55 protein-coding genes and 1 pseudogene are annotated in these 50,425 nt (G+C 55.9%); 20 read left to right on the forward strand and 36 right to left on the reverse strand.

Translation table 11 applies throughout. From position 1 onward, the window contains the following. From QE270_RS03850 to QE270_RS03870, 5 genes are all read right to left on the reverse strand, one after another. Nucleotides 1-605: HesA/MoeB/ThiF family protein (locus tag QE270_RS03850; RefSeq protein ID WP_300035408.1), on the reverse strand; the 605-nt coding region annotated here is incomplete at its 3' end. Continuing rightward, on the reverse strand, nt 602-1,051 hold the full coding sequence (gene dut, locus QE270_RS03855) for a dUTP diphosphatase (protein WP_300035411.1): 450 nt from the start codon (nt 1,049-1,051) through the stop codon (nt 602-604). The genes QE270_RS03850 and dut, both read right to left, overlap by 4 nt. Beyond that, on the reverse strand, nt 1,032-2,315 hold the full coding sequence (locus tag QE270_RS03860) for a bifunctional phosphopantothenoylcysteine decarboxylase/phosphopantothenate synthase (protein WP_300035414.1): 1,284 nt from the start codon (nt 2,313-2,315) through the stop codon (nt 1,032-1,034). The genes dut and QE270_RS03860 overlap by 20 nt, the downstream gene beginning before the upstream one ends. Then, the gene (gene ubiB, locus QE270_RS03865; protein ID WP_300035417.1) at nt 2,315-3,865 is read right to left on the reverse strand and encodes a 2-polyprenylphenol 6-hydroxylase; all 1,551 of its coding nucleotides are present in this window, start codon (nt 3,863-3,865) and stop codon (nt 2,315-2,317) included. The genes QE270_RS03860 and ubiB overlap by 1 nt, the downstream gene beginning before the upstream one ends. A gap of 11 nt (nt 3,866-3,876) precedes the next feature. Continuing rightward, nucleotides 3,877-4,608 carry a class I SAM-dependent methyltransferase gene (locus QE270_RS03870; protein WP_300035420.1) on the reverse strand — a complete coding sequence of 244 codons (732 nt, stop codon included), beginning with the start codon at nt 4,606-4,608 and terminating at the stop codon, nt 3,877-3,879. Nucleotides 4,609-4,666: 58 nt separating this feature from the next. Here QE270_RS03870 and mutM point away from each other — a divergent pair, with 58 nt between their 5' ends. The 4 genes from mutM (at nt 4,667) to QE270_RS03890 (ending at nt 8,909) form a co-directional block, all read left to right on the forward strand. Further along, on the forward strand, nt 4,667-5,479 hold the full coding sequence (mutM, locus tag QE270_RS03875) for a bifunctional DNA-formamidopyrimidine glycosylase/DNA-(apurinic or apyrimidinic site) lyase (RefSeq protein WP_300035422.1): 813 nt from the start codon (nt 4,667-4,669) through the stop codon (nt 5,477-5,479). Nucleotides 5,480-5,587: 108 nt separating this feature from the next. After that, entirely contained in the window at nt 5,588-5,851 is a 264-nt protein-coding gene (rpsT, locus tag QE270_RS03880) for a 30S ribosomal protein S20 (RefSeq protein WP_300035424.1), read from the forward strand. A gap of 514 nt (nt 5,852-6,365) precedes the next feature. Then, nucleotides 6,366-7,730 carry a chromosomal replication initiator protein DnaA gene (gene dnaA, locus QE270_RS03885; RefSeq protein WP_300035427.1) on the forward strand — a complete coding sequence of 455 codons (1,365 nt, stop codon included), beginning with the start codon at nt 6,366-6,368 and terminating at the stop codon, nt 7,728-7,730. 240 nt (nt 7,731-7,970) lie between these two features. After that, the gene (locus QE270_RS03890) at nt 7,971-8,909 is read left to right on the forward strand and encodes a hypothetical protein (RefSeq protein WP_300035430.1); all 939 of its coding nucleotides are present in this window, start codon (nt 7,971-7,973) and stop codon (nt 8,907-8,909) included. Nucleotides 8,910-8,931: 22 nt separating this feature from the next. Here QE270_RS03890 and QE270_RS03895 read toward each other — a convergent pair whose 3' ends face one another. The 4 genes from QE270_RS03895 to secB form a co-directional block, all read right to left on the reverse strand. Beyond that, complete coding sequence (locus QE270_RS03895) at nt 8,932-9,585, reverse strand: DUF4136 domain-containing protein (protein WP_300035432.1); 654 nt, start codon at nt 9,583-9,585, stop codon at nt 8,932-8,934. Between the two features lie 103 nt (nt 9,586-9,688). Next, complete coding sequence (gene trpS / locus QE270_RS03900) at nt 9,689-10,687, reverse strand: tryptophan--tRNA ligase (protein ID WP_300035435.1); 999 nt, start codon at nt 10,685-10,687, stop codon at nt 9,689-9,691. A gap of 5 nt (nt 10,688-10,692) precedes the next feature. Next, nucleotides 10,693-12,297, reverse strand: a complete 1,605-nt coding sequence (murJ, locus tag QE270_RS03905; protein ID WP_300035438.1) for a murein biosynthesis integral membrane protein MurJ — start codon at nt 12,295-12,297, stop codon at nt 10,693-10,695. Nucleotides 12,298-12,320: 23 nt separating this feature from the next. Continuing rightward, on the reverse strand, nt 12,321-12,830 hold the full coding sequence (gene secB, locus QE270_RS03910) for a protein-export chaperone SecB (RefSeq protein ID WP_300035442.1): 510 nt from the start codon (nt 12,828-12,830) through the stop codon (nt 12,321-12,323). 239 nt (nt 12,831-13,069) lie between these two features. Here secB and QE270_RS03915 point away from each other — a divergent pair, with 239 nt between their 5' ends. The 3 genes from QE270_RS03915 to QE270_RS03925 are packed head-to-tail and all read left to right on the forward strand — an operon-like array spanning nt 13,070 to nt 15,548. Continuing rightward, nucleotides 13,070-13,729 (forward strand): Tim44/TimA family putative adaptor protein, encoded by a 660-nt coding sequence (locus QE270_RS03915; protein ID WP_300035444.1) that lies wholly within the window; start codon nt 13,070-13,072, stop codon nt 13,727-13,729. A gap of 12 nt (nt 13,730-13,741) precedes the next feature. After that, nucleotides 13,742-14,986, forward strand: coding sequence for a murein transglycosylase A (locus QE270_RS03920; RefSeq protein WP_300035447.1), 1,245 nt, complete (start codon nt 13,742-13,744; stop codon nt 14,984-14,986). Nucleotides 14,987-14,993: 7 nt separating this feature from the next. After that, nucleotides 14,994-15,548 carry a Smr/MutS family protein gene (locus QE270_RS03925; RefSeq protein ID WP_300035449.1) on the forward strand — a complete coding sequence of 185 codons (555 nt, stop codon included), beginning with the start codon at nt 14,994-14,996 and terminating at the stop codon, nt 15,546-15,548. Here the strand turns inward: QE270_RS03925 and dapE are convergent. From dapE to QE270_RS03940, 3 genes are all read right to left on the reverse strand, one after another. After that, entirely contained in the window at nt 15,545-16,684 is a 1,140-nt protein-coding gene (gene dapE / locus QE270_RS03930; protein WP_300035452.1) for a succinyl-diaminopimelate desuccinylase, read from the reverse strand. The two genes, QE270_RS03925 and dapE, sit on opposite strands and share 4 nt — an antisense overlap. A gap of 78 nt (nt 16,685-16,762) precedes the next feature. Further along, nucleotides 16,763-18,229 carry a glycerol kinase gene (locus tag QE270_RS03935; RefSeq protein WP_300035455.1) on the reverse strand — a complete coding sequence of 489 codons (1,467 nt, stop codon included), beginning with the start codon at nt 18,227-18,229 and terminating at the stop codon, nt 16,763-16,765. Further along, nucleotides 18,226-18,564: a hypothetical protein gene (locus QE270_RS03940; RefSeq protein ID WP_300035597.1), complete on the reverse strand. Its 339-nt coding sequence runs from the start codon at nt 18,562-18,564 to the stop codon at nt 18,226-18,228. The genes QE270_RS03935 and QE270_RS03940 overlap by 4 nt, the downstream gene beginning before the upstream one ends. Between QE270_RS03940 and QE270_RS03945 the strand changes: the two genes are divergently transcribed. After that, complete coding sequence (locus QE270_RS03945) at nt 18,541-19,548, forward strand: ligase-associated DNA damage response exonuclease (RefSeq protein WP_300035589.1); 1,008 nt, start codon at nt 18,541-18,543, stop codon at nt 19,546-19,548. The genes QE270_RS03940 and QE270_RS03945 overlap by 24 nt on opposite strands. Then, complete coding sequence (locus QE270_RS03950) at nt 19,548-21,116, forward strand: cisplatin damage response ATP-dependent DNA ligase (RefSeq protein WP_300035458.1); 1,569 nt, start codon at nt 19,548-19,550, stop codon at nt 21,114-21,116. The genes QE270_RS03945 and QE270_RS03950 overlap by 1 nt, the downstream gene beginning before the upstream one ends. A gap of 10 nt (nt 21,117-21,126) precedes the next feature. Here the strand turns inward: QE270_RS03950 and QE270_RS03955 are convergent, their stop codons facing one another. From QE270_RS03955 to QE270_RS03975, 5 genes are read right to left on the reverse strand one after another with little or no spacing between them, the layout of a single operon-like run. Further along, on the reverse strand, nt 21,127-21,996 hold the full coding sequence (locus QE270_RS03955; protein ID WP_300035461.1) for an alpha/beta hydrolase: 870 nt from the start codon (nt 21,994-21,996) through the stop codon (nt 21,127-21,129). Beyond that, entirely contained in the window at nt 21,993-25,406 is a 3,414-nt protein-coding gene (locus tag QE270_RS03960; protein ID WP_300035464.1) for an AAA family ATPase, read from the reverse strand. Before QE270_RS03960 ends, QE270_RS03955 begins: the two co-directional genes overlap by 4 nt. 52 nt (nt 25,407-25,458) lie before the next feature. After that, nucleotides 25,459-26,196 carry a thioredoxin domain-containing protein gene (locus QE270_RS03965; protein WP_300035467.1) on the reverse strand — a complete coding sequence of 246 codons (738 nt, stop codon included), beginning with the start codon at nt 26,194-26,196 and terminating at the stop codon, nt 25,459-25,461. 28 nt (nt 26,197-26,224) lie between these two features. Further along, on the reverse strand, nt 26,225-26,908 hold the full coding sequence (locus tag QE270_RS03970) for a thioredoxin domain-containing protein (protein ID WP_300035470.1): 684 nt from the start codon (nt 26,906-26,908) through the stop codon (nt 26,225-26,227). A 44-nt stretch (nt 26,909-26,952) separates the two neighbouring features. Then, a complete protein-coding gene (locus QE270_RS03975) occupies nt 26,953-27,492 on the reverse strand; it encodes a DciA family protein (RefSeq protein WP_300035473.1) in 540 nt (179 codons plus the stop codon). 22 nt (nt 27,493-27,514) lie between these two features. Here QE270_RS03975 and QE270_RS03980 point away from each other — a divergent pair, with 22 nt between their 5' ends. From QE270_RS03980 to QE270_RS03995, 4 genes are read left to right on the forward strand one after another with little or no spacing between them, the layout of a single operon-like run. After that, the gene (locus tag QE270_RS03980; RefSeq protein WP_300035476.1) at nt 27,515-28,591 is read left to right on the forward strand and encodes an A/G-specific adenine glycosylase; all 1,077 of its coding nucleotides are present in this window, start codon (nt 27,515-27,517) and stop codon (nt 28,589-28,591) included. Beyond that, nucleotides 28,588-29,889, forward strand: a complete 1,302-nt coding sequence (locus QE270_RS03985; protein WP_300035479.1) for a serine hydrolase domain-containing protein — start codon at nt 28,588-28,590, stop codon at nt 29,887-29,889. The genes QE270_RS03980 and QE270_RS03985 overlap by 4 nt, the downstream gene beginning before the upstream one ends. 4 nt (nt 29,890-29,893) lie before the next feature. Then, nucleotides 29,894-30,763, forward strand: coding sequence for an NAD(+) diphosphatase (nudC, locus tag QE270_RS03990; protein WP_300035482.1), 870 nt, complete (start codon nt 29,894-29,896; stop codon nt 30,761-30,763). Beyond that, the gene (locus QE270_RS03995; protein WP_300035485.1) at nt 30,763-31,434 is read left to right on the forward strand and encodes a DsbA family oxidoreductase; all 672 of its coding nucleotides are present in this window, start codon (nt 30,763-30,765) and stop codon (nt 31,432-31,434) included. Before nudC ends, QE270_RS03995 begins: the two co-directional genes overlap by 1 nt. Nucleotides 31,435-31,444: 10 nt before the next feature. Here the strand turns inward: QE270_RS03995 and QE270_RS04000 are convergent, their stop codons facing one another. Both QE270_RS04000 and mgtE read right to left on the reverse strand, forming a co-directional pair. Continuing rightward, entirely contained in the window at nt 31,445-31,849 is a 405-nt protein-coding gene (locus QE270_RS04000) for a DUF1489 domain-containing protein (protein WP_300035488.1), read from the reverse strand. Between the two features lie 24 nt (nt 31,850-31,873). Beyond that, nucleotides 31,874-33,283, reverse strand: coding sequence for a magnesium transporter (gene mgtE / locus QE270_RS04005; protein WP_300035491.1), 1,410 nt, complete (start codon nt 33,281-33,283; stop codon nt 31,874-31,876). A 156-nt stretch (nt 33,284-33,439) separates the two neighbouring features. Between mgtE and QE270_RS04010 the strand changes: the two genes are divergently transcribed. After that, nucleotides 33,440-33,889, forward strand: coding sequence for a peptidylprolyl isomerase (locus tag QE270_RS04010; protein WP_300035494.1), 450 nt, complete (start codon nt 33,440-33,442; stop codon nt 33,887-33,889). Nucleotides 33,890-33,948: 59 nt separating this feature from the next. Here the strand turns inward: QE270_RS04010 and QE270_RS04015 are convergent, their stop codons facing one another. Genes QE270_RS04015 through pdxH form a run of 4 tightly spaced genes read right to left on the reverse strand, consistent with a single transcriptional unit; the run spans nt 33,949 to nt 36,613 of the window. Beyond that, nucleotides 33,949-34,227 (reverse strand): hypothetical protein, encoded by a 279-nt coding sequence (locus QE270_RS04015; protein ID WP_300035497.1) that lies wholly within the window; start codon nt 34,225-34,227, stop codon nt 33,949-33,951. Nucleotides 34,228-34,262: 35 nt separating this feature from the next. Continuing rightward, nucleotides 34,263-35,060: a PhzF family phenazine biosynthesis protein gene (locus QE270_RS04020; RefSeq protein WP_300035500.1), complete on the reverse strand. Its 798-nt coding sequence runs from the start codon at nt 35,058-35,060 to the stop codon at nt 34,263-34,265. After that, nucleotides 35,053-36,006, reverse strand: coding sequence for a cation diffusion facilitator family transporter (locus tag QE270_RS04025; RefSeq protein WP_300035503.1), 954 nt, complete (start codon nt 36,004-36,006; stop codon nt 35,053-35,055). The genes QE270_RS04020 and QE270_RS04025 overlap by 8 nt, the downstream gene beginning before the upstream one ends. Nucleotides 36,007-36,016: 10 nt before the next feature. Beyond that, entirely contained in the window at nt 36,017-36,613 is a 597-nt protein-coding gene (gene pdxH, locus QE270_RS04030; protein WP_300035544.1) for a pyridoxamine 5'-phosphate oxidase, read from the reverse strand. Nucleotides 36,614-36,664: 51 nt separating this feature from the next. On the opposite strand from pdxH, the gene QE270_RS04035 reads away from it, so the two are divergent. The 5 genes from QE270_RS04035 to aroC all read left to right on the forward strand — a co-directional run bounded on the left by QE270_RS04035 (nt 36,665) and on the right by aroC (nt 41,028). Then, nucleotides 36,665-37,132, forward strand: a complete 468-nt coding sequence (locus QE270_RS04035) for an ABA4-like family protein (protein ID WP_300035547.1) — start codon at nt 36,665-36,667, stop codon at nt 37,130-37,132. A 55-nt stretch (nt 37,133-37,187) separates the two neighbouring features. Continuing rightward, the gene (locus QE270_RS04040; RefSeq protein WP_300035549.1) at nt 37,188-38,111 is read left to right on the forward strand and encodes a DnaJ C-terminal domain-containing protein; all 924 of its coding nucleotides are present in this window, start codon (nt 37,188-37,190) and stop codon (nt 38,109-38,111) included. A gap of 187 nt (nt 38,112-38,298) precedes the next feature. After that, nucleotides 38,299-39,066, forward strand: coding sequence for a YihY/virulence factor BrkB family protein (locus QE270_RS04045; protein ID WP_300035591.1), 768 nt, complete (start codon nt 38,299-38,301; stop codon nt 39,064-39,066). 7 nt (nt 39,067-39,073) lie between these two features. Next, nucleotides 39,074-39,901 carry an enoyl-ACP reductase FabI gene (fabI, locus tag QE270_RS04050; protein WP_300035552.1) on the forward strand — a complete coding sequence of 276 codons (828 nt, stop codon included), beginning with the start codon at nt 39,074-39,076 and terminating at the stop codon, nt 39,899-39,901. Nucleotides 39,902-39,951: 50 nt separating this feature from the next. Beyond that, on the forward strand, nt 39,952-41,028 hold the full coding sequence (gene aroC, locus QE270_RS04055) for a chorismate synthase (RefSeq protein ID WP_300035555.1): 1,077 nt from the start codon (nt 39,952-39,954) through the stop codon (nt 41,026-41,028). A 6-nt stretch (nt 41,029-41,034) separates the two neighbouring features. Here the strand turns inward: aroC and QE270_RS04060 are convergent, their stop codons facing one another. From QE270_RS04060 to QE270_RS04090, 7 genes are all read right to left on the reverse strand, one after another. Further along, nucleotides 41,035-41,697: a glutathione S-transferase family protein gene (locus QE270_RS04060; RefSeq protein ID WP_300035594.1), complete on the reverse strand. Its 663-nt coding sequence runs from the start codon at nt 41,695-41,697 to the stop codon at nt 41,035-41,037. Nucleotides 41,698-41,773: 76 nt separating this feature from the next. Then, a complete protein-coding gene (yihA, locus tag QE270_RS04065) occupies nt 41,774-42,394 on the reverse strand; it encodes a ribosome biogenesis GTP-binding protein YihA/YsxC (RefSeq protein WP_300035557.1) in 621 nt (206 codons plus the stop codon). Then, nucleotides 42,391-44,160, reverse strand: a complete 1,770-nt coding sequence (gene yidC / locus QE270_RS04070; RefSeq protein ID WP_300035560.1) for a membrane protein insertase YidC — start codon at nt 44,158-44,160, stop codon at nt 42,391-42,393. The genes yihA and yidC overlap by 4 nt, the downstream gene beginning before the upstream one ends. Nucleotides 44,161-44,194: 34 nt before the next feature. Further along, on the reverse strand, nt 44,195-44,407 hold the full coding sequence (gene yidD / locus QE270_RS04075) for a membrane protein insertion efficiency factor YidD (RefSeq protein ID WP_300035562.1): 213 nt from the start codon (nt 44,405-44,407) through the stop codon (nt 44,195-44,197). A gap of 2 nt (nt 44,408-44,409) precedes the next feature. Beyond that, nucleotides 44,410-44,817, reverse strand: a complete 408-nt coding sequence (gene rnpA, locus QE270_RS04080; RefSeq protein WP_300035565.1) for a ribonuclease P protein component — start codon at nt 44,815-44,817, stop codon at nt 44,410-44,412. Nucleotides 44,818-44,840: 23 nt separating this feature from the next. Further along, nucleotides 44,841-44,975 (reverse strand): 50S ribosomal protein L34, encoded by a 135-nt coding sequence (gene rpmH, locus QE270_RS04085; protein WP_125230634.1) that lies wholly within the window; start codon nt 44,973-44,975, stop codon nt 44,841-44,843. Between the two features lie 115 nt (nt 44,976-45,090). Further along, nucleotides 45,091-45,441, reverse strand: coding sequence for a hypothetical protein (locus QE270_RS04090; protein WP_300035568.1), 351 nt, complete (start codon nt 45,439-45,441; stop codon nt 45,091-45,093). A gap of 159 nt (nt 45,442-45,600) precedes the next feature. Between QE270_RS04090 and QE270_RS04095 the strand changes: the two genes are divergently transcribed. Next, a complete protein-coding gene (locus QE270_RS04095) occupies nt 45,601-46,017 on the forward strand; it encodes a thioesterase family protein (protein WP_300035571.1) in 417 nt (138 codons plus the stop codon). Here QE270_RS04095 and QE270_RS04100 read toward each other — a convergent pair. The 6 genes and pseudogenes from QE270_RS04100 to QE270_RS04125 all read right to left on the reverse strand — a co-directional run. Next, complete coding sequence (locus tag QE270_RS04100) at nt 46,014-46,784, reverse strand: phosphoadenylyl-sulfate reductase (protein ID WP_300035574.1); 771 nt, start codon at nt 46,782-46,784, stop codon at nt 46,014-46,016. The two genes, QE270_RS04095 and QE270_RS04100, sit on opposite strands and share 4 nt — an antisense overlap. Beyond that, the gene (locus QE270_RS04105) at nt 46,777-47,199 is read right to left on the reverse strand and encodes a DUF934 domain-containing protein (RefSeq protein WP_300035576.1); all 423 of its coding nucleotides are present in this window, start codon (nt 47,197-47,199) and stop codon (nt 46,777-46,779) included. Before QE270_RS04105 ends, QE270_RS04100 begins: the two co-directional genes overlap by 8 nt. Continuing rightward, on the reverse strand, nt 47,192-48,820 hold the full coding sequence (locus QE270_RS04110; protein ID WP_300035579.1) for a nitrite/sulfite reductase: 1,629 nt from the start codon (nt 48,818-48,820) through the stop codon (nt 47,192-47,194). The genes QE270_RS04105 and QE270_RS04110 overlap by 8 nt, the downstream gene beginning before the upstream one ends. A gap of 1 nt (nt 48,821) precedes the next feature. Next, entirely contained in the window at nt 48,822-49,118 is a 297-nt protein-coding gene (locus tag QE270_RS04115) for a DUF2849 domain-containing protein (RefSeq protein WP_300035582.1), read from the reverse strand. After that, on the reverse strand, nt 49,115-49,885 hold the full coding sequence (gene cobA / locus QE270_RS04120; protein ID WP_300035585.1) for a uroporphyrinogen-III C-methyltransferase: 771 nt from the start codon (nt 49,883-49,885) through the stop codon (nt 49,115-49,117). Before cobA ends, QE270_RS04115 begins: the two co-directional genes overlap by 4 nt. Nucleotides 49,886-50,029: 144 nt before the next feature. Then, nucleotides 50,030-50,425, reverse strand: a pseudogene (locus QE270_RS04125) (selenoprotein O); the annotation flags it as partial.

The following is a 50,425-nucleotide window of genomic DNA, read 5'->3' on the forward strand; positions in this document are numbered from 1 at the left end:
ATAAGGCCACACATAGCTCCCAGAACGCCCTGTGTGGCGCAGTCGTCGCAATCATCGGGGTCATGCGCGTCACCCACAAAACAGCGGTAGCAGGGGGCATCTTCGTGCCATCCAGTGAACGTTCCGATCTGTCCATGAAACTGGCCAATGGCGGCGCTGACCAAAGGCACTTTGGCGGCAAGGCACAGGTCGTTCACGATAAGGCGGGTTGCAAAGTTGTCGCAACCGTCAATGACGACATCGACGCCTGTTAGAATGTCTGCCGAGGTGGAGCGGTCGATACGCTGCTTGATTCCATGGAAGGTCACGTCGGGGTTTAACCGCGCCACGGCGGCGCCCGCGGCATCGACTTTCTCCGTCCCAATATCGTTTTCGCTGTAAAGCATTTGCCGTTGAAGATTGGACAAGGACACAACATCATCATCAACGACGCTAATCGTTCCGACGCCAGCGCCCGCAAGATATTGGATGGCGGGACAACCTATGCCGCCCGCACCAATCAGCAACACATGGCTCGACAGCAATTTGGATTGTCCTGCGCCGCCGATGTCGCGCAGCACGATGTGCCGAGCGTAACGGTCAAGTTGCTGGTCGCTAAGCGTCATACCCCGGTGGAACCAAAACCCCCGGTGCCGCGCGCGGTGTCGTCAAGCGTGTCCACTTCAATCATCTCACCTTGGGTGACGGGCGCAACGACGATCTGCGCGATCCGGTCGCCTTTGGTGATGAAGAAATCATCTTCGCCCAAATTCGCAAGGATAACCTTCACTTCGCCGCGATAGTCACTGTCGATAGTGCCGGGTGTATTCAGGCAGGTGATGCCATGCTTCAGCGCGAGGCCCGAGCGCGGGCGCACCTGCACTTCATATCCGTTGGGAATGGCAAAGGCAAAGCCGGTGGCTACCGCGTGGCGTTTGCCCACACGCAGGGTCATGCTCTCGGCGGCGCAAATGTCCATGCCCGCGGCGCCAGTTGTTGCATATGCTGGCAGCGCCAGGCCTGCGCCATGATTCAGGCGCAAAACGCGAACTTCAACCTTTTGCGAGGTCATGGGCAACCTTCTCCATCAATTTGCGGGCAATGACATCTTTGGGGCTTTCGGGCCAGCTATCGACGCCATCTTTGGTGACAATGTGAAAGGCGTTATTTTCGCCGCCCATCACATCGCCGGACACGTCATTGGCGACAATCCAGTCGCAGCCTTTTTTGGCCAGCTTTGCCTGCGCATGTTCGCGTATTTTTTCGGTTTCCGCCGCAAATCCAATCAGCAGCTTTGGGCGGTGCTTATGGGTGGCAAGGCTTGCCAATATGTCAGGATTCTCGGTTAAGACGAGGGCTGGTATCGCGTCGCCATCCTTCTTGATTTTCTGGTCAGGAGCTTGCGCCGTCCGCCAATCGGCTACAGCGGCCACCATGATTGCGGCGTCGACGGGCAGAGCTTTTTCTACCTCGGCCTGCATTTCAAGCGCGGTTTCGACATTAATCCGGACAACGCCTGGCGGTGTTTCCAGATGGACAGGTCCAGCAATGAGCGTGACTTCAGCGCCCAGATCAGCTGCTGCTGCGGCAATGGCAAAACCCTGTCGCCCCGACGAACGGTTGGCGATGTAGCGCACAGGATCAATCGCCTCATGGGTTGGACCAGCGGTAACCAATATGCGCCGACCGACCAAAGGGCGGCGGTTCATGTTCGCAAAATCCGGCTGCGCTGCAAGCGGCGCAGCGCTCGGAACGGTCGTTGGCGAACGCCCAGCGGTTAACGCAGTGTTGAAAGTCTGTCCCAACATCGCGCAAATCTGTTCTGCGACGGCAGGCGGTTCAGGCAGACGGCCGGGACCAAATTCGCCGCATGCCATTGCGCCTTCGTCGGGTGCCATGATGTGCACACCATCGGCGCGCAATTGCGTCAGATTTCGTTGAGTTGCCCGATGGTTCCACATACGCACATTCATGGCAGGAACCGCAAGTACGGGCTTGTCAGTGGCCAGCAGGATCGTGGTGGCGAGGTCGTCGGCAATTCCTGTCGCCATTTTTGCCATGATATTGGCAGTCGCGGGGCAGACAACTATCAGATCGGCCTGACGGCTCAACTGGATATGCCCAATCTCGCTTTCCTCTTTCAGGTCGAACATATGACCATACACCTGATCCTCGGTCATCACCGCCATGGACAATGGTGTGACGAACTCCGCCGCACTTTTGGTCATCACCGCCCGCACAGGGATGCCCTGCCGCTTCAGCAACCTCACAAGCTCAAGTGATTTGTAGGCAGCTATACCGCCGGTTACGATCAAGAGTATACGTTTGTCTGACATTAGCTCAATCCTGTCGCCCACATGGCTGCTGCCCCAAAGGCCCCCGCAAGTGCCGCCACGAGGAGATAGCGGCCAGCGTTACCCTTGCCCTTGCGTTCCCAGATGAGTTGAACAGACGGCAAAGGCGGCGGTTCGGGCGCGCCGCCTTTGCGCGGCAGCTGTTCATCCAGACGGCGGATAAGGTCGGGGATCATCTTCAGCGTATCGGCTTGTTTGCGCAAACCATCCGCCAGCATAGCCTCAGGGCCAAGCTCTCCGCGGATCCAGTCGCGCACATAAGGTGCGGCGACATCCCACATATTGATGCTTGGGTTCAACGAGGTTGCAATGCCTTCAACCATGACCATCGTTTTTTGCAGCAACAACAAATGCGGCTGGGTCTGCATGTCGAAATCACGCGTGATCGCAAACAGGCTGTCGAGCATTTGCCCTACTGACAATTCGCTGACTGGTTTGCCGCGCGTGGGTTCGCCTACGGCACGCAGTGCGGTCGCGAATTCGTCGACATTGTGATAGCTTGGAACATATTGCGCCTCAAAATGAATTTCGGCGACGCGTTTGTAATTGCCCGTTGTTAATCCGTAGAGAATTTCGGCCAACCAAAACCGCGCTTGCCGGTTGATGCGGCCCATGATGCCGAAATCAATGGCTACAATGGTGCTATCGGCGCGGACAAACAAATTGCCTTGATGCATATCGGCGTGGAAAAAGCCTTCCGAAATGGCCTGGCGCAAAAAGGTAAGGACAAGTTTTTCAGCTATTTTTTTGAGGTCATGGCCAGCCGCCTTGAGCGCGTCGATATCGGAAATCTTGACGCCGTCGACCCACTCGAGCGTCAGGACGCGGCCAGAAGTCCGATCCCAGTCAATCGTCGGGATCGTATAGCCTTCGACAGCTACCATTGCGTCTTTCAGTTCGGACGCGCTTGCCGCTTCACGGCGCAAGTCCAACTCGCGCAAGGTCCAGCGTTTCAAGTTGGCGATGACCAGTTGCGGACGCAAACGCGCCGCTTCGCCGCCAAGTGCTTCCAAATGCGCAGCGGCCCATTCATAAGTTTCAATGTCGCGGGCAAATTGTTCGCGGATACCGGGGCGAAGCACTTTTATCGCAACATCCTTGCCTTCGGACGTCCGCGCGCGGTGGACCTGCGCGATCGAAGCTGCGCCAACCGGCACCGGATCGATATATTCGAACAAAGCGGCCGCTGGCTTATTCAGGCTGGTGTCGATCTGCGCATAGACAAGGTCGAAGGGCGCCGGGGGCAATTGGTCCTGAAGCATTAGCAGATTGTGCACGGCTTCTTCGCCAATGATGTCGGGCCGTGTCGCAAGTGTCTGCCCAAGCTTAATCGCCGCAGGGCCAATGGCACGAAACGCCCCGGCATAATCCGGCACTTTGGGTTGGATCGTGCCAAATCGCGCAATACGGAGAAGGCGCTTTACTTGCGGCGGGGTGTCACGATCAGCCTCAATGGCGCGCAATGCCCCGTGGCGCGCAAGAATACGGCCCCATTTGAGCAAGCGAAAAATATGTGTAGCTGGACGGGTCATCTGGTGCGGCGTTAAACCTTCCAGCCGCTGTGGATCGCGACCAGTCCGCCCAATATAGGCTCGACTTTGGTTTGCACAAAACCAGCCTCACCAATCATGCGCTTGAAATTCTGCATATCTGGGAAACGACGAATGGATTCGACGAGATAACGATAGCTGTCTTCGTCTCCTGCAATTGCCTTGCCAAGCTTTGGCACCAGCTTGTCCGAGTAGACATCGTAAATTTGCGCAAGACCAGGCCATTCGACCGTGGAAAATTCAAGGCAGAAGAAACGGCCGCCAAAACGCAGGACGCGATGGGCCTCACGCAGTGCCTTGGGAATGTCGGTGACGTTGCGGATGCCAAAGGCGATCGTGTAGGCATCAAAATGTGCATCGGGAAAGGTCAGCGTCTCAGCATTTTGTGCGGACCAGATGAGGCTATCGATGCCGCGCTTCATCGCACGTTCCATGCCCACATCCAGCATGTCTTCGTTGATGTCAGAGACGGTTACCTGCGCACCGGATTTTTCCATGCGGAAGGCAATGTCGCCCGTTCCCCCTGCCATGTCGAGAATATCCTCGCCAGCACGCGGTTTTACCCGACGGACAAAGCTGTCTTTCCACAATCGGTGCGTGCCGCCCGACATTGCGTCGTTCATAATGTCATATTTGCGCGCGACATTGGAAAAGACGTCGCCTACGCGCTGCGTCTTTTCTTCGGGGCTTACTTGCTCATAGCCAAAGGATGCGGTGTCATTCATTGTGTAGTCCCCTAGCGGATTGTTGCGCCAGCCGCAAAGGCTGTTAGGTGAAAATCATATGCCCGAATTACCTGAAGTGGAAACGACTGTCTCCGGCCTGCGGTCGGTCCTTGAAGGCGAACTGATTGTTCGTGCGGAACCGCGCCGTGCAGACCTGCGTTGGCCAATCCCACCCGATTTGCGCCAGCGGCTGACGGGCGCACGGATAGAGACGCTGGGGCGCCGCGCCAAATATGGCCTGATCTATACCGACCGGCAGGACGTGCTGATATTTCATTTGGGGATGTCTGGTCGTTGGCGTGTTGACCCGGCGGAAATCGAAAAGCACGATCATTTCATTCTGGAAACGGCGAGCGGGCGGGTAGTCGCGTTGAATGACCATCGCCGCTTCGGTTCGTTGGACATTACCGATTCGGACAAACTAGACGCATACCGCTTCTTTGCAACAATGGGACCGGAGCCACTGTCAGACGCATTCGATGCATCTGTTTTGCAAAAGGCGCTGCATGGCCGAAAGGCACCAATCAAGGCGATGCTGCTGAACCAGAATGTCGTCGCGGGCCTGGGGAATATCTATGTGTGCGAAGCGCTCCATATGGCCGGCATTGACCCAATTTCCGCCGCATCAAGCATCAGCAAGCCGCGATTAAGCCGATTGGTGGTCGCGATTAAAGAAGTCCTTACTGCCGCGATCGCCGCTGGTGGATCGACGCTACGCGATTTTGCAGCCCCTGACGGTGCGCTTGGCTATTTCGCCAAGGACTGGCGCGTCTATGGCCGCGCGGGGGAACCGTGCGGCTGCGGTGCTACCATATTGCGGCGCGTCGATTCGGGACGGTCGACCTTCTACTGCCCGAAATGCCAGCGATAATGCGGCAATATCAGGTTGACGAATCTGTTAGGCAGGGTTAAGGGCCGCTCCTTAAACGCGTGTACCGCATGGGTATGCCTTTTCAAATATGGAAATTCGAGGACAAAAATGGCCAATACGCCGCAAGCAAAAAAGCGTATCCGTCGCAACGCGCGTCGCACTGAAGTAAATGGCGCACGCGTCAGCCGCATCCGTACTTTCATCAAGAAAGTCGAATCGGCGATCGCACTTGGCGACAAGACTGCTGCAGCCGCAGCGCTTGCAGCAGCGCAGCCTGAATTGGCGCGTGGCGTATCTAAGGGTGTCTTCCACAAAAACACAGCTTCGCGCAAATTTGGCCGCCTCACAAAGGCGGTCGGCGGTCTCGCTTAAACGGAACTGACTGTGCCGGATCGTCCGGCTGCTAAAATTCAAAACCCGCCGCGATCACGGCGGGTTTTTCTTTGGTCCATGTAATATTATTGAAATATGAGGATTTCCCGCGATTCGGGAGAGATGTCCGTAGTTGCGGGTTAAAATAACCATTAAAATCAATAGTATAGATATTAGTTAACGCATTTGCTGACGTCTTACCGAGTCAATGGCATTTATTTCATTTTTTTTTAAGTGCGGCTCTTGATCGACTCGATTTTAGGGGTCTAAGAATAGAGCGTTCAGCAACGCATGACGACAGTCAGGCAATGCCCTACATGGAGAATATAATCGCAGCACCCGCTGCATTTGGCAACAAATGCGCAGCTATGCTCCTGTTGATCCGTGTCCGGTAGATAGCCCGCGGTTGTGTAGTACTGGACGGGGTGGGAAATCGGGGGCAGCCAAGTTGGCCGAAGGTAATTCAGTATCGCATATAGATTCGGGTCAAGCAGGAAGCGCAAATGATGCTTCAATGCTAAACTTACGTTTTGACGCCGATTGGCATAATATTTCTTCAGGATTGCGACGCGATCTTGGCGCGCAAATTTATGGGCAATGGATTCGTTCCATAAGCCTTGGCGATTTTTGCGACCTGACAGGCACGCTGGAGCTTTTGTTGCCGTCGGATTTCTCTGCCAGCTGGGTTTCGGACCATTATGCCGACCGTTTGCGTCTGGCTTGGTCAATTACCAATAGCAGCGTCAAGCAGCTAAAAATCCGGACCCGTCCTGGCGCGCCACGTGTGGAGTTGCTCCGCGCTTCCAACAATGCGGAACGTGCAGTGGCGCAGGAGGCAAGTGAGGCTCTTGCGCCGCGTTCCGCGCTTGATCCGCGGATGACTTTTGCGAATTTCGTTAAGGGCCAAACCAATGTTCTTGCCCTCAGCGCAGCAGAACGCGTCGCGTCCAAAGACAAGCCACTTTTCAACCCGCTGTATCTTCAGGCTGCGACCGGCCAAGGCAAGACGCACTTAATGCATGCCATTGGCCATGCATATTCTGAGGTCAATCCAGACGCACAGATCCTGTATATGTCGGCTGAAAAGTTCATGATGGAATTTGTGACCGCTATGCGGCGCAAGGAAGTTATGGAGTTTAAGGCGCGGTTGCGTGCCGTTGATGTTCTTCTGATTGACGATATCCAGTTCATCATTGGCAAGGTATCAACGCAGGAAGAGTTTCTGCACACGATCGACGCCATCATTGGTGCTGGCAAGCGCTTGGTCGTTTCCGCTGACCGCGCACCACAAGCGCTGGACGGTGTTGACCAGCGCATCTTGTCGCGCTTGTCGATGGGTTTGGTCGCCGACATTCAGCCTGCTGATCTTGAACTGCGTCGTTTGATTTTGGAGCAACGCCTCGCTAACATGCCGGAAGCGCAAGTCGGTGAGGATGTTGTAGAGTTTCTCGCCCGCACCATCAGCCGCAATGTCCGCGAATTGGAAGGCGGATTGAACAAGCTGCTCGCTTACGCACAATTGACCGGCAAGCCGATTACCCGGACGCTCGCGGAAGAACAGCTCAAAGATATCTTAAGTGCATGCCGCCGCCGCATCACTATTGACGAAATCCAGCGTGCGGTGTGCGAATATTATCGCATTGATCGCAGCGAAATGTCGTCCAAGCGTCGCGCCCGCGCCGTGGTTCGTCCACGCCAAGTGGCCATGTATCTGGCAAAGGTCATGACGCCGCGTAGCTATCCTGAAATCGGTCGCAAATTCGGTGGCCGCGATCACTCGACGGTCATTCATGCTGTGCGCTTGGTCGAAGGCCTTCGTCAGCAGGACAGCGAAATGGATAATGACGTCCGCGCCTTGCTGCGCCAATTGGAAGCTTGAGTTTTACTTTTCCACCCCTTTTCAACAGCCTTTCCTGCGCTTATTCCCCGAGATTGAATCGGAGGGAATCGGATGAACAAAGTTTGCGGATCATGTGGAGCAGCTGCGGCCAATAATGCTGCTTTTTGCGCAAGTTGCGGGCATGCATTACAGCGCGCCGCTGCTTCCACAAAAGGCGCTGCGGCCCCAAAGAAACGCCGGTGGGGAGTTCCTACAGTCTTTGTGCTGGGCATTTTGGCCATGGCTGCCTTGTATTTTTGGCTATTCATTGCGGATGATTTGCGCCCCGATGATGCTGCGCCCGCGATTGCGTCGCAATCCGACGATCGTGCCGAAGCGCAGATTTTCTTCGCGATGACTGAAGCCAATATTCGCGACAAGCCAGCAATGACCGGCAGTGTTATCTTGGGCAAAATGCCCCGCGGCTCGCAGTTGACTGGCATCGTTCGGTCCGATGCCGATCCCAGCGTTGCGTGGCTTGAACTGAGCGATGGTAATGGCTTCGTGGCGCTGGCTAACCTCTCGCAAGTCAAACCGCCGGTTCTTGTTAAGTCCTTGGATGACCAGATTTGGGCAGCTGACGGCGCGCTTGATGTGTGGGCAACCACGCTGCCGGACAGCAACTTGTTGGACCGGGTTGGCGAGGGAACACAGCTGACGCTGGTTGGAACAACCGAAGATAACTTTATCGAGGTTAAGCTCTCTGGTGATCGTTATGGCTATCTGAATGACGCCCAAGCGATCATCGCGCGCCTTGGCGGTAAGCCCATTATGATTGCGTTCAACCCACAAACCTGCGCGTTTTCGGGCGAGATTGGGGCTGAATTTGCCAAAATTGGCGCGCAGCAGCAGGCGAAATGGCAGGCATTAGAAGCAAAAGAATTTGCGGACGAAGCGGCGCGTGACAAGGCTTATGCGGCGGTCGAAGGCAAAAGCAAATATATGAAGCTCCGCCGTTCTTTTGAAGGATTGTCGCTGACAGGAATTGGCCAGCATTATGAGTCGCAATCATTATATTTCAACGAACCACCTGCCCAGGTCATAGCGGTATTTCGCGCACAAGGGTTCAACATCGGGCGCGATGGGCTTTTTCCATCAACCGACCTTTACGCAGGGATATCCGCGACGCGCGGTGAGAGCGCTGCTTACGGAAAAACCGAGCTCAGTTGCGGCGTGTAACGCGCCGCAACCTTATTCTTACTTAGCGTTTTTCCTCTGGCGCAACCGATATGCGCACTGTTTCACCACCATTGCCAGGGAAGCCGGTGAACATGGCTTCGATCAGGTTCGGCACCAGATGCGGCAATTTGTTTGAACGCGACTTTGCTTCGGCTTTGCCTTCAAATAGGCGTTTTCCGTCATTGTTGCGATCAATCTTCATATCAAGATTGGCGGTGTACACCGTAAAGCTGTCGACGTCATATGGACGGTTGAAGCCACTGTACAGGAACGGGTCATAATAACCGACGACATAGCGCGCGCCCTGCCGTGTGCGGACGACATAGGGACGGTAGAAGCTGCCAAAGCCCCAGTACGGATCATAAAATGGGTCCCGCCGAACGACATTGCGCTCCTTACCCTCATCAACCGCATAATCGAGCACCACCGTCATATCGGCGTTTGGACCTGATGCGGGTACATAGCCGACTTCCTGAAGCTCGGTAGCGACCAAAGCCGCATATTGTCCGAATTCAATACCACCCGCATTAGCTGGGTTTGCCGCCCGAATGACAAAGGTTTGACCTTGCGGGGCAGGCAGTTCTTGAAAGCGCGACACCTCCGCGTTGAAGGGCGTGGCGCAGGCGCCAAGCGTAAGCAACGCTAAGGGAGCTAGAAACATTACGACCTTTTTCATCAGTTCATATTCCTTCAAAATCGGCCAAATGCCAAATACCATATAACCGTCGAAAACTAAGTTAGTTTCAATGAACTGCGGTTGAACAACATTGTGGTCCTGTTTACCGCAGCAGTCCAAGCGCAGCATAGGCTGCCTTTAAAGTTGGCGCGCTCAATTCGCGCGCCCTTGCGGCTCCTTTGGCCAGCGCGGCGTCAATCTGTTCGTGATCGTCTTTCAACGCTGTGAAGCGTTCGGAAATCGGACGAAGATGCTCAGCCACAATTTCTGCCAATGCTGGCTTGAACGCACCAAAGCCTTGCCCGCCAAAACGCGTCAAAGTGTCCTCAACGGTCTCATTGGCAAAGGCGGCATAAATACCGACCAAGTTTTTGGCTTCGGGGCGGCCCTCAAGGCCGTCTGGTTCCGAAGGCAATGGCTCAGGATCGGTTTTGGCTTTCTTGATTTTGCTTAAGATCGTGTCCGCGTCATCGGTGAGGTTGATGCGGCTCATATCGCTTGGGTCAGACTTCGACATTTTCGCTCTGCCGTCCCGTAAGCTCATAATGCGCGCGGTCGCCTTGGGAATGATCGGGTCAGGCAAGGTGAAAATATCAGTGCCATTGCCGAAATCCGTATTGAATTTCTGCGCGATGTCGCGCGCAAGTTCCAAATGCTGTTTCTGGTCTTCGCCCACAGGTACATGTGTTGCCTGATATAATAAAACATCAGCAGCTTGCAGGACGGGGTAGGTAAACAAAGCAATGCTGGCGCCTTCGCGGTTCTTACCGGACTTGTCCTTGAACTGAGTCATCCGGTTTAACCAACCCATCCGCGCTGTCCCAGTCAGCAACCATTGCAATTCGGCATGGGCTGGAACCTGCGCCTGATTGAACAGTATCGCCTTGTTGATATCCAGCCCGCAAGCCAGCAGCGCTGCTGCCATCTCGCGGGTATTTGCGGTGAGTTCTGAAGGAACATGCGGCATCGAAATCGCATGCAAATCCGCAAGAAAATACAGGCATTCCATTTCATCCTGCATTTTGACCCAATTTCTGATTGCGCCCAAATAATTGCCCAGATGAAGGTTGCCAGTTGGCTGAATGCCGGAAACGACGCGCATGTGTGTTACTCGCTTGCAGGAGCCGCAGGCGTGACTGCACGCCGACGGAGAAGAGATTTCAATTCGCTGATTCGGTAAGCCCCTAACACCAAGATTGCTAGCGCATATACCGCGCCGCCCGCGCTCACCAATATCGACAGAACGGCAATGCGCCGCCACAATCCAGTGCCAAGCTGATCTTCGATGAGTTCATTACCGAAATAGAGCGCAACGCCCATAATGACTGCCGCCAAGACGATCCGCCACGCCTTGCGCTTTAACCGATCATCCACCGCGACATGGCCGCGTTTGCGCAAGGTAAACCACAACAACGCAACATTGACCCAAGCCGATAGGGCGGTTGCCACACCGACACCAATATGCGCCAGTGGCCAAATGAGGATGAGGTTCCCGATTAGGTTTACCAGCATTGCCCATAATGCGAGCCGCAACGGCGTTTTTGTGTCGCTGCGTGCGTAGAATCCCGGGGTCAGTACCTTGATCAGCACATAAGCCGGGACGCCAGCCGAAAACGCCATCAGCACCGCCGCCGTGCCGCGCGTGTCGGCGGAGGTAAAGGCGCCATGTTCGAATATGCCATGCACGATCGGAATTGCGGACACGATGAGCGCCGCGGTTGCCGGCATCGCAAAGAACAACGCCAGCTCAACAGCGCGATTCTGTGTATCGGAAGCTGCTTTGCTATCCGCGCCTGAAATCTGTCGGGACAGCGCTGGCAAAATAGCTGTGCCAATAGCAATGCCGATCAGGCCAAGTGGTAACTGGTTCAGGCGGTCGGCATAATAGAGCCAAGATACCGACCCTTCGGGTAGAAATCTTGCCGCAAGTGAGGTGGAGATCAGCAGGTTGAACTGGATGGCCCCTTGCCCGATGGCGGCTGGCGCGATCAAGGCGAGCATCAATTTTACGTCCGGGGTAAGGCGCGGCAATGTAAGTTTGAGATTAACGCCAGCTGTGTGACATGCCCACATTAGCCACAGCAATTGCAGCGCGCCGGATACGGTAACCGCAATCGCTTGGTTTGCTGCCGTTTCTATCGGAGTGTCGCCGCGGAAGAATATCAGTGCGATAATCATGCAGATATTCAGCAATATGGGTGCCGCGGCGTTTACCCAGAAGCGGTTCAGCGAATTCAATATTCCCCCAAGCAACGAGACCAAAGATATCAGCGCCAGATAAGGGAAGGTAATGATCGAGAGGTGCCGGGCCAGCGCAAATTTCTCGGGCCCGCCATCGGGAAAGCCGCCGGTCATTGCCCAGACAATGGGACCAGCGGCCAGCATCATGATAATCGTAAACAGCACCAGAAACGGGAACAGCACCGAAAGCACCTGACTAGCGAATGTGCGCGCGGCGATCAGGCCGCGGCCAGCCTCCTCGCGTTCGGCCTCCGTCATTTTCTTGTTAAATAGCGGAACGAAAACCGCTGCAAAAGCGCCCTCGGCAAAAAGCGCACGGAACAGGTTTGGTAAGCGCCACGCGATTAAAAACGCATCGGAGGCAAGGCCCGCACCAACATAGCGCGCCATAAGCATATCGCGCACAAGGCCAAGCACGCGGCTGACTAATGTCAGCCCCCCTATGGTTATGCTGTTACGAACCAGGCTCATATGTGCACCTGGCGCAACCGGCTTCAGGCTTCGCCGGCAGGCTGCGTCTCTGCCATTTGCTGGGCTTGCGCCAACTGCTGGACGTACAGCGCGTTAAAATCAATCGGTTCAAGCACCAGTGGCGGGTAGCCCGCGTCGCGGACGGCGTCGGCAACGATTCTGCGTGCAAATGGGAACATCAACCGAGGTGCTTCGCCAAACAAAAACGGATGTGCCTGCTCTTCGGTTACATTGCGCAAACCGAACAAGGTGCCGTAATCAAGCTCGACGGAGAAATGCACGCCATTGTCGCTCTCTGCTTTGACAGCAAGCTTCAGGGTAATTTCATGAACTTCATCGGTGATTGCATCGGCTTGAATGTTAACTTGAACGTCAATCTGTGGCGCGCCATCCCAGTTAAAACTGTGCGGAGCGTGCGGATTTTCAACCGACAAGTCCTTGATATACTGGTTTAACATTCCGACGGCGGGTGCGGTGTCTTCGCCATTGGCTTTTACATTTTCGGAAACGATGGTGCCTGTTTCGTCAGCCATGATATATCGTGCTTTCTTATTTGTTGAACTGGTCAATAAAATGCGACTGTTAATGGCCGTGGCGCCTAGCAGGCGTACTGTCAAAGGGCAATGATACTTGCACGCGCCGCGAACCGCAATTTTCTTTGGGGAAAGCCCTTTGAAACCCGCATCATTAATGCTTATATGATTTTCATGCAGCGCCAAGCGGACGCCTTCGTACAGCGCATGCCTTTAGATTTTTGCCGGATGGAGACGTCGTGACGTTCACTATTGTATTGCTAGCTCTTGTTGCAGCTTTCTTGGGCCTTCGTCTGTACTCCGTGCTTGGAAAACGTACAGGCCATGAACAAGAGCCAGTGGCGCGCCGTCCCATTGAAACGGCGAATCCGCCACTTGTGCGCCAGCCATCTGCAGGTGGTGACAGTGCTTTGGCTTTGCCGTCACTGGATGCAACAAATGCTGATACGGCAGCGCAAAGCGGCCTGAAGGCAATCGCCAATGCTGATCGCAGCTTTGATCTTGGACTTTTTGTCGAAGGATCAAAGTCGGCTTATAAGATGATATTGGAAGCCTATTGGAAGGGCGATAAAGAATCGTTGCGCGATTTGTGCGATGACGATGTTTATGACAGCTTTGCCGAAGCGATCGACGGGCGCAGCACGCGCGGTGAAACGCTTCAGAACCGTCTGGTACGCATTGACGATATCCGAATTGTTGATGCCCGCTACGACCATCCCATGGCCCGCGTGTCGGTCCGTTTTGATGCTGACATCGCTGCTTTGGTCAAAGATGCCGATGGAAATATCATTGGCGGCTCGATGACTGATGCCGTTGAAACGCACGATATTTGGACATTCATGCGCGATGTAAAGTCGTCTAGCCGCAATTGGAAGCTTGACGAAACCGACTCGGTCTGATTCATCCGGGCGATGAAACGCGCCCTTTTAGCTCTCGGTTTATCCGCACTTACTCTGTCTGCTTGTTCAAGCGGGATCATTCCTAAAGGCGGTCCCGCAACATCGTCGGGTTCCCCGACTTTAGCGCGTCCCGCAGAAGATAAGCCTGCCAAACCAATCCCATCGACTCCCGAAGCGACATTGCCGCCGCCTGTGCAAACAGGTGATGGAACTAACGCTGCGGCTCTAGGCGCAGTGCGCGGGCCGCAAATTGGTGCTTTGCAAGTGGATGTGCGCCAGGCGAACCTTGCCATGGACAGTTTTAAGACAAGCTGCCCCGGCCTTGTGCGGCGCAACGACAATAGCGGTCTTACGCAGGGAAGTGATTGGATACCTGCCTGTGATGCAGTGAAAACATGGACGGGTGATGCCATATCCTTCTTTGCCGCGCACATGGATGCGGTGCAGGTCGGCAATGGCAAGGCATTTGCTACGGGCTATTATGAGCCCGAGATCGCGGGCTGCCGCACACCGCAAGCGGCATGTACTGTTCCGATCTACAAACGACCCGCTGACCTTATCGACGTTGACCTTGGGCAATTCTCTGACGATCTTAAAGGCAAGAGCATAAGGGGCAAGGTAACTGGCACAAAGCTGGTTCAATATGATGACCGGGCCGCCATCGACAACGGCGCGCTGGCGGGACGCGGTCTCGAGATCGCTTACGCGGTGGACCCTATCGAGTTCTTCTTTTTGCAAATCCAAGGATCGGGCCGGCTTAAGCTTCCCGATGGCGGGGTTATGCGCATCGGGTATGAAAGCCAGAACGGGCGCGCATATACTGGCATCGGGCGCTTGATGAAGGATCGCGGCTTGATAACCGACGGATCGATGCAGGGCATTGTGGCCTATCTGCAAGCCAATCCTGATGAAGGGCGCAAAATCATGCAGGAAAATAAAAGCTATGTGTTTTTCCGCGAACTGACCGGCGCTGGTCCTTTGGGGGCAATGGGCTATCCTGTCGTGGGTGAAGCAAGCATTGCGGTCGATGTGAAATATATACCGCTGGGTGCGCCCGTGTGGTTGTCCATGGATCGGGCGGAACCCAATGGCATTTGGATCGCGCAAGACACGGGCGGCGCCATCAAGGGCGCCAATCGCGTGGATACATTCTGGGGAGCAGGTGACCGCGCCCGTGCCATTGCCGGCGGCATGGCGGCGCGCGGCGCGGCGCTCATTTTCTTGCCAAAGGCTGCGGTCGCGCGGCTCGGGCTATAAAGCTGTCATGGCGCGGCATCTCGACAGGACGGAAAAATCCCTTTGGGGCAAGGTTATTGCGACAGTAAAACCCATGCACGGCGGTAAGGCAAAGCCTATTCCTGTTGCAACGCCATCTGCTGACAAGGCTGCATTGGCAAAGTTTTTGAGTGTAAAGCCAAAGCCCGCCCCAGCCGATTCAAAACCAAGACATGTGCCCGTACAGGCTAAAATCGCGCCTGTTCCGCATAATCTTGACGGGCATTGGGACAGACGCATCACACGGGGCAGTATCCTCCCCGATGTCAGCATTGATTTGCATGACGCGTCCTTATCATTGGCGTACAACCGGCTGGATGGCGCGCTGGAACAGGCAATTTCGCAACGTATGAAAGTGGTATTGCTGGTAACAGGCAAACCACGCGCGCATGATCGTGCAAGTGGTGAGGGCAGAGGCGCAATTGCCGCTGTTGTCCGCGACTGGCTCGCGGCATCGCGTCACGCGCAGCATATTTCGGCGGTGCGCAATGCCCACCCCCGCCACGGCGGCGCAGGCGCGCTGTATATCATGTTGAAAAGCTAAGCCGCTAGCAATTTGAGCGCAACGCGCCGGTAAATTTCGGTCAGTGCTGACAAGTCGGTTATAGCCACGGCTTCATCCAATTTATGCATTGTCGCATTGCACAGGCCAAACTCCACTACCGGGCATATTTTGGTCAGGAACCGAGCGTCCGACGTGCCACCGGTTGTCGATGGTTCGGGTGCGATACCGACCACTGCCTCAACTGCCTCTGATATAGCGTCTGAAAACGCGCCAGGAGGGGTGAGGAAGGCCTCCCCGGATATCATGGCGGTCAGAATACCCCCACGGGCCTCAACGCGTTCACGGACGCGCGCAACGAGCGCCTCGCCATTGTGCAAATCGTTGAACCGAATGGAAAGCCGCGCTTCGGCTTTTGCCGGGATGACGTTGGTCGCCTTGTTCCCGACATTAAGGTCCGTGATCTCGATATTGCTCGCTTGGAACCAGTCCGTGCCTTCGTCGAGGGTGATCGCTTCGATCTCTGTCAGAATGGCAATAAGCTTAGGGATAGGGTTATCCGCAAGATGCGGGTAAGCGACATGGCCCTGCGTTCCAGCCACCGAAATCCACATATTGACGGATCCGCGCCGACCAATTTTCATCATGTCGCCAAGCCGGTTTACGCTTGTTGGCTCACCGACAAGACATGCATCGGGAATACTGCCGCGTGCCTGCATATGCGTGATCAACGCCCGCGTGCCGTGAATCGCCGGCCCTTCTTCATCACCGGTGATAATCATGCTGATCGTGCCAGCGTCCTTCGGAATATCATGAAGCGCAGCGACAAAGGCGGCGATGCTGCCCTTCATGTCGACGGCGCCACGCCCATGCAAAAAGTCGCCTTTTATCTCAGGCACGAAAGGATTGCTGGTCCAGCCATCGCCGGACGGCACAACGTCAACATGACCGGCAAAAGCAAAATGTCGTCCACCTGATTCACGGATTGCGAATAGATTTTCAACGGGCGCGCCATGGGCAGGGTTGTCGTCGTCTTCGCCCGAAATGAAGCGTTCGACCGTAAAGCCAAGCGGCACGAGCATATCTTCAAGCGCGACAAATACCCCGCCACTGGCGGGTGTGACGCTTTCGCAAGCGATCAATCGTTGGGCATAAGCTAGTGCAAGGGCGTCAGTCATTAAGCGGCAGCGTTACGGATTAATGCGCGCCAAAACAAGTCAGACATCGGCGTTACCATAAGCCCTTTTTTCAGCGCATCATTGCAGAACGCGGGCGAGTGCATTCGCCCAGCCTGCCAAGCGGGCCTCACGGGCGGCGGCGTCAAGCATCGGCGCAAAACGCGTGACCCCGCCTCGCATGCTGGCCGCATCCTCTAAGGTGGGGAATAGTCCGCAACCCACCGCCGCGAGCATCGCTGCGCCAAGCGCGGTTGTTTCGACAAAGGCAGGGCGTTCGACATCAATCGCCAACATGTCCGCAAGATCCTGCGCCATCCAGTCATTCGCCACCATCCCGCCATCAATGCGCAATTCGGCCCAATCTGCACCATCGGCGGCAAAGGCAGTTTTGAGGTCATAGGTTTGATGCGCCATCGCCTCCAACGCAGCACGGGCAACATGCGCCTTTGTCGCGGCAAAGCTCAACCCGCTAATCGTTGCGCGGGCGTCAGGTCGCCAATGCGGCGCGCCAAGGCCCGAAAGCGCAGGCACCAGATAGACGCCACCATTATCGGGCACGCTGCGCGCAAGCGGCTCAGTTTCGGCGGCATGCGCGATGAGCCCCAAATCATCGCGCAGCCATTGGACAAGGCTTCCGGCGACAAATACCGACCCTTCAAGCGCATAATGCCGCTCGCCATGTAATTGATACAATATCGTCGACAGCAAGCGGTGGCGCGATTGGCGCAATGTGGTTCCGGTTTGCGTCAGCACAAACGCGCCGGTGCCAAAGGTCGCCTTGGTCTGCCCAACGGCAAAGCAACCTTGCCCGATGGTCGCGGCTTGTTGGTCCCCCGCCATGCCCGATATGCGGATCGCGCCGCCGAAATGTTCGGGCAAGGTCTTGCCAAGGTCGCCTGCGCAATCGGTGATTTCCGGCAAGATGTCGCGTGGGACGCCAAACAGGTCCATCAACCCGTCATTCCATCCGCCGCTACCAATCGCCATGAGCCCGGTGCGCGCGGCATTGCTGGCGTCGCTGATATGGCTTCCGCCCGTCAGCCGATAGACAAGGTAGCTTTCGACCGTGCCCACCGCGAGATGTGCGCCCGCGTCCTTCAACTGCCGCCAATTTTTCAATGCCCAACCGATTTTTGATCCCGAGAAATACGGATCAAGCAACAATCCGGTTTTCGCTTGAACCACCGGCTCTTCGCCCTTCGCCTTCATCGCGGCGCAAATGTCTGCCGTCCTGCGGTCTTGCCATACAATAGCAGGGGCAAGCGGTTTGCCGGTGCGTTTGTCCCAGAACACCACGGTCTCGCGCTGATTAGTTATGCCAATGCTCACAATCCGGTCAGCGCCACCCGCCTTGGCTACCATCGCCTGGGCGCATGTAAGCGTTAAGTTCCAGATTTCCTCGGCATCATGTTCGACAAGGCCAGGTTGCGGATAATGCTGCGTTAGCGGGCGCTGGCAACTGTACACAGCGGTGCCGTCTGCTGCAAATAATACGGCGCGCGTCGATGTCGTGCCTTCGTCAATGACCAATAAATATTCGCTCATGCCTCTGCCGCGCGTAATGCGCGCCCCTCCCTTGAAAATATGAATATCGCGCGGTTGCCGAAAACCAGACGGTTGACTGCAAGCGCCATCGGCACCGAACTAACCAGCACAAAGACCATCACGTCAATATAATGCAGCCATGGCAGGTCAAAATGCTGAAAAATGTTTCGCCTGCATATAGCGTGCCCGGACGGTACAACACAAAATTCTGAACGCTGCCCGCGCATCAACATAATAAAACAGTAGCCCTGCGATTGGTTTACATCGTCCTTGCTGCACCCCATACTGGGTCTCAGAAAAGGACCGACATAATCTCCCGCACCGCCGCCCAACATTGGATAGAAACACATGCGCATGGCATTTATGTCAAGCCAGCGGACATGTGGATTGACCCATCGCGTCCTGCCGAACGTGCGTTGGTGACGCATGGTCATGCCGACCATGCGCGCAGTGACCATGGGGCCGTCTGGGCCACGCCAGAGACGCTTGCGATCATGGCGCTGCGTTATGGTACAGAGATGGGTACGCCGATCGCTTATGGTGATGGCTTTGAGGCCAATGGCGTGAAGATCAGCTTTCATCCGGCAGGACATGTTTTGGGTTCTGCGCAAATCCTGCTTGAGCATGCGGGCGAGCGGGTGGTGGTGACGGGGGATTATAAGCGGCGTTTCGACCCCACCTGCGCGCCGTTCGAAGCGGTGGCTTGCGATGTTTTGATTACCGAGGCGACCTTTGGCCTACCCGTGTTCACGCATCCACCTATCGAGGACGAGATTGCCAAATTGCTCGCCGCGCGCGAAGCCAATGCGGACGGCTGTATCGTTGTTGGAGCGTACGCGCTTGGCAAGGCACAGCGTATTATAGCTGAACTGCGCCGCGCTGGCTTCGACGCGCCCATTTACATTCACGGCGCGATGCAGAAAATGTGCGATTTATACGCGGCGCACAATGTACCTTTGGGTGAACTCATTTTGGCAACCGGACTTGCCAAGGCCGAGATGAAAGGCGCAATTGTCGTCGCGCCACCCTCGGCGATGCATGACCGCTGGGCCCAAAGGCTGCCCTATCCGATCACCGCTATGGCGTCTGGCTGGATGCGGGTGCGGCAACGCGCGCGGCAACGCAATGTCGAACTGCCGCTCGTTATTTCCGACCATGCCGATTGGACTGAACTGACCGACACTTTATTGGAGCTTCGGCCTGCCGAAACATGGATTACCCATGGCCGCACCGACGCGCTTGGGCGGTGGTGTGAATTACACCAGTTGAAGGCGCGCGCACTCGACCTCGTCGGCCGTGAAGAAGAGGATGAGAGCTGATGCATGCATTTGCGGCGCTCATCGATGGGCTAATTTATACGCGGTCGCGCGACCATAAGGTCAAGCTGATTGCTGATTATCTGCGCACGACGCCCGACGCCGATCGTGGCTGGGCGCTTGCGGCCCTTGCGGGCACGCTCAGCATATCAACGGTAAAAGCTGCGGCAATTCGGGCCATGGCGGAAGAACGGTTCGACCCGATGCTGTTCCGCATGAGCCGGGACTATGTCGGTGATACAGCGGAAACTGTGGCCCTGATGTGGCCAGACGTCAGCCAAGACGTTGTCGCACCGACGGCATCTGAAGTCATTGACATGCTGAGCGGCACAAGCCGCGCGCGTGCCCCTGCAGTGCTGGCGGAATTGATGGATAGGCTTGATGCCAATGGCCGTTATGCGCTGCTCAAATTGGCGACTGGCGGCATGCGTGTTGGCATATCCGCGCGCCTCGCCAAAACCGCCTTTGGGCAAGCCTTTGGCCTTTCCGTGGATGATGTCGAAGAGGTATGGCACGCGCTTCGTCCACCTTATGCCGAACTGTTTGCGTGGGGCGAGGGCAAATCCGAACGTCCCGACCCTGCCGATAGCGCGTTCTTTCGGCCCTTCATGCTTGCCCATCCGTTGGAGGATGGCAATGTAAATCTTGATGATTTTGTCGCCGAATGGAAATGGGATGGCATCCGCATCCAGATCGCGTCAACCGGCGGTGAAACCCGGTTGTTCAGCCGTGGCGGTGATGAAGTCACGGGCGCATTTCCCGAAATAGCTGCAGCCTTTAACGGCATCGGCGTGGTGGATGGCGAATTGCTTGTACGCGGCGATGTTCAAGGCGGCGAGGCTGCAAGCTTCAACGCCTTACAACAGCGACTGGGACGCAAGAATGTGACCGCAGCGATGCAGGCGGAATATCCAGTATTTGTGCGTCTATATGACATATTGTTCGACGGGACGGAGGATGTGCGCGCGCTGCCTTGGACAATGCGGCGCAACCGGCTTGAGATGTTCGTGGCCAAACTTGATGCGGTGCGCTTTGATCTGTCCGTTATCATTCAAGCACGCGATTTTGACCATCTGGCGGAAATGCGCGCGGCTGCGCGTGCGGTGGCGATTGAGGGCGTCATGCTCAAACGGCGTGAGTCGCCGTATTTGGCGGGCCGCAAGGTTGGCCTTTGGTACAAATGGAAACGTGAACCACTCGTGGCCGATTGCGTGATGATGTACGCGCAGCGCGGTAGCGGGAAACGCTCTTCGTTTTATTCAGACTATACCTTCGGCTGCTGGACGCCGGATGGCGCTTTGTTGCCCGTGGGTAAGGCCTATTCAGGGTTCAGCGATGAAGAATTGAAGTGGCTTGATCGCTTTGTGCGCAACAACACGGTCGCGCGTTTTGGTCCCGTGCGCGAAGTCGAAAAATCATTGGTGCTTGAGGTGGCTTTTGACGCGGTGCACGAATCCAAGCGGCACAAATCCGGCATCGCCATGCGCTTCCCGCGTATCTCGCGCTTGCGCCGGGACAAGCCCGCAGACGAGGCCGATACGATTGCTGCGTTGCGTGCGATGATTGGTTAGGGTCAGGACCCTACAGAAACGCCCTGACATCGGCCATGAAGCGGTCAAACTGGTCATGGTGTAGCCAGTGGCCGGCATTTTCATATTCCACGACCTTTGCCGTTGGGAAATGCGCTATGCGGCCATCCTTTTCGGGGTTGGATGCCCAGCTGTTGGCCCCATACATCATCAGCATCGGACAGGTGATGGACTGCCATATGGCCATCAAATCCTCACGCGGCATGTCGAATATCGCCCAGATATTGAGGTAGTTGTCGAACTTCCAGCTCCAGCTGCCGTCTTCGTTGCGGCTTATGCCATGGACCGTCAGGTGACGCGCTTGTTCGTCGGTCAAATAGCTGTTTTCGGTCTTCATCCGTTCATAAGCAGCTTCGATATTGGGGTAGCGTTTGGGCGAGCGACCGGCGGCGTTGCGTTTATCCTCAATCCATTGCCGGAAACGCTTTTGGATGCCGATCGCGTCGCGTTCGGCCTGCATCTTTGGCGACAGGCCCAATCCCTCGATATTGACCATTTTCCGGACATTTTCAGGGAACAGACCAGCATAGCGTGTCGCAATATTGCCGCCCATTGAGTGGGCGATGATGCTGACAGGTGCAAGGTTCAGCTGATGGATCAATTGCGCCATGTCATAAACAAATGTCGACATTTCATAGCTGCCATCTGGTGACCATGCGCTGTCACCATGGCCACGCAAGTCAGGTGCAATGATACGCCAATCATTGCGCAATTCCTCAGCAACCCAATCCCAACTGCGCGCGTGGTCGCGGCCGCCATGGACCAAAAGTAGCGGTGGCGCATCGGGGTTGCCCCAATCGACATAGTTCAGCCGAAGGCGTTGCGAAATAAAGCTGTTGGTGATGGGGCCATGAAAAGTCATTCTGCGGCCAGTAATTGCTCTGCGCCCCCAAGGTCAACCGATACCAGTCGGCTGATGCCCTGTTCGACCATTGTTACGCCAAACAAACGGTGCATCCGGCTCATCGTCACGGCATTGTGGGTGACGATGAGGTAGCGCGTATCGGTCTCACGCGTCATCGCGTCGAGCAAGTCGCAGAAGCGTTCGATATTGGCGTCGTCAAGTGGCGCGTCGACTTCGTCGAGCACGCAAATGGGTGCAGGGTTGGTGAGGAACAAACCAAAGATAAGCGCAACCGCCGTGAGCGCCTGTTCTCCGCCCGATAGCAAGGTTAGCGACTGAAGTTTTTTGCCCGGTGGTTGCGCGAAAATTTCGAGGCCAGCTTCCAAAGGGTCATCGCTGTCAATCAAGGCCAGATGCGCTTGTCCGCCATTGAACAACGTCGCAAACAGGCGGCGAAAGTGGCCGTCGACAGCTTCAAATGCGGTAAGCAACCGCGCGCGGCCTTCGCGGTTCAAGCTGCCGATGGATCCGCGCAGACGATTGATGGCGAGGGTAAGCTCTTCGCTTTCGGCAACGCTGGCCCCTTGCTGTGTTTCCAGTTCGGCGAGCTCATCAGCGGCGATGAGGTTGACTGGCCCGATCCGCTCCCGCTCATTTTGCAAGCGGTCGAGCCGGTTAGACTCGACGGCCGCATCGTCCATCGCATCTTCATCAAAGTTCAGCTTTTCGGGAAGGACAGGCGGCGGACATTCGAACCGTTCTCCCGAAATGCGGCCCATTTCAACGCGGCGCTGTTCCTGATTTTCGGCGCGCGCATTGGCGCCAGCGCGGGCCTCGCGGGCAACCGACAGGCGCTCCGCAGCTGCTGCCAATTCGCTTTCCAGCGCGCGCAACGTCGCTTCATGGGCCGTCTCGGCAGTTTGCAGGCCAGCGAGTTTCTCGGCCAGCTCATCTTTGTCTGCCCGCAAAGTAGCAATGTCACGCGCTAGGATTTCCGGCCTTCCCGCCATTGCCTCTTGCTCAGTAAAGATATCCGCGCTGCGTGTGTTCATTTCAGCAATCCGGCGTTCGGCTTCGCCGGCGCGTTCCTGCCAGCTGCGAATTTCGGCCATCGTCACGGCACGCCGTTCGCGGCTTTGCGCGATGCGTTGTTCCAGCGCGGACAGGTCTGCCTGATTGCGGGCCATTAAATCGCGGGTTGCCTCATGCGCGGTGGCAAGGCTTTGCACGAGGTCCGCATGATGGGACCCGTCGGGCAGGGCGTTGCGTGCCGTCTCGGCCGCTTTGCGTTCCGCTTGCGCCTCGGCCAAATCTTGCTCGGTTGCGGCCATTCTGTCGCCAAGCGCGGCCTTTGCAGACTTCAACCGCGTCAACGCATCCTCGGCTTGATCGACGGCGCGCAGTGCTTGCCGCAACTGGCCTTCAGTCCCCACACGCGCCGCGGCCGTCGTCCGGACCGCGTCCTGCGCAGCTTCAATCTTATCCGTCATCTGCAACAGGCTTTGCGCCTGTGCATCCAGTGCGACCTGCGCAGGCATGATCAGCAAATCGAGTTCCGCAAGGCGGTTGGCGCGGACCAATTGTTCTGCGATTGTGGCACCATCCCCATCGGTCGCAAAGCCATCCCAACGTCGCAGTTTTCCGGCCAACGTTACCACGCGTTCGCCAGATGCAAGCGCTTTGCCATCGTCCGTTTCCACGACACGAACCATTGACAGCCGCGCGGCCAGTTCTGGCGGTGCATCCACAAATTGGATCAGCGCATCATTGGCCAGCTTGCTCATGGGTGCGGTCCCGCCAAGCCAGCGGCGCCCCGTTTCTCCGCCAATGCTTGCATCTGCATCGTCGCCCAACGCCGCAGCCAAAGCGCGTTCATAGCCGGGCTTAACCGAAATGCGGTCAATGGCCTTGTCGCCTTGGCCCTTGGTCAAGCAGCGCTGCAGCGCGCTTTGTTCAGTTAGCAATGCGGCAAGTTCGGCCTTGGCGCTCGCGATAGCTATCTGGGCGACGTCGCGGGCAGATATCAACTCGGTCCGACGAGAGTCGGCGGCGTCATGTGCAGCAACGTCATTCTGCAATTGCGTCTGCAACGCTTGGACGCTGGCATTTGCTTCGCCTTTGGTGGCGGTATACGCGGTCTCATCTCCCAAAACGTCGCGTTCGGCGGACATGCGCTCGCACGCTTGCTCTGCCCGTTGAACCCGCGTTGACGCCGCCGCCAACGCGGCATTTGCCACGCGCGATTCGGCATCGGCGCGCGCTTGCTCGGCGGACGCATTGGCCAAAGCAATCTCGCTTTCACGCGCCTGCCGCCCGGCATTTTCTGCAGTGCGCAACAACGCGGGGCGCTCCTCCTCCTGCGCCTTAATCTGGTCTGCAAGCGTTACGCTTTCCGCCTGTAACCGCGTGAGCGCATCCGCCGCATCATGCGTCAACTTGCCTTCGCGCGCACCATCTTCGGCCATGCGCGCCGCTTGAGCTGCTAGGTCGGATTGGCGCTGGATTATGCGTTCGTGCTCGCCCGTCAACTGCACAAGCCTGTTTGAAAGGTCGTTGGCGGCATCGCGCGCAGCCATCGCGACCGCGCGGGCGTCGGCGAGTTGCTGGACCGCATCTTGCTGCTTGTCCGTCAGGACGCGCTGCGCAACCGCTGCGTCTTCGACGGCACCGGAAGCAGTATTTGCTTCAGCGCGGGCAATATCGGCCGCTGCTTTCGCCTCACGCCAGCGTACAAATATTAAACGGGCCTCGGCCTGCAGAATGTCTTTGGTCAGCGTGCGATAGCGCTCAGCTTGCTTGGCCTGACGGCGTAATTGGCCGGCCCGCGCATCCATGTCCGCAAGAATAGTTGCCAGCCGCGCAAGATTGGCCTCGGCGGCGCGCAGCTTTTGTTCGGCATCCTTCCGGCGCACGTGCAGGCCAGAGATGCCCGCCGCTTCCTCAAGCATTTGGCGGCGTTCCTGCGGCTTGTCGGAGATGATTGCGCCAATGCGGCCTTGGCTCACCAGTGCGGGCGAATGTGCGCCGGTTGCAGCATCGGCAAAAATAAGTGCAACATCCTTCGCGCGGACATCGCGGCCATTTGATCGATAAGCGGAGCCCGCCCCGCGCTCGATCCGGCGGGTGACTTCCAACTCCTCATCGGCATCGTTCTCGCCGCCTTCGTCGCTGCGCTCGGCCAATATGGTTACTTCAGCGAAATCGCGTGGCGGACGCGACGCGGTTCCGGCAAAGATCACATCTTCCATGCCCGCGCCACGCATTGACTTGGCGCTGCTTTCGCCCATTACCCAGCGAATGGCCTCAAGTAAGTTGGATTTGCCGCAACCATTGGGCCCGACAATGCCCGTGAGCCCGCTCTCAATCCTCAGTTCAGCGGGCTCGACAAAGCTTTTGAAGCCAACGAGTTTCAGCTTCTTTATCCGCAACGGGCTGTCTCCATCGCGGTTTTGGTGCTGTTATGCCCCCCCCGAGCCATATTTAGCGTGCGCCGGCCTCGACCAGCTTGCCCTTGATCTGGTTCCAAGCACCACCGTCAAGCTTCGCGCCGTTCAACAGGAACGAAGGCGTACCCGATATGCCATCATCCTTGGTTCCACGCTCTGTCATTTTGATGAGATTATCAATCGCAGCTTTATCCGACAGGCATGATTTGGCTTGGTCTTCGCTGATACCGCGTGACTTCACAAATTCAATCAGGCCCATCTTGGTGCCAAGCAAGGTTGCAATCTGCTCAGGCGCCATTTTCTGCATCGCCTGCTGATCTGCCTCCGTCACGGTGCTGAGTTTGCCAAGCCAGATTGCCTGTTCAGCGTATAGCTGTTCAGTCAGCGGGAAGAATGCCTCCGGGCCACTGCATTGCGCCAGAAGGAAACCAGGAATGTCCTGAATGCCATGCACGAGGAATGGGCGATATTCAAAGGACACAGTGCCATCATTAACGATCTTGTTAAGTTCTTCGGTCGATTGCACCGAGAATTGTGCGCAGCCTGGACAGCTGATGGCGCCATATTCGATAAGCTTCAATTTCGCGCTTGGATTGCCCATTTGATAGCCGCCAAATTCGGTTTTGGACACCACGTCGATCCACGCCTTGCCAGCAGGCGATGCGACCTTAGCAATGGGTTCACCCTTTGGCGGGCCTGCGGTGTCGCTGCTGCCGCAGGCTGCCAGTGCAAATGCGGCAGCAGTTGTGATGATGAATGTCTTAATGCGCATAGGAAATCCTTCAGTCTGGGATGTTGGTTTATTTTAAGAGAGCCGCCAGTTCGGCAGCACTGTGCACATGATCTTGCAAAACGCCGTTGATGAGGAATGACGGAGTGCCGCGCACACCAAGCTTAGCTCCAGCGTCAGTCATGCCCACGACTGCATTGAACGCAGCCTTATCCGCTAAGCAAGCCTTCGCTTGTGCTGGCGTGATCCCGCGCTGTTGCATGATGGGACCAAGACCGATTTCATCAAAGGTCCCAATCATGAACCCAGAAAAATCTTGGGCCTTCAGTTTTGCTTGTGTGGCTGCACTGATATTTTTGGTTTTGCCAAGCCATACAGATTGCGTGGATAAGAGCTGCTTATGGTTTCCAAAAAAATTGCCCTTTCCGCCGCATCGCGCAAGCACGGCGGCAGTCAGGTCAACAGGGTTTAGCACCATGTTTCGGATTTCAAGGCTGGCCTTACCGGTCGATACAAATTGTGCCTTGAATGCTGGCGATTCATTGGCTTCAAAATCTGCACAATGCCCGCAGGTGTAGCTGAGATACTCCACCACCTTTTTCGGGGCGGCAGGGTTGCCGAGGACATGGGCGCCTTTGGCCGTTACCGTGACGGTCGACAGCCATTTATTGGGTGCAGGCGCGGCGAGCAGCCCGGCCGAGATTGCCGTCACACTTACAAAAGCAGCAGCCAGGTATTTTTTTAACGGCAACATAACTGTGAGCCTCAGTCTTGAAAAACTATCTTGCGCATCTGGTATTACTCGCCGCCTTTGGCAAGGCTTTTTGCAAGGCTTTCCAGAACGGCAAACAGCTCTGGGTCGCCAATTTCACGCAAGGATTCGCCGAGCTCCATGGGTACAGGTTTCAGCATGGGCGGGGGTGATGGCTGCCGAGGCTTCGGTTTGGACACGGGGCCTTGCCGAACCTTGACGCGAGCGACTGCGCCATAGCCGAAAAAACGGTTCACCCGGTCCATGATTTCAGGAAGGACATGCTGGATCATGGTGGCGTGCGCACCTTCCACGGTCAGTTCAAGTGTACCGTCGGATTTCTTGCCCACCGGAAAACGGATGGCTTCTGGCGCGGATACAGCGGCATAGCGCGCGCCAACAATTTCATCCCAGCGGCTAACGACCGAGCTTTGCACAAAACCGAACCGGCGAAATGCCGCACGACCAATATCGGGCATCAGCGCGGATACGGCGCGTGCCTCTCCACCGCGCGGACGCTGAAATGTTTTGGGCGTCAGTGCCTTTTTGGTGCCTATTGGCGGTGTTGCTGACTTGCCTTTATCCATTGTCTCATCCATGCCATTTTGAATGGCAGACGTCCAACAATCCGAATATTATTCTGGGGATATCGCCCGGCAGTTGTTGTCACATTATGACGCGCATGCCCGCACGCTCCCATGGCGCAAGCCGCCGGGTGCGGGTTTTGCCAACCCCTATCATGTCTGGCTGTCAGAAATCATGCTGCAGCAGACAACAGTTGCAGCGGTGGGTTCCTATTTCCAAAAGTTCACGCACATCTGGCCAAGCTTTGCGGCACTTGCTGCGGCAGAGGAGGCCGATGTCATGGCGGCATGGGCAGGCCTTGGTTATTATGCCCGCGCACGCAATTTGCTTAAATGCGCGCGGGCGGTAGTGACGGAGCATGGAGGCCGTTTACCGGAAACCGAGGCGGAGTTGCTAAAGTTGCCGGGTGTGGGCCCCTATACCGCCGCCGCCATTGCCGCGATAGCGTTCGGGCAAAGGGCAGTGGTCGTTGATGCCAATGTCGAACGCGTCGTGTCGCGGTTATTTGCAATTTCCACCCCATTGCCGCAGTCGAAGCCGCTGATCCGTGCGGCGACCGATAGCATTACGCCCGATGGCCGCGCCGGAGACTTCGCGCAGGCCATGATGGATTTGGGCGCGGGCATGTGTTCGGTGCGCGCGCCGTCTTGTCTCGTTTGCCCCGTTGCATTTGCCTGCGAGGGCATGCGTCTGGGCAATCCCGAAGTTTACCCTGCTAAAACGCCCAAGGCGGCAAAGCCCCAGCGGACCGGCAGCGTCTACTGGATTCAGCGGGGCGATCTTGTTTGGCTCACCCGCCGAGCGGACAAGGGATTGCTCGCAGGCATGCGCGCACTGCCTGACGATCAATGGACAGCGCGTTTGGATGGCCATTCCACCCCTCCTGCGCCAGCGGCATGGCGGCGATTGCCGGTGCAAGTGTCGCATGTTTTTACCCATTTTTCGCTTCTTCTCGATATTGCCGTTACGGCATGGCCAGCGGGTGCCGCTGACCCGGGTGAGGGCGAATGGTGGCCGTTAAAATCGCTCGACAAGGCTGGCCTGCCAACCGTATTCAGAAAAGCAACAGAAGCGGCAATGAACGCAGGAGAGAGAATATGAGCGTGCAAGATAGTGGTCAGGCAATGATTGGCCGGCGCGGGTTTTTATCGTGGGGTGGTCAATTGGCAGCGGCTGGCGCTTTCGGCGCATTTGCGCCTGCGCGGCTTTGGGCAGGTGCGGCCGATCTATATCCCACTATCCGGACACAGTTTGAAAGCTATGTCTCTTCGGGAAAGCTCCCTGGCATTCTCGCCACCATTGGCCGCGCAGCCGGAATGCCGGATTTGATCGCTGTAGGAACGCAAGGGCTGGGTGAGAAAACGCCTGTAGATATTGATACCTTGTGGCGCGTTTACTCAATGACCAAGCCAATCACGGGCATGGCCGCGATGATTTTGGTCGGCGAAGGCAAGATGAAGCTCGACCAACCGATTGCCGATTTCTTGCCAGAATTTGCCAATATGACGGTTCTTACCAACCCTGAAAAAAACCTGGATGCAGTCCCCGCGAAGACCCAGATTACCGTGCGCCACCTGCTGACGCACACAGCTGGCCTTGGATATTCGATCGTCACAAAGGGACCATTGCTTCAGGCCTATCTCGATAATGGCATTACCCCCGGAATCATAAGTCGCTTCCCCATTCCTGGTCAGCCAGCGAGTAAACCGACACCCGACCTTAAAACATTCTCCGAACGTTTGGCGAAGCAGCCTTTGATTGCCGAGCCAGGAACGAAATGGAGCTATTCGATCTCGCTCGATCTGCTTGGCCGCGTAATTGAGGTCGCAAGCGGAATGGATTTTGAGGCGTTCCTGAAGACCCGCATCTTTGAACCGCTGAAAATGAACAGCAGTTATTTTCAGGTTCCAGCGTCGGAAACCAAACGCTTTGTGTCGAACTATGCGCCCGTGAATGGTATGCTTTTCCCAATCGATCCTGCAGCGACGAGCATTTACCTCGACAAGCCAGCTTTCGCCTTTGGCGGCGCTGGCCTTGTCACTTCTGCGCGCGATTATGATCGTTTCCTGAACATGCTTGCCAATTACGGCGAGCTTGACGGTGTGCGCATCATGTCAACCGCAACAGCAAAGCTGGCCATGTCCGACTTGTTGCAGGCTGCTGTTTCTACCACCGGTACTTTTGCCGATGGCGCTGGCTTTGGTGCTGGCGGCAGGGTGGGCAAGGGCGCTAATGATGGCGTGTATGGCTGGGGCGGCGCTGCCGGGACGGTCGCCTTTGTTGATCCAAAACGCAAAGTGCGCGCGGTCTTGATGGCGCAATATATGCCGAGCAACGTCTACCCGTTTAACGAAAACTTTGCCAAATGGGTCCTTCAAGACCTAGGTCGGCCAGCCTGATCCGATGATGGCTCCTGGTTTTACGGGCTCGCCGCTCGATCGCGCTGACCGCGTCCGCAACGATGCAGAAGCCTATGGCGCGCTGCTGGGTGACTTGCGCGCGCGGGTGCTGGGACTTGATGGGCTTGATCCAAGGGTCAGCGACGCAGGTGGCCTGCACTGGCATTCTTTTGCCGAGCTTGAGGGGTCGGAAGAACTGATCCTGCTTGGCCTTGCCGACGGCAAACCGCATTTCGTGGCTTTGGTTGATGCAACGGGTGACGCGTTTCGTTCACCGGCCATTTGGCGCGCATTATCAATGCTGCCAGCCGAAGACGCTGCGATCTACGGCACGGCGCGCAGCCTTATCGAATGGCATAATGGCCACCGCTTTTGTGGACGCTGCGGCGCGGCGACAATATTGTTCCGCGCTGGCTGGGGCCGCAAATGCGGCAATTGCCAAAAGGAACATTTTCCGCGCACTGACCCTGTCGTCATCATGCTGGCTGAATTTGAAGGCAAGGCATTGGTCGGGCGGCAGTCGCGTTTCCCGCCCGGCAATTATTCGGCGCTCGCTGGCTTTCTAGAGCCCGGTGAATGCATTGAAGAGGCGGTCCGTCGCGAAATACATGAGGAAGCGGGGGTCACTTGCGGTGCAGTCCGTTATATTACCAGCCAGCCATGGCCCTTTGGCGGATCGCAATTGATGATTGCGTGCACGGCCGATGCGCTTGGGGATGAACTCACGCTCGACACGGACGAGATTGAAGATGCGATGTGGGTGACCAAGGATGAAGCCATGGCTGCTCTGAAGGGCGAGACCGACCGTCGCTTTAACGCGCCGCCGCCTTTCGCCATTGCGCACAGCCTGTTGCGGCATTGGGTAAATCAGTAATGGCCGCCGCCGTTCCGTTGCGCATCGACATCGTCTCGGACGTGGTATGCCCATGGTGCATCATTGGCCTGAAGCAAGTTGAGCAGGCTCTCACGCTTGTTGGCCAAGACATTGCCGCCGAAACGCACTGGCACCCGTTTCAACTGAACCCCCACATGCCGCCAGAAGGCGAAGATACCGCAGAGCATATCGCGCGCAAATATGGCAGCACGCCCGAACAAAGCCGCATTAACCGGAGCAGGCTGTCCGACATAGGCAACAGCGTCGGTTTTGCGTTCAATTATGGCGAAGGCATGCGCATTTACAATACGTTCAACGCGCATAAATTGCTGACCATCTTTGGCAGCGAACGCGGATGGCGCGCACAAACTGCGCTGAAAATGGCTTTGTTCACAGCCTATTTTCAGGACCGTAGTGATGTGAGCGATACCGACGTCTTGTGCGATATTGCCGAGGCGCAGGGTATGGACCGCGCCGTGGCTTTGGCATGGATCAATGATGCTGCACTTACCGAAACCGTGCGGGCCGAAATGGAGCATTGGACTGACCAGAATATCACGGGCGTTCCCGCAATCATTTTCGATCAGAAATATATGGTACCCGGTGCGCAAAGCGCCGAGACATTTGCCGATGTGATTAACAAGGTACTGACCAAGCGCGCAGCGGCTTAGGGTCCTGACCCTAGACCAGCCCCATTTTCATTAACTCATTCAGCATCTTTGGCGACATCTCGTCGCGGCCGTCGGTTTCGATGGAATCGAGATCAGGCGGGGCGTTGGCTTCTTCAAGATAGCGCCAGCCCTGATGCGCGCGCTTTGGCGTTGAGCGGACCGCGATGAGGCGCGGTTCAATGCGGATCCAATGCCGACCAGCACCGTTTTCCATAAATCCAATAATCGGGCTTCTGCCGATAATCGTGTGCGTGTGAATCCAATATAATGATCCGCCCGCCATTTCGTCGACGCGTTTGGGCAAATAGCGGGTGGTTATGCGCACCTCGCCATCTTGGGCGTAAGCCGCAAGGCGTTCACGCAAGTGCTTTGGGCTTTCTGCGCCAAAGGCTATTTTGGTCATGTTCAGTGGCATAGGTTGTATCTGGGAACCGGGTGTTTAACCGACAAGGCCGCTGAATACCGCAAGGCTAAGAAAAATGAGGAAGCCCATCGAGTCAGTGATCATCGTCACGAAAACAGAACTGGCAACCGCGGGGTCTTGGTCGAATCTGTCGAGCATTACCGGAATGAAAACCCCCGCAAATCCGGCGAGCAGGATGTTACACTGCATGGCCGCCGCAATGACGAAGCCCAGATGAAAATTCTGAAACCACAACGTCACGCCAATCCCTGCAAGCGCAGCTATTGTTGCGCCGTTCATGAACGCAATGGCCATTTCGCGCTTGATCGCGCGGCGGGTATTCGAATCGGTCAGTTGGTTCGTCGCAATCGCACGGACCGTAACGGCCAAAGTCTGCGTACCGGCATTGCCGCCAACGCCGGCAACGATGGGCATCAGCACGGCGAGTGCTACCATGTGTTCGATGGCGGCACCGAAGAAGCTAATCACGCTCGATGCAACCAAGGCGGTCCCCAGATTCGCGATCAACCACCGCACGCGCGCTTTGTAGCTGTCGGCTATCGGCTCGTTGATATCGCCATCGCCAGCGCCGGACAGGCGGAGAATATCTTCGTCCGCTTCTTCCTGAATGATGTGGACGATATCATCGGCGGTGATAACTCCGACCAACCGGCCAGAAGCATCGACAACTGCAGCTGAAATCAGGGCATATTTCTGGAAGCGTAAGGCGACTTCTTCCTGATCCATGTCGACAGGGATCAGGGTCTGCTCGTGCATCATGATGTCGCTGACCGGAACTGTGCGTTCACTGCGCATAATCCAACTTAGCTTGCATGTGCCAACGGGCTTATGCTGCGGGTCGACCACGAAGACTTCCCAGAATTCGGTGGTCAGATCCTGATGATCACGCAGATAATCGATCAGCTGACCAACAGTCATATGCTCGGGCACCGCGACCAATTCGCGCTGCATGATTCGACCAGCCGATTCGTCGGGATATGAAAGCGCGTCTTCAATGACTGCGCGGTCTTCTGGGTCCAGTTCGGCAAGCACCGCTTGCTGGTCCTCAGCCTCCATATCCTCGATAATCGCAACTGCATCATCGGAATCGAGTTGCCCTGCGAGCCCTGCAACCTGCGCGGCAGGCAGAGCATCAATAATATCCTCACGGACATAATCATTGACCTCGGCCAGCACTTCGGCGCTCATCAAGTCGCCAAGGCTTATGGCAAGTTCGCCGCGCCTTTCGGATGGCGTCAGTTCGAGAAGGTCGGCAATGTCAGCTTCGTGGAGTGGCTCCACCAACCGGCGTACTTCGTTTAGGTTTCCGTCTTCAACAGCATCGAGAACGCGGTCAACATAGTCGCGGGTGAGGCGGTTGTCCTCATCCAGAGTTTCAACAATTTCGGTGTCGATGATGTTCGGGCTGGCGATGTCGCTGGTCATGTGCGGGCCTCCCGATTTTCAATTTGGAACCATGATGTAAATAATGGCCCCTCCTACGCAGGCAGCGTCAAAATGCAATGATTTTGGCTTTGCACCGATGCGATGCATCCACTAGGGCAACCGTCATCTATTTGCCAAGCCTGAAGGAACATCAATATGGCCGATGAAACACTTACTCTCTCACTCGACAGCGGCGACGTTGTCATCAAGCTTCGCCCTGATTTGGCGCCAAATCATGTTGCCCGCATCACGGAACTTGCCGGCGAAGGTTTTTATGACGGTGTGAAGTTCCACCGCGTTATTCCTGGTTTTATGGCGCAGGGCGGTTGCCCCAATGGAACGGGCATGGGCGGATCATCCAAGCCCAATCTGAAGCAGGAATTTAATGCTGAGCCACATGTGCGCGGGGTATGCTCAATGGCGCGGACGAATGATCCGAACACCGCCAACAGCCAGTTCTTCATCTGCTTTGACGATGCCAGCTTCCTGGACCGTCAGTATACGGTATGGGGCCAAGTCATCAGCGGCATGGAGCATGTCGACGCTCTGCCAAAGGGTGAGCCACCTGCGAACCCAGGCGTGATCCGCAAGGCTACCGTTGCCTAAAATAGAAACGCGCGGGAGGCCAGTTGGCATCCCGCGCGTCTTACGCGTTTACGACGCTGTTATTGCGAAGGCTCTGGCGGGCGCATTGCTGCCATAGCGGTTTTCAATTCTTCCAAAGAAATCTTGTCGTCTTTGTCCGCGTCGATAATTGGGAAATACTGAACCAATGGCCCTTGTGCTTCGTCCTTTGCGATGAAGCCGTCCTTGTTGGCGTCCATGAATGCCACAATCTGTTCTGGTTGTGGCGTGCCGCCGCTTGGCGGGGGCGGTGGGGCATCTTGCGCCATTACGGCGGGTGAAAGCAGGAGTGCCGACAAAAGGGCTAATGACTTCAGCATGAATGATCCTTTAAACAATAGAATGTCGTTGATGGTCAGCGCAAGCTGAACACACCCTTTACTACCGTAAAACAATGGCCTGACAACCAAACTCTGTCGCCCTCTAATTGGCAGCCCAAATATCCACCGCGCGCCGAAGCCTGATACGCGGTGAAATGGTCGCGGCCGAGCACCGACGCCCAATAAGGCGCAATGACGGCATGCGCGCTGCCCGTGACGCTATCTTCATCAACACCTGCACCCGGGACGAAGACTCTGCTGACGATGTCGGTATCTTCCCCGCGCGCCGTGGCGGTAAAGCTATCATCGCCCAGCGTTGCGAGCGCCTTCATATTGGGTTTGAGTGCCAATATTTCCGCTGCCGTAGCATATACGAACATATTGTAGCTGTCGGGGTTGCTACGCATCGACAAGGGCTTGCCGCCCATCGCGGCCATCATTTCGGGATTATCGACCTGCTCGGTCGGAATGGCGGGTAACGCTACGGCATATCCATCACCTTCGCGTCGCACCTCTAACATGCCTGCCTTGCGTGTGCGCAGGGTCACGCGGTCAAGGGCAGGATTTTGGCTTAGGATGATATGCCCGCTTGCCAATGTCGCATGACCGCACAGGCGAATTTCTACGGCTGGCGTAAACCAGCGTAGTTCATAATCCGCTGCGCCAGTTTGATCCGGCACGTAAAATGCGGTCTCGGCGAAATTATTCTCCTCGGCAATCGCCTGAAGCACATCGTCATCAAGCCATTGCGCAAGCGGCATGACTGCGGCCTGATTGCCGGTGAACGGGCGGTCTGCAAATGCATCGACGTGAAAATAGGGCAGGTCAGTCATGCGGATGGTCATGATGCTCGATAGTTTCCGAAGGCAAATATCCCATTTCGTCTTTATGCCCCTCAGGATCGGGGTGAATGAGCACCTCCACGCCGGGGAATTCGTCCATCAATGCTTGTTCAACTTCATCCATGATTTGGTGCGCAGCTTCTACGGTCATGTTCGGGTCGACCCACACATGGAACTGGCAGAAATCATGCACGCCGCTTGAACGGGTCCGCATGTCGTGAATACCCCGCAATTCGGGATGGCGAAGCGCGACCTCAATAAACCGTTGCCGTTTTTCCTGCGGCCATTCGCGGTCGAGCAATTGGTCAAGTGCTAGGCCTGCCGCGCGGTAAGCGCCCCACAGCAACCAAGCGGCAATCGCTAAACCGAATAGCGGGTCGGCCCCGCGCACATTCAGCATAGTGTCGAGCAGAATCGCGATGATCACCGCGATATTGAGCAACAGATCGCTTTGATAATGGACATGGTCCGCCTGAATGGCGACAGATCCGGTTTTAAGGACCACATAGCGTTGATAGGCAAGTAAGCCCAAGGTCGTGATAATCGCGATGATGGAGACGCCGATGCCATATTCAGGATGGTCAGTTGGTGCTTGATCACCAAACCGCACAATGGCGCGCCATGCAATGAGAATGGCCGATACCGTTACCAATATGACCTGAAGCAATGCAGACAAGGCCTCCGCCTTGCCATGGCCGAAGCGGTGGTCGTCATCGGCTGGCATCGCGGCGTAGCGAACGCTAAATAACGTAAGCAATGACGCCAGCACATCAAAAGCTGTATCTGCCAGCGACCCCAATAAGGCAACCGAGCCTGTTTCGGCAGCTGCAAAGATTTTAAGTGCCAGCAGGAACAGAGCCATACTGACGCTGGCAATCGCTGCCTTTTTGGTCAGGTCACCATGTGCATGGTGATGGTGGTTATGGGCAAGGCTCATAGTGTATCCGTCACGGGAACAGCATTCCGGTTGTCCAGCCGTCGCCATCGCGTTCATATAACCAGCGTTCGTGCAGGCGAAATTCCCGGTCTTGCCAGAATTCGATCCGTTCCGGGTTCACCATCCAGCCGGACCAATGCGGCGGGCGCGGAATGTCCTGACCATCAAACCGGGCTTCCACTTCGGCGAAACGCGCTTCAAAGGTCGCGCGATCTGCAAGGGGGCGGGACTGGTCTGATGCCCATGCGCCAAGCTGCGAATTGCGGGAACGCGTTGCAAAATACGCGTCGGCTGTGGCGTCGTCGACCGGATTGGCCGCACCCTCAATGCGAATTTGCCGGCGAAGCGATTTCCAGTGAAACAGCAAGGCAACATGCCCATTGTCGGACAATTGCATGGCCTTGCGGCTTTCGAAGTTCGTGTAGAAAACGAACCCGCCATGCGTGCCGAGGTCGCGGCCATGCCCCTTCAACAACACCATGCGCACCGAAGGCTGGCCATCGGCGCCCGTGGTCGCCAATGCCATCGCGTTGGAGTCATTTAGTTCGGTGGTTCGCGCTTCGGCAAACCATGCGTCGAACAGGCTAAAGGGATCGGGTCTTTCCATCGCTGATCAATAGGCTAGACTGATGCCGGTTAAAAGGGGCTAGACGATAAAATGAACTGGGAAATGATATTCGGTGTCGCAAACGCATGGGCTTTGCTTGGTTGGTTGGCCTTGGCGTTCGTGCCAAAGCGAGAGATTGTGGTGCCGATTGTATTTTTTGCAGACTCGGTCTTGCTCGCATGCCTATATGCGGGCCTTATCATTCCGTTGATGGCAGGTCTGATTTCGGATGGTGGACCAACTGGTCGTCCGGCGGCAGATTTCAGCAGCTTGGCAGGCGTTATGGCGCTTTTTGATTCCCCCGGCGGTGCGACCATCGGCTGGATTCATTATCTGGCCTTTGACCTGTTTGTCGGCACCTGGATTTCGCGCAATGCGGATAGGCACAGGGTATCCCGTTGGTTTCAGATCCCGATATTGTTCTTTACCCTGATGGCAGGGCCGATTGGCTTGCTGCTCTATCTTCTGCTACGCCAGTTAAAGGGTGAAAAACCCGAAAATGCAGCGGTTCCAAGTTGACTCCCGGCACTGTAATACCAATGTAAGACGGATAGTTTGAGTAACAGGGACAAGAATGGCAGATCCTTATTCCATATTAGGTGTGTCCAAAGGGGCGGACGAAAAGGCGATTAAGATCGCCTATCGCAAGCTGGCAAAGGAATTGCACCCCGACAAGAACAAGGACAATTCGAAAGCGTCGGATCGGTTTAGCGAAGTCACGCAAGCCTATGACCTTTTGTCCGATGCCAAAAAACGCGGCCAATATGATCGCGGTGAGATTGACGAAAATGGACAGCCACGTTTTGCTGGCAACCCGTTTGGTGGCGGTGGTGGCTACAGCCAAGGCGGCCCAAATGGTGGCAATTTCGACTTCGGCAGCGGCGGAATTGACCTTGGCGATATTTTCGATGGCCTGTTTGGTGGCGGCGGGGCACGCCCCGGCGGTGGTCCCGGACCCCGCCCGCAACATGCTCCCCCACCCAAAGGCGCAAATATTGCCTATGAACATCTCGTATCGTTCACAGACGCCGCAACGCTTGCACCGCAGCGCATCCTGCTGGGCGATGGGAAGACGGTGGAGTTCAAACTGCCCGCTGGCATCGTGGCCGGACAGCAAATCCGCATCCCCGGCCGTGGGCAAGCCGGACCCGGTGGCAATGGCGATGCGATGGTAACGCTTAAGCTAGGCAAACATCCGGACCTGGTCCGCGACGGCGATAACATCCGCATTGACCTTCCGATTTCGCTGAAAGAGGCGGTGGTAGGCAGCAAGGTTAAGGTGCCAACCGTTGATGGCGCAGTCATGCTCACGGTTCCACCGCGTACCAATTCCGGCGCAGTGTTGCGTATCAAGGGGCGTGGTTTCACAGCCAAGACAGGCGCGCGGGGTGATCAACTGGTGACGTTGATGATCCATTTGCCGACCGATCCTGCGGAACTAGAACGGCTGAGCGGTGGTCTTTCGGACAGTTCTGTCCGGGAGAATATGGGTGTCTGAAATTTCGCCTTTGTCACCGGAGGCGCGCGCGCACCTTCCGGCGGCAAAACACGCCGATGAAAGCGAAGCCAAATGGTTCGCGCGCCTTGGCCGTCCGCGTCAGATCATTGAAGTGGTCAAGCGTGTGGGCGTCGGTGTGTATAGCGATGGGTTCATTCACGCAGGCAACTTTGCGTATCTCTCGTTGGTGTCGCTGTTTGCATTTTGCATTGTCGCGGCGGCCATCGCAGGCGCATTCGGACAGACTGAGTCGGGCCTTGCGCTTATCGCAGCATTTTTCAAGACGGTCCCGCAAAGTGTATCAGTTGCCTTGCACGAACCGATCGAAGCCGCCATGAAAGCGCGCTCTGGGCCATTATTGTGGTTGAGCGCCGCCGTCAGCCTTTGGACCGCAGCGAGCCTTATCGAGACCTTCCGCGACGTTTTGTATCGCTCCTACGGCGCAATGCCAAGCCGCGCATTTTGGCATTATCGCCTTGGGTCGCTTGGGGCGATTATCGCTTCGGTCGTGCTCGCGATGATTGCATTTTCGGCGCAGGTTCTGGTGACTGCGGCTGAGGATTTTGTGTATCGCTTCATTCCTGAGGCGCAGACTGTTTCAAGCTATTTTGCGTGGGGACGCATCATTCCTTTCATTGCATTATTCGTGGCAATTTACGTAATTTTTGTAAGTCTAACGCCCTCCAAATATCGATCCCCCGACTTTCCAAAATGGCCAGGGCCAGCCTTGGTCAGTATTTGGTGGCTTGGACTGACCGCCTTATTACCTCTATTTCTATCCAGCGTCAGCAACTACGACCTTACATATGGCAGCTTGGCCGGGGTTATGGTCGCGCTGATTTTCTTTTATCTTATAGGGCTTGGAATGGTGACTGGCGCGCAGTTGAACGCGGCGCTGGCCAACGCACATGAAAATGGACTAAAGGATGTGCGAGAGTTTTTACCTGACGAATGAGGATATTATGACCGGATTGATGGCTGGCAAACGTGGGCTGATTATGGGGCTTGCCAATGACAAGTCGCTTGCATGGGGCATTGCGAAGCGCTTGCACGCAGAAGGGGCCGAATTGGCCTTTAGCTATCAGGGCGAAGTGATGGAAAAGCGGGTGCGGCCATTGGCGGCGCAGCTGGGTTGCGATTTCCTGATTGATTGCGATGTGGCCGACATGGCCAATCTTGACCGCGCGTTTGAAACGCTCGCCGACAAATGGCCAACCATCGATTTTGTGGTGCACGCGATTGGCTTCACCAATAAAGAGGCACTGCGCGGCAAATATTATGAGGTTGGCCTTGAGGACTTCCTGATGACCATGAATATCAGCGTCTACAGCTTCACCGCCGTTGCCCAGCGCGCTGCCGCAATGATGAAGCCGCTTGATCCCGAAACCGGCGAAGGCGGTGGTTCGCTTCTGACCCTGAGTTATTATGGCGCTGAAAAGGTCATGCCGCATTATAACGTCATGGGCGTTGCAAAGGCTGCGCTGGAAACGTCAGTCAAATATCTGGCCAATGACGTCGGCCCGCAGGGCATTCGCGTCAACGCCATCTCCGCTGGTCCAATTAAGACGCTGGCGGCGTCCGGCATTGGGGACTTCCGCTACATCCTGAAATGGAATGAACTGAACACGCCGCTGCGCCGCAATGTCACGATTGATGACGTTGGGTCATCTGCGCTCTACTTCCTGTCCGACCTTGCGGCGGGCGTCACAGGCGAAATTCACCATGTCGATGCAGGCTATCACACCGTCGGCATGAAGCAGGAGGATGCTCCTGATATCAGCACGCTCTGATCTTCGAAGAGCATAGCGTTCGGGGCAATTGAAGAAAACGGAAACAGTATATGAGCTTTAACACTTTTGGCCGCGTGTTCCGTTTTTCGACATGGGGCGAATCCCATGGCCCGGCGCTTGGCGCTTTGGTCGATGGTTGCCCTCCGGGTCTTGTATTGTCCGAGGCGGATATTCAGCCGTTTCTCGACAAGCGCCGCCCTGGTACGTCGCGATTTACCACACAGCGGCAGGAACCGGATGCCGTGCGCATATTATCCGGCGTGTTTGAAGGCCGCACCACAGGTACACCGATTTCGTTGATGATCGAAAATGTTGACCAAAGGTCAAAGGATTATTCCGACGTGGCCAAGGCCTATCGCCCTGGGCATGCGGATTACAGCTATGATGCCAAATATGGCTTTCGCGATTATCGCGGTGGTGGCCGGTCAAGCGCGCGGGAAACCGCTGCGCGCGTGGCGGCGGGCGCTGTCGCGCGTGCCGTCATACCGGATGTGGAAATCATGGCCTATGTCTCTGAAATCGGTGGCGACGCGATTAATCGCGACAATTTTGAAGCAGCGCAGATAACACAGAATCCCTTCTTTTGCCCAGATGAAGCCGCGGCTGGTCGCTGGGAAAAAATGGTAGACGAGGCGCGCAAGGCTGGCTCCTCGCTTGGCGCGGTTATCGAATGCGTTGCCACGGGCGTTCCCCCCGGTTGGGGCGCGCCGCTCTATGCCAAGCTCGACAGCGAGCTCGCGTCGGCAATGATGAGCATCAACGCGGTAAAAGGCGTGGAGATCGGTGCAGGCTTTGGCGCAGCGCGTTTGCGCGGTGAGGAAAATGCGGACCGGATGCGCCCTGCTGCTGAAGGGTCGAACCATCCGGAGTTTATGGCGAATAACGCCGGCGGTATCGCAGGCGGTATTTCAACGGGGCAACCTGTATTGGTGCGCGTGGCGTTCAAACCAACGTCATCCATCCTCACGCCAGTTGAAACGGTGACGCGTGATGGCGATGCCACGGACATTGTCACCAAGGGCCGCCATGACCCTTGCGTAGGCATCAGGGGCACGCCCGTGGTCGAGGCGATGATGGCGCTGGTGCTTGCCGACCAGAAGCTGCTGCACCGCGCGCAATGCGGCTAGACGCAACTATGTAAAGGCGCGTTCGATGCGTTCTATCGTCCACGGCTCTTCGGCCGCGGCGGCATACCATTGTTCCATCCATGGATGCGTCATGATGGCTTCAGCATAAGCTTGCGCAAAGCCGGGTAGGTTGAAGCCATAGGTCACAAACCGCGTGACCACAGGCGCAAGCATGATGTCAGCCGCGCTAAAGGTGCCGAACAGATAAGGCCCATCCTTGCCAAAGCGTGATCGCGCCTCCGCCCATGTTTGCAATATGCGGATTGCGTCGGCGCGGGTTTCTTCGGACAGCGTTACCTCAGTGAAGGTCTTGCGCGTATTCATCGGGCATTCGCGGCGCAACGACATGTAGCCCGAATGCATTTCCGCCGCCATGGACCGCGCCATGCCGCGCGCGACAGGTTCCTTGGGCCAATAACGGTCACGCCCGACCTTGTCGGCGAAATAATCGATTATCGCGAGGCTGTCCCAGACCACCGCCTCTCCATCCCACAAGATTGGCACCTTGCCCGACGATGGCGCAAGGTCTGCCTGACGCTGGCGTTGTTCCCAGTTCGGCGCAAACAAAGGCACGATGACCTCTTCAAAATGCAGGCCAGATTGCTTAGCCGCAAGCCAGCCGCGCAGCGACCAGCTTGAATAGGCTTTGTTTCCAATGATCAGTTTCAAGGTCATGCGACCTTTAATGGCTTCTGTTTGCGATTGTGTCTAGGGGGCAGAAAAGCAAAGCCTTCGCGCACTTTATCTAAGACGTCACAGCTTCCAATACCGCCGCACGCAGTTCTTCGATGCCGCCGCGCTTTTCGGCTGAGGTCACCGACAGATCCGGATAAGCGGCGACATGCTTGCGCAGCTTTGTCATCGTATCGGTTTCGACATCCGCAAGGTCGCTGGCTTTGATCTTGTCAGTTTTGGTCAGCACGATGCGATAGCTTATTGCCGCTTTATCGAGCATCGACATGATGTCGTGGTCGACCTCCTTAATGCCGTGGCGACTGTCGATGAGAACGAACACGCGTTTCAACACCACGCGGCCGCGCAAATAATCGTTAATCAAATACCGCCACTGCTGCACGGTCTTGATCGGCGCCTTGGCATAGCCATAGCCCGGCATGTCCACGATGCGAAACACCGCAGGGTCGCCCACGTCAAAGAAGTTAAGCTCCTGCGTGCGACCCGGCGTATTGGACGCACGCGCCAGATTGTTGCGGTTGACAAGCGCGTTGATCAGGCTCGACTTGCCGACATTTGACCGGCCAGCAAACGCGATTTCCGGCACCGTTGGTTCGGGCAGAAATTCAAGTTTAGGCGCGGATTTCAGGAAGCTTATGGGCCCTGAAAAGATTTTGGTCGTCGTTTCGGTCACGCCTTTGCATTCGCCTTGGCTTGTGCCTTTTCTTCGGCATCACGCGCCATTTGCTCCCGCAATACGGGGTGCCGCGAATACAACCATTTTTGCTGCGCAATCGACACGACGTTCGACATCACCCAATACAATTGAAGACCAGCGGCGAACGGTGCCATGATGAACATCAGGAACCATGGCATTACCGCAAATACCTGCTTTTGCACTTCGTCCATCGGTTGCGGATTAAGGCGCTGCATCAACCACATCGTGACCCCCAACAAGATTGGCAATACACCGATGGCGATGAAGGACGGCGGGTCAAAAGGCAGCAGCCCGAACAGGTTGATTGGTGTCAGCGGATCTGGCGCTGACAAATCCTTCAGCCACAAGACGAAAGGCTGGTGACGCATTTCGATCGACAGCAGCAGTATCTTGTAAAGCGCAAAGAAGATCGGAATTTGGAGCACGACCGGAAGGCAGCCCGCCAACGGGTTAACCTTCTCTTCCTTGTACAGCTTCATCATCTCTTGCTGCAGGCGCGGCTTATCGTCTTTCCAACGCTCTTGAAGGGCTTTTAGCTTCGGCTGGACAGCACGCATCTGCGCCATCGACGCAAATTGTTTCTGCGCGACGGGATACATGAAGCCGCGAACAATGACGGTCAGGCCAATAATAGCGAGGCCAAAATTGCCGAACACGCCAAACAGCCAGTGGAGTATCCAAAAGAACGGAATGGCGATGAACCAGAACCATCCCCAATCGATAGCGTAATCTAGATAAGGGATGCCCAGTTTCTTTGAATAGCTATCCAGAACAGCCATTTCCTTGGCGCCGGCGAAAAGACGCGAATTGGTCTCCAACGCGGCACCAGCAGCGACATTGGTATAGCGCGTGGGTATAACTTGCGCTTGATAGACATCACCGCTGGCCCGGAACTTTGCCGACACAGCTGTTTTCTGGTCGGGAATGAGCGCACCCAACCAATATTTGTCGGTGAAGCCAAGCCAGCCACCGGTGCTGTTGAACGACGTTTCGCCCTTGTTTTCGGCAACATCGACATAGCCCCAATCATAATTGGGTTTGTTATCAAACACGCCCATTGGGCCAATGTGGATATGCGTGAATATGGAGCCACCTGCTGTCGAGTCTGCAGGCTTGCCGGTGCGGCTAAGCAATGCAAAATTTGCGATCTGCACCGGCGCAGTTCCGCCATTGGTAAAGCGCTGCTTCGCGGTGATCATGTAGTTTTCATCAATCGACAAAGCGATCTCGAACTTTTGGTTTTGCGGGTTGGTCCAGCTTAATGTGACGGGAGTCAAAGGCGTCAGCTTATTGCTGCTTGGCGTCCAGACGGTTTTGTCATCGGGCGCGATGATGCCCGTACCCGCCCAACCAAAGCGCGCGAAATACGCATCTTTGGTACCGGATGGGGCAAAGAGCCGAACCGGCGCCGCATCCTTGGCGAGCTCAGTGCGGTGGGCAAGCAGCAGGAGGTCATCGATCTTTGCGCCCTCAAGGTTGATTGAACCTTTCAGCTTAGGTGTTTCCACAAGGACACGGGCCGACGACTGGAGCGCTGTCCCTAAGGGTAGGGATTCCACCTTCGCAGGGGCAGCTTCGACAGACACATCGGATGTCGCGGCACCTGCAGGCGTTGCCGCAGACTTCGCTGTGCTGGTCACTGGGGCAGGGGTTGGCAAGAAATAGCTGGCGACATAGGGCCAACCGAACAGGATAAGGCCCGTCAGCAATACAGCAAAAACCAAGTTGCGTTTATCGTCCACGTCTACAAATCCTCATTAAACAGTCAGTTGGGCGTCATGGCACCGGGTCATATCCGTGCCCACCCCAAGGTTGGCAGCGCAATAGCCGTTTGATGGCCAGCCAGCCACCCTTAAATGCGCCATATTTCTGGAGCGCCCCAATCGTATAGGCCGAACAGCTTGGGCTAAACCTGCATGTCGGCGGCAGAATGCGCGACGGGCCTATTTGCCAAGCCCTTGCAACAAGGATGAGGAGCTTTGCGATCATCTTTATCGCGGTCCTGATTCTGTCGAAGGGCGCTTTTTGTCTTGGCGTGCTTCGGCAGGCTCCGCGCTGCGGTTTTGCTGACATAATTTGTCTAAAGCTTTGGCCATGTCCGCCCGCAACTCGCTGAAATCCCGTTCAATACCGCTATCGCGACCAATCAGAATGTGATCGGCGCCACATTTGCCTTTTTGTCCGAGCATCTCCTGCGCCAATGCGCGGAAACGGCGACGCATGCGGTTGCGGACGACGGCGTCACCCACTTTTTTGGTGATGGTGATGCCAAGCCTAATATCGGCGCTTTCATCTTGCCTGTCTTTCACAAGCAAAACAAAACCGGGAGTTGCATATCGCTTCCCCCGGTTGGCGGCCAAGAAATCCGGCCTTTTTTTGATGACGCTATAACCGCGCATGTCGCGGTTCGCCTGCTGTGCGATTAAGCTGACAGCTTCTTGCGGCCGCGTGCGCGGCGCGCGTTCAGGATGTTGCGGCCTGCAGCGGTCGACATACGGAGACGAAAACCGTGGCGACGGGCACGCACGAGATTGCTCGGCTGAAAAGTGCGCTTCATGACTGTAATCCTTAAATTTTTTACGTTTTGGAATGAAAATGGCCGCCGAATCTGTCCAGCGACCGTTCCTGTTGCTGTGGCAGATACGGTTAGGGAGGTTAAAAGTCAACACAGGTCAGGGCATTTTCATGTCGATGTCGTCGCGGCGGAATAGGTTCAGAAAATCGCCTTTAACGTTCGGGAAGGGAGGGCGGCCTTTGACCTTGTGGCGGCGCAGTGCCCAATTTGCCCAGCGGGCATATTCGGGATGTTGCTTTGAAAGCCGCGAATATCGCTTCTTTGCCCAGCGGGAATGTTTGAGGATCACGCCGAGCCCGATGATAAACAGCAATAGTCCGCCTGGTCCGGGAAGCCAGCTGACAAGTGGCGCTGCAACGATCAGTGCCCAACCCAAAATGACCATTGACCAGCGATAGGCTGGCGTGTCGCTCCAGTTTTTTCGGTTCGAGCGGTGCATGTTCGTCATGTGGGATAGCGGAACGGGTGTTGCAAGCTCATGTCGGCACCAAGCAGTTTTCGCACGGGTATAAAATATTTGGCATTGTCAGCATTCGTCAGCATTCATTCATGGTTTTGCCGCAATAGGGCTGCATGCCTCCTTTTTAACGCTTATATTGAAAGATTAATGACAAAAGCGCTCTCCCACCTTCACCGCATAGGCGTGCTGCCCTCTGACATCGACTTCATGGGGCATGTGAACAACGCGCGTTATCTGAACTGGGTGCAGGATGCCGTTTTGGCGCATTGGAACAAGCTTGCCCCACCTGAGACGGCGGCGAAATATCTTTGGGTCGCGCTGAAGCATGAGATTACCTATCGCAAGCCAGCCTTTCTGAATGATGACGTTATCGCAACGGTCGTTCTTGAAAAGGTGCAGGGCGCACGGTCTTTTTATGACACGGTTATCAAGCGCGGCGAGGAAGTTTTGGCTGAGGTCAAATCAAGCTGGTGCTGCATTGATGCAGAAACTTTGCGCCCTGCGCGCATTGCTGCCGAGGTTCAGGCGTATTTTTTCACAAAGATTGAACCGAAGCTGCTTTAAAAAATAGGATCGTCGCTGCCATCCCCGATGGGTTTGACTGCGTTGTGGATACCGCATTCCACCTTGTCCCAGCCCTTCCATCGGCCAGAACGCGGGTCTTCGCCGGGCGCAACTTTCGTGGTGCAGGGTGAGCAACCGATGGACGGATAGCCAAGTTCTACCAGTGGATGTGAAGGCAAAGCATGCTCTGCCATATAAGCGTCAATTCTGTCCTTGTCCCAATCGGCAAGCGGATTGACCTTTAACCGGCCGTCTTCAATTTCAAAACGGGGCAACGCCCTGCGCGTCGATGACTGAAATGCTTTGCGTCCCGTAAATTGCGCATCAAACCCCGCCAGCGCGGCACTTAACGGCAATACTTTGCGCATTTCACAGCAGCCATCGGGGTCATAGGACCAACGCAGGCCAGTCTCATCTTTTTGACGCAACAAAGCAGGGTCAGGCGTCAGGATGCGCAAGTCTAACAGTCCAAGCATCGCGTGCAATTCCTCCCTGTAGGTAATCGTTTCAGGGAAGTGCTTGCCCGTGTCCAAAAATAGCACCGGAATCGACGGATCAATATTTGCAATTAGGTGCAATAACACCGCGCTTTCTGCCCCAAAACTAGACACAATAGCGGCGTCACCCAACATATTTTCATGCAATAGTACAGTCAGCATCTCAATCGTATCACGCCCCCGGAACATATTGTTCAGGCGCACGGCATCACCCTCGGTGTACCGCGGGTCACTGTTGATACGGTCGGCGATGCGAACTGTTTCAGCCATGCCGCAATTTCCAGATTGGCACCGCGGCATCGGCAGCCTTTTGATACACATGATCATAGTTCGACAGCGCGCGTGCAACGGCTTCGGGGTTTAGTGAGGCTTCTGGGGCAAAGCTGTCAAAGCCGCAGCGGCGCATGAACGCAATCTGATCGACCAAGACGTCACCTTGCGCCCGCAGTTCGCCTTGATAGCCTGCCTCGCGCAAAATCCGCGCTGCGCTATAGCCCCTGCCATCGCGATATTTGGGAAAGGCAACTTCGATCAAAGTTAGCCGATCCAGAAACGGGATCAGCGCACGGGCATCATCGTCTGGCTCTAGGCGAACGGCAGTTGCGTTCGATTGGTCAAGAAACGCATCAAGGGTAACGGACGGCTGTTCTGTCACTTCATCTGAGCGATAGCGAAACTCAACCATAAATCGCTTCCTTAAATGGATTCATTCCGACGCGGCGATATGTGTCGACGAAACGTTCATCGCCTTGCCGCAAAGCCTTGTAGACTTCAGTGGCTTTCTCGACTGCGTCTACAACGCCGTCTTCGTCAAAGCCTGGCCCGATGATTTTGCCGATGCTGACATCTTCTGCGCCCGACCCTCCAAAGGTCAGCTGGTAATTTTCCACGCCCTTCCGGTCCACGCCTAAGATGCCGATATGGCCCGCGTGATGATGTCCGCATGCATTGATACAGCCGGAAATTTTAAGCTTTAATTCGCCCAAGTCACGTTGCCGGTCCATGTCGGCAAAGCGCGTGGCAATCTTCTGTGCGACGGGAATGGAGCGTGCATTGGCGAGGCTGCAATAATCCAGACCGGGACAGGCAATGATGTCGCTGATCAGGTCAAGATTGGCATCGGCAAGTTCGGCATCGCGCAGACCCTGCCAGACGGCGTACAAGTCACGCTTTGCAACATAAGGCAGCACAATGTTCTGCGCATGTGTGACACGTAGTTCGTCAAAGCTGTATTTTTCCGCAAGATCAGCCATCACATCAATCTGCGCCGAGGTAGCATCGCCCGGTATACCGCCAATCGGCTTCAGGCTGATGTTGACGATGGCATAGCCCGCTTGCTTGTGCGGTTTGACATTTTGGTCAAGCCATACGGCAAAATCGGGATCGCTGCGGTCTGGCTCTACATCAGATGCGTCATACGCAGGTGGCGCAAAAAACGCGCTGATGCGTTCCAGCTCTGCCAAGGGCGGGTCGATACCCAAGGTCTTCACATGCGCAAATTCTTCGGCCACTTGACCGCGATATTCGTCCGCACCGATTTCGTGGATGAGGATCTTTATACGGGCCTTGTAAATATTATCCCGCCGTCCGTAGCGATTATACACGCGCAGGCACGCCTCAAGATAGCTCAACAAATCGTCGGCTTTTACAAAGGGGTTGATTTCAGGTGCGATCATCGGCGTACGACCCATGCCGCCGCCGACAAATACACGTGCGCCCAGTTCGCCATCTTTGCGGATCAGTTCAAGCCCAATGTCATGTAGACGCATCGCTGCGCGATCTTCTGCCGACGCGATCACTGCAATCTTGAACTTGCGCGGCAGATAACTGAATTCAGGATGGAAGGTTGACCATTGGCGCAGCAGTTCAGCCCATGGACGCGGGTCAACGACTTCGTCGGCCGCAGCGCCCGCATATTGGTCAGACGATATGTTGCGGATACAATTTCCGCTGGTCTGAATGGCGTGCATCTCGACCGTGGCGAGTTCCTCAAGGATGTCAGCGCATTCCTCAAGCTTTATCCAGTTATACTGAATATTCTGACGCGTGGTGAAATGCCCATAATCGCGGTCATATTTGCGCGCAATATGCGCCAGCATGCGCATTTGCCTTGAATCGAGCGTGCCATAAGGAATGGCCACGCGCAGCATATAGGCGTGCAATTGAAGATAGAGGCCGTTCATCAACCGCAGCGGCTTGAACTGATCCTCGGTTATCTCTCCAGCAATCCGGCGTTTTACTTGGTCGCGAAAGTCAGCAACACGGGCATCGACAATGGCTTGGTCATAATTGTCATATTTATACATGTCAGATAATCCAGTCGCCCGCCGCAGGGTCGGCAGGCTTGAGTGAGAAGTCAGCGCGGACGGTGGGTCCAAGGGCGCGGATCCGGTCCTTGATGTGAGCAGGGCGTGGGCCATTAGCGGTTGGAAGGGCGTCGATGATATAGGGCGCATTCACGCGGCGTGCGCCCTCTTCGGCGTGCAATATGGCCTCGCCATGTTCGCCGACATCAGCGGCATCTTCGACATGGATAGACCAGCCATTGCCCGTCCACCAAGTCACCGCGCCTGATCTCAATTCATTTCCCGTCAGTAATTTCACGCAATTTTCTCCGCCTGCTTGGCAAAATGGAACAACCGGTCTTCGGCATCGGATTTCAAGACAACTTCACCGACGATGATGATGGCAGGAGACACAACGCTTTCGCGCGCGATCATGTCACCCAAGTCAGTCAATATCGTGCGCATGGCACGTGCATCAGGCCGCGTGGCCCGTTCCAATACGGCTACGGGCGTATCGGGCGACAGGCCATCGCAAATAAGCTTTTCAGTGATGTCTGCCGCAGTTGCCACACCCATGTAGATAACCAAAGTGCGGCCTTTGCCAGCAAGTCCAGCCCAATTCTGGTCGGTCAGGCCTTTGCACTGACCAGCGACGAAGGTAACGGCGCTTGCGGCATCGCGATGGGTCAGCGGCAACATACTGGCTGCTGCACCGCCCATCGCGGCGGAGATGCCGGGAACGACCTCAACATCGATGCCAGCGGCACGGCACGCTTCGGCTTCTTCGCCGCCGCGTCCAAAAATGAAGGGATCGCCGCCTTTTAGCCGCACGATCACCCGACCGATTTTAGCCTCGCGCACGAGGATGTCGTTAATGCCATCTTGCGGAACGGAGTGGCGCGAACGGCGTTTGGCGACCGAGATCAACCGCGCTGACGGGTTGATTAACGCCATGATGGCATCATCAACAAGGCCGTCATGCACCACCACATCTGCGGTCGAGATCAGCCGCACAGCCTTTACCGTAAGCAGTTCCGGGTCGCCGGGGCCAGCGCCTACCAAATACACACGAGCTTTTTCCATCATGCTAAAGTGGACCAGTTCATCGCCAACATCAAATCAGGATAAGTTGGCCACCGATTAGAAGAACTTTACCGATGCTTTCAGCCGCCTCATGATTACGCTCGTACAATTCCCTATCTTGTAAACTTTACACGTAAAAATAGTTAGTTAGCTGCATGCGTTGAGCGCGCGGCCCATGGCACGAATGGCCGAAACCTTATGATTGAGCGGCTGCCAATCGTCTTTTTCGGCAATCGCCTGCCAAATGTCCTCCACCTCATTTATGAGCATCGAACATATGCGGCCGTTGGTCCAATAGGCATCCCTATGCGCATCTACCGGGGTATATTTTTGCAACAATTCAGTGAACGCTATTTGATATTCGCCTGGGGTTGCGAACGCACTTTGGCTGCCAAAACGATAGTAATAAAAAAATGTGTCGATCGGAATTCTCTCCCGCGACATTGCCCGTTCGGCGGCCTCAACCAATTGGCGGTCTTCGGCTTCTCCAAGCGATGCAACGCCCAGACGCCATAAAAAGCGCCGAATAATTGCCCTTTGATA

Source organism: Sphingorhabdus sp., from assembly GCF_029865925.1.
Classification (GTDB): Bacteria; Pseudomonadota; Alphaproteobacteria; order Sphingomonadales; family Sphingomonadaceae; genus Sphingorhabdus_B.

Bases quoted from the DNA above. Each gene is read 5' to 3' on its own strand.
- QE270_RS04090 (WP_300035568.1), bottom strand. From the start codon at position 45,441: ATGACGAACATGCACCGCTCGAACCGAAAAAACTGGAGCGACACGCCA.
- QE270_RS04110 (WP_300035579.1), bottom strand. From the start codon at position 48,820: ATGTATAAATATGACAATTATGACCAAGCCATTGTCGATGCCCGTGTT.
- fabI (WP_300035552.1), top strand. From the start codon at position 39,074: ATGACCGGATTGATGGCTGGCAAACGTGGGCTGATTATGGGGCTTGCC.
- QE270_RS03920 (WP_300035447.1), top strand. From the start codon at position 13,742: ATGAAACGCGCCCTTTTAGCTCTCGGTTTATCCGCACTTACTCTGTCT.
- QE270_RS03970 (WP_300035470.1), bottom strand. From the start codon at position 26,908: ATGTTGCCGTTAAAAAAATACCTGGCTGCTGCTTTTGTAAGTGTGACG.
- rpsT (WP_300035424.1), top strand. From the start codon at position 5,588: ATGGCCAATACGCCGCAAGCAAAAAAGCGTATCCGTCGCAACGCGCGT.
- QE270_RS04010 (WP_300035494.1), top strand. From the start codon at position 33,440: ATGGCCGATGAAACACTTACTCTCTCACTCGACAGCGGCGACGTTGTC.
- QE270_RS03980 (WP_300035476.1), top strand. From the start codon at position 27,515: ATGGCAGACGTCCAACAATCCGAATATTATTCTGGGGATATCGCCCGG.
- QE270_RS04095 (WP_300035571.1), top strand. From the start codon at position 45,601: ATGACAAAAGCGCTCTCCCACCTTCACCGCATAGGCGTGCTGCCCTCT.
- QE270_RS03925 (WP_300035449.1), top strand. From the start codon at position 14,994: ATGGCGCGGCATCTCGACAGGACGGAAAAATCCCTTTGGGGCAAGGTT.
- QE270_RS03985 (WP_300035479.1), top strand. From the start codon at position 28,588: ATGAGCGTGCAAGATAGTGGTCAGGCAATGATTGGCCGGCGCGGGTTT.
- QE270_RS03950 (WP_300035458.1), top strand. From the start codon at position 19,548: ATGCATGCATTTGCGGCGCTCATCGATGGGCTAATTTATACGCGGTCG.
- QE270_RS03995 (WP_300035485.1), top strand. From the start codon at position 30,763: ATGGCCGCCGCCGTTCCGTTGCGCATCGACATCGTCTCGGACGTGGTA.
- dnaA (WP_300035427.1), top strand. From the start codon at position 6,366: ATGCTAAACTTACGTTTTGACGCCGATTGGCATAATATTTCTTCAGGA.
- nudC (WP_300035482.1), top strand. From the start codon at position 29,894: ATGATGGCTCCTGGTTTTACGGGCTCGCCGCTCGATCGCGCTGACCGC.
- QE270_RS04020 (WP_300035500.1), bottom strand. From the start codon at position 35,060: ATGACTGACCTGCCCTATTTTCACGTCGATGCATTTGCAGACCGCCCG.
- yidD (WP_300035562.1), bottom strand. From the start codon at position 44,407: ATGATCGCAAAGCTCCTCATCCTTGTTGCAAGGGCTTGGCAAATAGGC.
- mgtE (WP_300035491.1), bottom strand. From the start codon at position 33,283: ATGACCAGCGACATCGCCAGCCCGAACATCATCGACACCGAAATTGTT.
- QE270_RS04035 (WP_300035547.1), top strand. From the start codon at position 36,665: ATGAACTGGGAAATGATATTCGGTGTCGCAAACGCATGGGCTTTGCTT.
- QE270_RS03975 (WP_300035473.1), bottom strand. From the start codon at position 27,492: ATGGATAAAGGCAAGTCAGCAACACCGCCAATAGGCACCAAAAAGGCA.
- QE270_RS03965 (WP_300035467.1), bottom strand. From the start codon at position 26,196: ATGCGCATTAAGACATTCATCATCACAACTGCTGCCGCATTTGCACTG.
- QE270_RS03935 (WP_300035455.1), bottom strand. From the start codon at position 18,229: ATGAGCGAATATTTATTGGTCATTGACGAAGGCACGACATCGACGCGC.
- secB (WP_300035442.1), bottom strand. From the start codon at position 12,830: ATGGCTGACGAAACAGGCACCATCGTTTCCGAAAATGTAAAAGCCAAT.
- dapE (WP_300035452.1), bottom strand. From the start codon at position 16,684: ATGACTGACGCCCTTGCACTAGCTTATGCCCAACGATTGATCGCTTGC.
- mutM (WP_300035422.1), top strand. From the start codon at position 4,667: ATGCCCGAATTACCTGAAGTGGAAACGACTGTCTCCGGCCTGCGGTCG.
- rnpA (WP_300035565.1), bottom strand. From the start codon at position 44,817: ATGCGCGGTTATAGCGTCATCAAAAAAAGGCCGGATTTCTTGGCCGCC.
- QE270_RS04015 (WP_300035497.1), bottom strand. From the start codon at position 34,227: ATGCTGAAGTCATTAGCCCTTTTGTCGGCACTCCTGCTTTCACCCGCC.
- rpmH (WP_125230634.1), bottom strand. From the start codon at position 44,975: ATGAAGCGCACTTTTCAGCCGAGCAATCTCGTGCGTGCCCGTCGCCAC.
- ubiB (WP_300035417.1), bottom strand. From the start codon at position 3,865: ATGACCCGTCCAGCTACACATATTTTTCGCTTGCTCAAATGGGGCCGT.
- QE270_RS04105 (WP_300035576.1), bottom strand. From the start codon at position 47,199: ATGGTTGAGTTTCGCTATCGCTCAGATGAAGTGACAGAACAGCCGTCC.
- aroC (WP_300035555.1), top strand. From the start codon at position 39,952: ATGAGCTTTAACACTTTTGGCCGCGTGTTCCGTTTTTCGACATGGGGC.
- QE270_RS04100 (WP_300035574.1), bottom strand. From the start codon at position 46,784: ATGGCTGAAACAGTTCGCATCGCCGACCGTATCAACAGTGACCCGCGG.
- QE270_RS03955 (WP_300035461.1), bottom strand. From the start codon at position 21,996: ATGACTTTTCATGGCCCCATCACCAACAGCTTTATTTCGCAACGCCTT.
- QE270_RS04000 (WP_300035488.1), bottom strand. From the start codon at position 31,849: ATGCCACTGAACATGACCAAAATAGCCTTTGGCGCAGAAAGCCCAAAG.
- QE270_RS03895 (WP_300035432.1), bottom strand. From the start codon at position 9,585: ATGAAAAAGGTCGTAATGTTTCTAGCTCCCTTAGCGTTGCTTACGCTT.
- QE270_RS03890 (WP_300035430.1), top strand. From the start codon at position 7,971: ATGGCTGCCTTGTATTTTTGGCTATTCATTGCGGATGATTTGCGCCCC.
- QE270_RS03860 (WP_300035414.1), bottom strand. From the start codon at position 2,315: ATGTCAGACAAACGTATACTCTTGATCGTAACCGGCGGTATAGCTGCC.
- murJ (WP_300035438.1), bottom strand. From the start codon at position 12,297: ATGAGCCTGGTTCGTAACAGCATAACCATAGGGGGGCTGACATTAGTC.
- cobA (WP_300035585.1), bottom strand. From the start codon at position 49,885: ATGATGGAAAAAGCTCGTGTGTATTTGGTAGGCGCTGGCCCCGGCGAC.
- pdxH (WP_300035544.1), bottom strand. From the start codon at position 36,613: ATGGAAAGACCCGATCCCTTTAGCCTGTTCGACGCATGGTTTGCCGAA.
- QE270_RS04040 (WP_300035549.1), top strand. From the start codon at position 37,188: ATGGCAGATCCTTATTCCATATTAGGTGTGTCCAAAGGGGCGGACGAA.
- QE270_RS03940 (WP_300035597.1), bottom strand. From the start codon at position 18,564: ATGTTGGGCGGCGGTGCGGGAGATTATGTCGGTCCTTTTCTGAGACCC.
- trpS (WP_300035435.1), bottom strand. From the start codon at position 10,687: ATGCGCGTCGTTTCCGGCATTCAGCCAACTGGCAACCTTCATCTGGGC.
- QE270_RS03870 (WP_300035420.1), bottom strand. From the start codon at position 4,608: ATGAATGACACCGCATCCTTTGGCTATGAGCAAGTAAGCCCCGAAGAA.
- dut (WP_300035411.1), bottom strand. From the start codon at position 1,051: ATGACCTCGCAAAAGGTTGAAGTTCGCGTTTTGCGCCTGAATCATGGC.
- QE270_RS04025 (WP_300035503.1), bottom strand. From the start codon at position 36,006: ATGAGCCTTGCCCATAACCACCATCACCATGCACATGGTGACCTGACC.